General features: G+C 69.5%; 43 protein-coding genes, 1 tRNA gene and 4 pseudogenes (2 of these 48 running past the window's edge). 23 read left to right on the top strand and 25 right to left on the bottom strand.

The genetic code is table 11. From position 1 onward, the window contains the following. Positions 1-624 carry the 5' portion of a PhzF family phenazine biosynthesis protein gene (locus ABEA82_RS10790; protein WP_345661172.1) on the bottom strand. The gene continues 213 nt to the left of window position 1, outside the view, so the window shows 624 of its 837 coding nt (coding positions 1-624); the start codon lies at positions 622-624; its stop codon lies beyond the left edge, outside the window. A gap of 336 nt (positions 625-960) precedes the next feature. Here ABEA82_RS10790 and ABEA82_RS10785 point away from each other — a divergent pair, with 336 nt between their 5' ends. The 4 genes from ABEA82_RS10785 to ABEA82_RS10770 all read left to right on the top strand — a co-directional run bounded on the left by ABEA82_RS10785 (position 961) and on the right by ABEA82_RS10770 (position 5566). After that, positions 961-2253 carry an aspartate kinase gene (locus ABEA82_RS10785; RefSeq protein WP_345661171.1) on the top strand — a complete coding sequence of 431 codons (1293 nt, stop codon included), beginning with the start codon at positions 961-963 and terminating at the stop codon, positions 2251-2253. Continuing rightward, positions 2253-3338 (top strand): aspartate-semialdehyde dehydrogenase, encoded by a 1086-nt coding sequence (locus ABEA82_RS10780; protein ID WP_345661170.1) that lies wholly within the window; start codon positions 2253-2255, stop codon positions 3336-3338. Before ABEA82_RS10785 ends, ABEA82_RS10780 begins: the two co-directional genes overlap by 1 nt. A 495-nt stretch (positions 3339-3833) precedes the next feature. Continuing rightward, on the top strand, positions 3834-4409 hold the full coding sequence (locus ABEA82_RS10775) for a SigE family RNA polymerase sigma factor (protein ID WP_010032008.1): 576 nt from the start codon (positions 3834-3836) through the stop codon (positions 4407-4409). Positions 4410-4525: 116 nt separating this feature from the next. After that, the gene (locus tag ABEA82_RS10770) at positions 4526-5566 is read left to right on the top strand and encodes a hypothetical protein (protein WP_345661169.1); all 1041 of its coding nucleotides are present in this window, start codon (positions 4526-4528) and stop codon (positions 5564-5566) included. Between the two features lie 36 nt (positions 5567-5602). Here the strand turns inward: ABEA82_RS10770 and ABEA82_RS10765 are convergent, their stop codons facing one another. Next, positions 5603-6391 (bottom strand): SURF1 family protein, encoded by a 789-nt coding sequence (locus tag ABEA82_RS10765; RefSeq protein ID WP_345661168.1) that lies wholly within the window; start codon positions 6389-6391, stop codon positions 5603-5605. Between the two features lie 187 nt (positions 6392-6578). Here ABEA82_RS10765 and ABEA82_RS10760 point away from each other — a divergent pair, with 187 nt between their 5' ends. Continuing rightward, positions 6579-8447 (top strand): S9 family peptidase, encoded by a 1869-nt coding sequence (locus ABEA82_RS10760; RefSeq protein WP_345661167.1) that lies wholly within the window; start codon positions 6579-6581, stop codon positions 8445-8447. Between the two features lie 269 nt (positions 8448-8716). Here ABEA82_RS10760 and ABEA82_RS10755 read toward each other — a convergent pair whose 3' ends face one another. After that, a complete protein-coding gene (locus ABEA82_RS10755) occupies positions 8717-10609 on the bottom strand; it encodes a potassium channel family protein (RefSeq protein ID WP_345661166.1) in 1893 nt (630 codons plus the stop codon). A 143-nt stretch (positions 10610-10752) separates the two neighbouring features. Between ABEA82_RS10755 and ABEA82_RS10750 the strand changes: the two genes are divergently transcribed. The 3 genes from ABEA82_RS10750 to ABEA82_RS10740 all read left to right on the top strand — a co-directional run bounded on the left by ABEA82_RS10750 (position 10753) and on the right by ABEA82_RS10740 (position 13021). After that, positions 10753-11826 carry a permease gene (locus ABEA82_RS10750; protein WP_345661165.1) on the top strand — a complete coding sequence of 358 codons (1074 nt, stop codon included), beginning with the start codon at positions 10753-10755 and terminating at the stop codon, positions 11824-11826. Then, positions 11823-12527 (top strand): TIGR03943 family putative permease subunit, encoded by a 705-nt coding sequence (locus ABEA82_RS10745; RefSeq protein ID WP_345661164.1) that lies wholly within the window; start codon positions 11823-11825, stop codon positions 12525-12527. Before ABEA82_RS10750 ends, ABEA82_RS10745 begins: the two co-directional genes overlap by 4 nt. Before the next feature lie 80 nt (positions 12528-12607). Continuing rightward, positions 12608-13021: a Pycsar system effector family protein gene (locus ABEA82_RS10740; protein ID WP_345661163.1), complete on the top strand. Its 414-nt coding sequence runs from the start codon at positions 12608-12610 to the stop codon at positions 13019-13021. A gap of 20 nt (positions 13022-13041) precedes the next feature. Here the strand turns inward: ABEA82_RS10740 and ABEA82_RS10735 are convergent, their stop codons facing one another. The 6 genes from ABEA82_RS10735 to ABEA82_RS10710 form a co-directional block, all read right to left on the bottom strand. Next, positions 13042-17568, bottom strand: a complete 4527-nt coding sequence (locus ABEA82_RS10735) for a caspase, EACC1-associated type (RefSeq protein ID WP_345661162.1) — start codon at positions 17566-17568, stop codon at positions 13042-13044. A gap of 3 nt (positions 17569-17571) precedes the next feature. Continuing rightward, positions 17572-18036: an effector-associated constant component EACC1 gene (locus tag ABEA82_RS10730; protein WP_345661161.1), complete on the bottom strand. Its 465-nt coding sequence runs from the start codon at positions 18034-18036 to the stop codon at positions 17572-17574. Between the two features lie 141 nt (positions 18037-18177). After that, positions 18178-18726, bottom strand: coding sequence for a hypothetical protein (locus tag ABEA82_RS10725; RefSeq protein ID WP_345661160.1), 549 nt, complete (start codon positions 18724-18726; stop codon positions 18178-18180). Positions 18727-19040: 314 nt separating this feature from the next. Beyond that, complete coding sequence (locus tag ABEA82_RS10720) at positions 19041-19916, bottom strand: hypothetical protein (protein WP_345661159.1); 876 nt, start codon at positions 19914-19916, stop codon at positions 19041-19043. Between the two features lie 253 nt (positions 19917-20169). After that, complete coding sequence (locus ABEA82_RS10715; RefSeq protein ID WP_345661158.1) at positions 20170-20292, bottom strand: DUF397 domain-containing protein; 123 nt, start codon at positions 20290-20292, stop codon at positions 20170-20172. Beyond that, positions 20249-21169 (bottom strand): helix-turn-helix domain-containing protein, encoded by a 921-nt coding sequence (locus tag ABEA82_RS10710; RefSeq protein WP_345661157.1) that lies wholly within the window; start codon positions 21167-21169, stop codon positions 20249-20251. Before ABEA82_RS10710 ends, ABEA82_RS10715 begins: the two co-directional genes overlap by 44 nt. Before the next feature lie 174 nt (positions 21170-21343). Here ABEA82_RS10710 and ABEA82_RS10705 point away from each other — a divergent pair, with 174 nt between their 5' ends. Both ABEA82_RS10705 and ABEA82_RS10700 read left to right on the top strand, forming a co-directional pair. Next, positions 21344-21814 carry an ATP-binding protein gene (locus ABEA82_RS10705; protein ID WP_345661156.1) on the top strand — a complete coding sequence of 157 codons (471 nt, stop codon included), beginning with the start codon at positions 21344-21346 and terminating at the stop codon, positions 21812-21814. Beyond that, positions 21811-22887, top strand: coding sequence for a hypothetical protein (locus ABEA82_RS10700; protein ID WP_345661155.1), 1077 nt, complete (start codon positions 21811-21813; stop codon positions 22885-22887). Before ABEA82_RS10705 ends, ABEA82_RS10700 begins: the two co-directional genes overlap by 4 nt. Here the strand turns inward: ABEA82_RS10700 and ABEA82_RS10695 are convergent. Continuing rightward, positions 22835-23569 carry a 2-phosphosulfolactate phosphatase gene (locus ABEA82_RS10695; protein WP_345661154.1) on the bottom strand — a complete coding sequence of 245 codons (735 nt, stop codon included), beginning with the start codon at positions 23567-23569 and terminating at the stop codon, positions 22835-22837. The genes ABEA82_RS10700 and ABEA82_RS10695 overlap by 53 nt on opposite strands. 128 nt (positions 23570-23697) lie before the next feature. Beyond that, the gene (locus ABEA82_RS10690; RefSeq protein ID WP_345661153.1) at positions 23698-25389 is read right to left on the bottom strand and encodes an acetolactate synthase large subunit; all 1692 of its coding nucleotides are present in this window, start codon (positions 25387-25389) and stop codon (positions 23698-23700) included. Positions 25390-25599: 210 nt separating this feature from the next. Between ABEA82_RS10690 and ABEA82_RS10685 the strand changes: the two genes are divergently transcribed. Beyond that, the gene (locus tag ABEA82_RS10685) at positions 25600-26343 is read left to right on the top strand and encodes a flavodoxin family protein (RefSeq protein WP_345661152.1); all 744 of its coding nucleotides are present in this window, start codon (positions 25600-25602) and stop codon (positions 26341-26343) included. A 34-nt stretch (positions 26344-26377) separates the two neighbouring features. On the opposite strand, the pseudogene ABEA82_RS10680 reads toward ABEA82_RS10685, so the two are convergent. Further along, a pseudogene (locus ABEA82_RS10680) lies at positions 26378-26473 on the bottom strand (AhpC/TSA family protein); the annotation flags it as partial. A gap of 346 nt (positions 26474-26819) precedes the next feature. Between ABEA82_RS10680 and ABEA82_RS10675 the strand changes: the two are divergent. After that, positions 26820-28835 carry an amino acid adenylation domain-containing protein gene (locus ABEA82_RS10675; RefSeq protein ID WP_345661151.1) on the top strand — a complete coding sequence of 672 codons (2016 nt, stop codon included), beginning with the start codon at positions 26820-26822 and terminating at the stop codon, positions 28833-28835. Positions 28836-28842: 7 nt separating this feature from the next. Then, positions 28843-29088, top strand: a complete 246-nt coding sequence (locus ABEA82_RS10670; RefSeq protein WP_345661150.1) for a phosphopantetheine-binding protein — start codon at positions 28843-28845, stop codon at positions 29086-29088. Between the two features lie 145 nt (positions 29089-29233). Here ABEA82_RS10670 and ABEA82_RS10665 read toward each other — a convergent pair whose 3' ends face one another. The 3 genes from ABEA82_RS10665 to ABEA82_RS10655 all read right to left on the bottom strand — a co-directional run bounded on the left by ABEA82_RS10665 (position 29234) and on the right by ABEA82_RS10655 (position 33571). Continuing rightward, positions 29234-30229: an aldo/keto reductase gene (locus tag ABEA82_RS10665; RefSeq protein WP_345661149.1), complete on the bottom strand. Its 996-nt coding sequence runs from the start codon at positions 30227-30229 to the stop codon at positions 29234-29236. 273 nt (positions 30230-30502) lie between these two features. Further along, positions 30503-31699 carry an MFS transporter gene (locus tag ABEA82_RS10660; RefSeq protein WP_345661148.1) on the bottom strand — a complete coding sequence of 399 codons (1197 nt, stop codon included), beginning with the start codon at positions 31697-31699 and terminating at the stop codon, positions 30503-30505. Between the two features lie 117 nt (positions 31700-31816). Continuing rightward, the gene (locus ABEA82_RS10655) at positions 31817-33571 is read right to left on the bottom strand and encodes a non-ribosomal peptide synthetase (protein WP_345661147.1); all 1755 of its coding nucleotides are present in this window, start codon (positions 33569-33571) and stop codon (positions 31817-31819) included. A gap of 334 nt (positions 33572-33905) precedes the next feature. Between ABEA82_RS10655 and ABEA82_RS10650 the strand changes: the two genes are divergently transcribed. Beyond that, entirely contained in the window at positions 33906-35237 is a 1332-nt protein-coding gene (locus ABEA82_RS10650) for a condensation domain-containing protein (protein WP_345661146.1), read from the top strand. A 185-nt stretch (positions 35238-35422) separates the two neighbouring features. Here ABEA82_RS10650 and ABEA82_RS10645 read toward each other — a convergent pair whose 3' ends face one another. The 3 genes from ABEA82_RS10645 to ABEA82_RS10635 all read right to left on the bottom strand — a co-directional run bounded on the left by ABEA82_RS10645 (position 35423) and on the right by ABEA82_RS10635 (position 40220). Further along, positions 35423-36658 (bottom strand): condensation domain-containing protein, encoded by a 1236-nt coding sequence (locus tag ABEA82_RS10645; RefSeq protein ID WP_345661145.1) that lies wholly within the window; start codon positions 36656-36658, stop codon positions 35423-35425. Positions 36659-36898: 240 nt separating this feature from the next. After that, positions 36899-37666 carry a thioesterase II family protein gene (locus tag ABEA82_RS10640; protein ID WP_345661144.1) on the bottom strand — a complete coding sequence of 256 codons (768 nt, stop codon included), beginning with the start codon at positions 37664-37666 and terminating at the stop codon, positions 36899-36901. Continuing rightward, positions 37659-40220 carry a type I polyketide synthase gene (locus ABEA82_RS10635; protein ID WP_345661143.1) on the bottom strand — a complete coding sequence of 854 codons (2562 nt, stop codon included), beginning with the start codon at positions 40218-40220 and terminating at the stop codon, positions 37659-37661. The genes ABEA82_RS10640 and ABEA82_RS10635 overlap by 8 nt, the downstream gene beginning before the upstream one ends. A gap of 550 nt (positions 40221-40770) precedes the next feature. On the opposite strand from ABEA82_RS10635, the gene ABEA82_RS10630 reads away from it, so the two are divergent. The 5 genes from ABEA82_RS10630 (at position 40771) to ABEA82_RS10610 (ending at position 47981) form a co-directional block, all read left to right on the top strand. Beyond that, complete coding sequence (locus ABEA82_RS10630) at positions 40771-41481, top strand: thioesterase II family protein (RefSeq protein ID WP_345661142.1); 711 nt, start codon at positions 40771-40773, stop codon at positions 41479-41481. Continuing rightward, positions 41472-42296: an SDR family oxidoreductase gene (locus tag ABEA82_RS10625; RefSeq protein ID WP_345661141.1), complete on the top strand. Its 825-nt coding sequence runs from the start codon at positions 41472-41474 to the stop codon at positions 42294-42296. Before ABEA82_RS10630 ends, ABEA82_RS10625 begins: the two co-directional genes overlap by 10 nt. A 16-nt stretch (positions 42297-42312) precedes the next feature. Beyond that, positions 42313-45057: an amino acid adenylation domain-containing protein gene (locus tag ABEA82_RS10620; protein ID WP_345661140.1), complete on the top strand. Its 2745-nt coding sequence runs from the start codon at positions 42313-42315 to the stop codon at positions 45055-45057. A gap of 424 nt (positions 45058-45481) precedes the next feature. Beyond that, complete coding sequence (locus ABEA82_RS10615) at positions 45482-47032, top strand: Eco57I restriction-modification methylase domain-containing protein (protein WP_345661139.1); 1551 nt, start codon at positions 45482-45484, stop codon at positions 47030-47032. Next, on the top strand, positions 46992-47981 hold the full coding sequence (locus tag ABEA82_RS10610) for a BsuBI/PstI family type II restriction endonuclease (protein ID WP_345661138.1): 990 nt from the start codon (positions 46992-46994) through the stop codon (positions 47979-47981). The genes ABEA82_RS10615 and ABEA82_RS10610 overlap by 41 nt, the downstream gene beginning before the upstream one ends. A 449-nt stretch (positions 47982-48430) precedes the next feature. Here the strand turns inward: ABEA82_RS10610 and ABEA82_RS10605 are convergent. Beyond that, a pseudogene (locus tag ABEA82_RS10605) lies at positions 48431-49643 on the bottom strand (IS110 family RNA-guided transposase). 765 nt (positions 49644-50408) lie between these two features. After that, positions 50409-50927 (bottom strand): HEAT repeat domain-containing protein, encoded by a 519-nt coding sequence (locus ABEA82_RS10600; RefSeq protein ID WP_345661137.1) that lies wholly within the window; start codon positions 50925-50927, stop codon positions 50409-50411. A gap of 427 nt (positions 50928-51354) precedes the next feature. Here ABEA82_RS10600 and ABEA82_RS10595 point away from each other — a divergent pair, with 427 nt between their 5' ends. After that, positions 51355-51849, top strand: a complete 495-nt coding sequence (locus tag ABEA82_RS10595) for a hypothetical protein (RefSeq protein WP_345661136.1) — start codon at positions 51355-51357, stop codon at positions 51847-51849. A gap of 16 nt (positions 51850-51865) precedes the next feature. Here the strand turns inward: ABEA82_RS10595 and ABEA82_RS10590 are convergent. Continuing rightward, positions 51866-52075, bottom strand: a pseudogene (locus ABEA82_RS10590) (hypothetical protein); the annotation flags it as partial. Between ABEA82_RS10590 and ABEA82_RS10585 the strand changes: the two are divergent. Next, positions 52076-52267, top strand: a pseudogene (locus ABEA82_RS10585) (site-specific integrase); the annotation flags it as partial. A gap of 95 nt (positions 52268-52362) precedes the next feature. On the opposite strand, the gene ABEA82_RS10580 reads toward ABEA82_RS10585, so the two are convergent. The 3 genes from ABEA82_RS10580 to ABEA82_RS10570 all read right to left on the bottom strand — a co-directional run bounded on the left by ABEA82_RS10580 (position 52363) and on the right by ABEA82_RS10570 (position 54283). Then, positions 52363-52436: transfer RNA gene (locus tag ABEA82_RS10580), tRNA-Pro, on the bottom strand. Between the two features lie 47 nt (positions 52437-52483). Further along, entirely contained in the window at positions 52484-53254 is a 771-nt protein-coding gene (locus ABEA82_RS10575) for a Pr6Pr family membrane protein (protein ID WP_345661135.1), read from the bottom strand. A gap of 102 nt (positions 53255-53356) precedes the next feature. Next, positions 53357-54283: a metallophosphoesterase gene (locus tag ABEA82_RS10570; RefSeq protein WP_345661134.1), complete on the bottom strand. Its 927-nt coding sequence runs from the start codon at positions 54281-54283 to the stop codon at positions 53357-53359. A 134-nt stretch (positions 54284-54417) separates the two neighbouring features. Between ABEA82_RS10570 and ABEA82_RS10565 the strand changes: the two genes are divergently transcribed. Further along, positions 54418-54882 carry a GatB/YqeY domain-containing protein gene (locus ABEA82_RS10565; protein ID WP_345661133.1) on the top strand — a complete coding sequence of 155 codons (465 nt, stop codon included), beginning with the start codon at positions 54418-54420 and terminating at the stop codon, positions 54880-54882. An 81-nt stretch (positions 54883-54963) separates the two neighbouring features. Here ABEA82_RS10565 and ABEA82_RS10560 read toward each other — a convergent pair whose 3' ends face one another. Continuing rightward, the gene (locus tag ABEA82_RS10560) at positions 54964-57255 is read right to left on the bottom strand and encodes a transglycosylase domain-containing protein (RefSeq protein WP_345661132.1); all 2292 of its coding nucleotides are present in this window, start codon (positions 57253-57255) and stop codon (positions 54964-54966) included. 408 nt (positions 57256-57663) lie between these two features. On the opposite strand from ABEA82_RS10560, the gene wblA reads away from it, so the two are divergent. Then, a protein-coding gene (gene wblA, locus ABEA82_RS10555) for a transcriptional regulator WblA (RefSeq protein ID WP_345661131.1) crosses the window boundary here: on the top strand, positions 57664-57671 show its beginning. The gene runs 331 nt beyond the window's last position; 8 of the gene's 339 nt are visible here — the first part of the coding sequence; the start codon lies at positions 57664-57666; its stop codon lies off the right edge, out of view.

Raw genomic sequence — 57671 nt, 5'->3', positions numbered from 1 at the left:
GGGGTTGCGGGCGTGGAAGACGGTGGGGGACTCCCGCCGGACCAGGTCGATCGTGGTCCAGCCCCTGCGGGCCATGAGCGGGCCCAGTTCCGCCATGTCGTAGTCCAGGTCGGCCAGCCGCTCCCGGCTCGCGGCGGCGATGACCGGGTGCCAGGCCCCGGCGAAGGCCACCCGGGGCGGCAGCGCCGGGTCCAGGTCGTCGGCGGACCAGCCCAGGATCGTGAGCAGCCGCGCGAGGTCGGCCTCCTCGAGCGGGACCGTACGCGGGGCGACGCTCACCAGGGTCGCCACGAGGGTGCCGTCCGCCGCGCGGTCCGTGGTGACGGTGACCGGGCCGGCCTGGGTGTGCAGCAGCAGGCTCCCGGTGCCGTGCCGCTCCGCGTGGGCGACGGCCGTGGCGATCGTCGCGTGGCCGCAGAAGGAGACCTCGGCGAGGGGGCTGAAGTACCGCACGTCCAGGGAGCCGTCACCGGACTCCGTCACGAACGCCGTCTCCGAGTAGCCGACTTCGGCGGCCGCCGCCAGCATCGCCGCGTCGTCGGCTCCGGTGGCGTCGAGCACCACCCCCGCCGGGTTGCCGCCCTTGGGGTCCGTGCTGAACGCCACGTAGCGCGATATCTCCATGGCGCCGACCGTAGCGCGCACGGATTCCCCGCGTCCTGGGTTCGGCTTCCCCGCGTCCTGGGCTCGGCGGGGGGCATCGTCTTCCACCAGGAGTACGCGCACGGCCGCAGCTCAGTACTTGAAAGTTGAGTCACCGGGTTCGATCGTGTGCGATTGTGACGCCGGGCACTTTCTCGCGTGGCCTGTGCCCAGATGGGCATGAGCAGCTCTGGACGGGTGGCCCGGAAGTCTCACCATGCGATATCGCGGAGGGGTTTATCGGGCGCTCGCTAGACTGAGCCGACCGCAGTACGAAGGCGTATGAGCGGATAGATACGGATTGAGCGAGGAGCGCACGTGGGCCTTGTCGTGCAGAAGTACGGAGGCTCCTCCGTAGCCGATGCCGAGGGCATCAAGCGTGTCGCCAAGCGGATCGTGGAAGCGAAGCAGAACGGCAATCAGGTGGTTGCCGTGGTTTCCGCGATGGGCGACACGACGGACGAGCTGATCGATCTCGCAGAGCAGGTTTCCCCGATGCCTGCCGGGCGCGAGCTCGACATGCTGCTGACCGCCGGAGAGCGGATCTCCATGGCGTTGCTGGCCATGGCGATCAAAAAGCTGGGCCACGAGGCCCAGTCGTTCACCGGCAGCCAGGCAGGTGTCATCACCGACTCGGTCCACAACAAGGCCCGGATCATCGACGTCACGCCGGGCCGGATCAAGACCTCGGTGGACGAGGGCAACATCGCGATCGTCGCCGGTTTCCAGGGCGTCAGCCAGGACACCAAGGACATCACCACGCTCGGCCGCGGCGGCTCCGACACCACCGCGGTGGCCCTGGCCGCCGCCCTCGACGCCGACGTCTGCGAGATCTACACCGACGTCGACGGCGTGTTCACCGCCGACCCGCGCGTGGTGACCAAGGCCCGGAAGATCGACTGGATCTCCTTCGAGGACATGCTCGAACTGGCGGCATCCGGGTCGAAGGTGCTGCTCCACCGCTGTGTGGAGTACGCCCGCCGGTACAACATCCCGATCCACGTCCGGTCCAGCTTCAGCGGACTCCAGGGCACCTGGGTCAGCAGCGAGCCGATCGTCAAGAAGACGCAAGCGCAAGGGGAAAAGCAGGTGGAGCAGGCTCTCATCTCCGGTGTCGCGCACGACACCTCCGAGGCCAAGGTCACGGTCGTCGGCGTGCCGGACAAGCCGGGCGAGGCGGCCTCGATCTTCCGCACGATCGCCGACGCCGAGATCAACATCGACATGGTCGTGCAGAACGTGTCCGCGGCCTCCACGGGCCTGACGGACATCTCCTTCACGCTCCCGAAGACCGAGGGCCGCAAGGCCATCGACGCGCTGGAGAAGAACCGGGCCGGCATCGGCTTCGAGTCCCTGCGCTACGACGACCAGATCGGCAAGATCTCCCTGGTCGGCGCGGGTATGAAGACCAACCCGGGTGTGACGGCCGACTTCTTCACCGCCCTGTCCGACGCGGGTGTGAACATCGAGCTGATCTCGACCTCCGAGATCCGGATCTCGGTCGTCACGCGCGCCGACGACGTGCCCGAGGCCGTCCGCGCGGTGCACTCCGCGTTCGGGCTCGACTCCGACAGCGACGAGGCCGTCGTCTACGGAGGCACCGGCCGCTGATGGCCGACCTCCGACAGGACGCCCGGGCCGGACGGTCCGGGCGTCCGACGCTTGCCGTGGTGGGGGCGACCGGCGCCGTCGGCACGGTCATGCTCCGGATCCTGTCCCAGCGGGCGGACGTCTGGGGCGAGATCCGTCTGATCGCCTCCCCGCGCTCGGCCGGCCGCAAGCTCACCGTGCGCGGCGAGGAGACCGAGGTCGTGGCCCTCACCGAGGAGGCCTTCGACGGGGTCGACGTCGCCATGTTCGACGTCCCCGACGAGGTCGCCGAGCGGTGGGCGCCCCTGGCCGCCGCCAAGGGCGCGGTGGTGGTCGACAACTCCGGCACCTTCCGGATGGACCCGGACGTGCCGCTCGTCGTGCCCGAGGTCAACCCGCACGCCGTGCGGATGCGGCCGCGCGGGATCATCGCCAACCCGAGCTGCACGACGCTCTCCATGATCGTGGCCCTGGGCGCCCTGCACGCCGAGTACGGGCTGCGCGAGCTGGTGGTCTCCTCCTACCAGGCGGTCAGCGGCGCCGGCCGCGCGGGCGTGGACACGCTTCGCCGCCAGCTGTCCCTGGTCGCCGGCACGGAGCTGGGCACCAACCCCGGTGACGTACGGCGGGCCGTGGGGGACAGCACCGGGCCGTTCCCGGAGCCCGTCGCGCTGAACGTCGTGCCGTGGACCGGTACGGCCTGCGAGGACGGCTGGTCGTCGGAGGAGCTGAAGGTCCGCGACGAGTCCCGCAAGATCCTCGGGCTGCCCGGCCTGCCCGTGGCCGTCACCTGTGTCCGGGTGCCGGTCGTCACCACGCACTCGGTGACCGTGCACGCCCGCTTCGAGGGCGAGGTCACCGTCGGCAAGGCCCGCGAGATCCTCGCCACGGCGCCCGGTGTCGTGCTGTTCGACGACCCGGCCGCCGGGGAGTTCCCGACCCCCGCCGACGTGGTCGGCACCGACCCGACCTGGGTCGGACGGGTGCGGCGGGCGCTGGACGACCCCACGGCCCTGGAGCTCTTCGTGTGCGGGGACAACCTGCGCAAGGGGTCCGCCCTCAACACCGCGCAGATCGCCGAGGTGGTGGCGGCCGAGCTTTCGTGAGGTTCCGCCGCGCCGAAAAGTCCCGACCGGTGTCATAGGCGGTTTGTAGGATCTGTGTACGACATGTGAGCTGGTCGATGGTCCGGACCACTTGTCCCAGGCGCTTCCGCAGCAAAGAATTGCCTCCCCGCCCTCCGCAACCGTGCGGAGGGCGGGGAGCGTCTTTGCGGTCGCACTTCGGCCGTGAAAGCGCTTCATCAGGCGTGGGGACGCCTGGAACCGGGCGTGGGGACGTCCGTTCACATTTGGACATAGGGGAAGAGCGGGACGCATGAGGGCATTTGATGCACCATCGGATGTGCTGCCTGACGCGGGTAGACCGGCGACGGCGACGGTCGGCGTGAAAGTGACGCCCAACACGTACAACCCTCACGGGCGTAGGCGTGTCCAACAGGCGTGGCAGAGGTACTCGATTTCAGCGCGGCACGCGGCACGGTCCTGCGACCGCCCCGCCCGGCGGCATTCCGACCCCGCATGCCCGGTACGCCCGGTGGCATGCCGGTGATCGCGCCCGTGCCCGCAGCGCGGCCGGCCCGCATCCCGAACCAGCGTGACGGCGCCGAGGACGGTGTCGCGGCCGGTACGACCGTCGACCACCTCACCGAGACCTACCGGGCGCACTACCGCTCGCTGCTGGGTCTCGCCGCCCTCCTCCTCGACGACACCGCCTCCTGCGAGGACGTCGTCCAGGAGGCGTTCATCCGTGTCCACTCGGCCCGCAAGCGGGTCCGCGACCCCGAGAAGACCCTGGCGTACCTGCGTCAGACGGTCGTCAACCTCTCGCGGTCGGCGTTGCGCCGCCGCATCCTCGGCCTGAAGCTGCTGTCGAAGCCCATGCCCGACATGGCGAGTGCCGAGGAGGGCGCCTACGACCAGCTGGAGCGCGACTCCCTCATCAAGGCGATGAAGGGCCTCCAGCGCCGCCAGCGCGAGGTGCTCGTGCTGCGCTACTTCGCGGACATGACCGAGGCGCAGGTCGCCGAGACGCTCGGCATATCCCTGGGCTCGGTCAAGGCGTACGGCTCGCGCGGCATCGCGGCGCTCCGGCTGGCCATGGAGGCGCCGGCATGAGCGGCGGAGGCGGCGAGGGCCGGGACGGACCCGCCGGGCACGAGCCTGTCGAGCCGGACGCGCCGACGAGGCTGCACAGGCAAGATTCGAAGCAATCGCACGCTGGGAACGGAACTGTGAACCACGGCCCCGACGACCAGAGCCGCGCAGGGCTCGGCTCGGACGAGCTGGACCTGCGCACGATGTTGCAGCAGGCGGTACAGGACGTGGAGCCGCGCGACGGCACCCTCGACTATCTGCGCAAGGCGGTGCCGCAGCGGCGGACCCGCAAGCGGCAGGCCGTCGTCGGGATGGCCGCCGCCGCGCTGTTCATCGGCACCGCCGTCCCCGCCCTGGTGCACGTCTCCAACTCCACCGGCTCCGACGCCAACCCCTCGGTCGCCGGCCACGCCTCGGCGACCCAGGGCGGCGGCGCGAGCGAGGGCAAGGGCCCGGACGGCGGTGAGAGCACCTCGGGCGGCACCGGCGGCAAGACCGAGGGCAAGGAGAAGCCCGACAAGAAGGGCAAGGGCAAGGGCAAGGCCACCGGCGGCGCCTCCACCGGCGCGTCCCAGGGCGCCGACCCGTCCGCCACCATGGCCGCCGGTATCGCTGCGTGCACCGCGGCCCAGCTCGGCCCCGCCGCGGGCAGCGCCGCCGCCCCCGACTCCACCGGCGCGGTCTACGGCTCCTTCCGCGTCACCAACGTCTCCGCCGCGAGCTGCACGGTCCCCGGCCCCGGCTCGGTGAGCGCGCTGCCGCAGGGCGCGGCCGACCCCGGCAAGGTCGGCTCGGCCCGGCACGCGGCCGGGGACGCGGCGGCCGGCCTGCCCGACCCGTCCCTGGAGGCGGCCCAGCTGGTGCTCCAGCCGGGCGCCGCCTACGACGTGAAGTTCGCCTGGGTGCCCTCGGAGACCTGCCCCCCGCCCGGTGGCAGCGTCGGCGGCCCCGACCCCAGCCCCGAGCCCACGCCGTCGGCGGACACCGGCGACACGGGCGGCACCTCCACCGGCGGCGAGACGGGCACGGCGCCCCAGCTGGCCCGGGAGGACGGCACGGTCGACGGGAGCGTCGCGGTGACGTACACACCGGCGACCGGCTCGGGCGCGGCCTCGGTCACCGTGTCCAACGCGTGCGCGGGCACCGTGTACTGGACGGGCGTGCTGGCGGGCTCGTAGCGCGGGGGGCTCGGCCCCTTGCGCGCGGGTGCACGGTCAGACGGCCGGCGCCCGCTCCTGCTCCTCCTCCGGGACCAGACCCAGCTCCGCGTCCCGCGCGAACTCCACCTCGCGGCGCAGCAGCCGGAACCACATGAAGATCACGAAGCCGACGAAGGCGAACCACTCGGCGGTGTAACCGAGGTTCTGGAACGCCTTCAGATCCAGCCCGGTGTCCGGCGGGGCGCTCGCGGGCACGGCCTTCATGCCCGAGTCGCCCTTGGCGAGCGTGACCCACGCGTCGTACACGTCGTACGGCACCTGGTTGATCAGTGACGCGGCGCTGATCGCCGAGGTCTGCCCGGACGGCAGGCCGCCCTGTGCGCTGACGCCGTTGGATCCCGGGCTCTCCGAGGCCTGGAGCGCACCGGTTACGGTGACCTCACCGGAGGGCGGGGCGGGCGCCTTGTCCGCGTCGGCGGCACCGGGCAGCCAGCCGCGCACCACCGGCAGCGCCTCGCCGGAGTCGGTGCGCAGCAGCGTCAGGACGTAGAAGCCCCGCTTGTCGTCGAGCTCCCGGCCGGGCACCAGCAGCTGCTCGCCGTAGCGGCCGGTCGCGGTGACCTGCTTGCCGGACGTCGCCTTGGTCACCGGCAGGAGCTCGGCCAGCGGGCGAGGCGCCTCGTTGCGGGCCGCGGAGACCTGCTCGGTCGCGGTGCGGTGATCCTGCACACGGTCCTCGAACCGGCCCAGCTGCCAGGACCCCATGAAGATGCAGAAGGGGATGGACAACAGTACGAAGACGTTGATCCCCCACCATCGGGGCGTCAGCAGAAACCGGTACACACCCATACGGTACGGGGCTGTCCGAAGGGCCCGGCCCGCGGGGTGGGCCCGCCCGGCGGAGTCGGCCGCCGCTCGGTACGCGCTTTCGGTCCACTCCGGCCGGCCGGAAAGGCGGGACCGGTAGAGGTTTTCCACAGGCTGGGGACCTCGCCAGCGCGTTGTCGGTCAGGGCGTGCACTATGGGGCCATGACTGAGAGCAACGGGTCCGACGCGCGGCATCAGCGGGACCAGCAGGAGCACGTGGTACAGGCGGGACAGCAGGAGCGGATGCCGGACTGGGAGAAGCGCTTTCGGGCGCCTCGGGTGTCCCTGCCCGACTGGGCGGAGGACGCCCCGGACCGCTCCCTGTTCGTGTCGAACGCGACGGGGACGTACGAGCTGTACGCCTGGGACCGGTCGACGGGTGAGCAGCGCCAGGTGACGGACCGGCCGAACGGCACGACGGACGGGGTGCTGTCCCCGGACGGCGCGTGGATCTGGTGGTTCGACGACAAGGACGGCGACGAGTTCGGCGTCTGGCGCCGCCAGCCCTTCACGGGCGGCGAGGACGAGCTCGCCGCCGAGGGGCTGGACGCCTCCTACCCCGCGGGCCTCGCCCTCGGCCGCGACGGGCGCACGGCGGTGGTGGGCCGCTCGACGGACGAGGACGGCACGACGATCCACCTCGTCCGCACCGGCCAGGCCCCGGTGGAGATCTACCGCCACCGCGAGTCGGCCGGCGTCGGCGACCTCTCCCACGACGGCTCGCTCATCGCCGTCGAGCACACCGAGCACGGCGACGCGATGCACTCGGCCCTGCGGGTCCTGCGCCCCGACGGCACCCCGGTCGCCGACCTCGACGACACCGAGGGCGGTACCCGCGAGCTCGGTCTGGAGGTCCTCGGCTTCGCCCCCGTCGACGGTGACACCCGCCTCCTCATCGGCCACCAGCGCCGGGGCCGCTGGGAGCCGCTCGTCTGGGACGTCGTCTCCGGCGAGGAGACGGACCTGGCGCTGGAGCTGCCCGGTGACGTCAGCGCCGAGTGGTACCCGGACGGCACCGGTCTGCTCATCGCGCACAGCTTCGAGGCCCGCAGCGAGCTGTTCCGCTACGACCTGGCGAGCCGCGCGCTGACCGAGATCCCGACCCCGCCCGGCACGGTGTCCGGCGCGACGGCCCGGCCCGACGGCAGCGTGGAGTACCTGTGGTCCTCCTCCGCCGAACCGTCCGCGGTCCGCTCCACGGCGGGCGGCGTCGTCCTCGACCCGCCCGGCATGAAGTCGCCCGGGTCGGTGCCGGTGCAGGACGTGTGGGTGGAGGGCCCTGGCGGCCGCATCCACGCCCTGGTCCAGAAGCCTGCGGACGCCACCGGTCCGCTCCCCACGGTCTTCGACATCCACGGCGGCCCGACCTGGCACGACAGCGACTCCTTCGCGGCGGGCCCGGCGGCCTGGGTCGACCACGGATACGCGGTGGTCCGGGTCAACTACCGCGGCTCGACCGGCTACGGCCGTGCCTGGACGGACGCCCTGAAGCACCGGGTGGGCCTGATCGAACTGGAGGACATCGCCGCGGTCCGCGAATGGGCGGTCACCTCCGGTCTCGCCGACCCCGACCGTCTCGTCCTCACCGGCGGTTCCTGGGGCGGGTACCTCACCCTCCTCGGCCTCGGCGTCCAGCCCGACGCGTGGACCCTGGGTATCGCGGCGGTGCCCGTCGCCGACTACGTGACGGCGTACCACGACGAGATGGAAGCGCTGAAGGCGATGGACCGCACGCTCCTCGGCGGCACCCCCGAGGAGGTCCCCGACCGCTTCGAGGCGTCGTCCCCCCTCACCTACGTCGACCAGGTCACGGCCCCGGTCTACATCTCGGCCGGCGTCAACGACCCCCGCTGCCCCATCCGCCAGATCGAGAACTACGTCAAACGCCTGGAGGCGAGGGGAGCGGTGCACGAGGTGTACCGCTACGACGCCGGGCACGGGTCGCTGGTGGTGGACGAGCGGATCAAGCAGGTGCGGCTGGAACTGGAGTTCGCGGAGAGGCACCTTAAGGGGCGGGCGAGCGCCCAGTAGCCCGGGGGGGGCGGGGGCAGTGTCAAGCTGCGGGCAGTCGTGCCGCTGGGGCGGCACGGGTGGGCGCAGCGGCACCCCGTAGCGCCGGGTTGCGCGAACGCCCCGCCCCCAGCACCGCCGCCGGGCACCTGGCAACGCCGAGCCGCGCAGCGAACCGGCGTCACGCCCCGGCCGGCGGCGGCACCCCGTAGCGCCGGGTTGCGCGAACGCCCCGCCCCCAGCACCGCCGCCGGGCACCTGGCAACGCCGAGCCGCGCAGCGAACCGGCGTCACGCCCCGGCCGGCTCCCTCCGCCTCCGCCCCAGCAACTCCGCGAGCCCCCGCCGAGTCGCCGCCAGCACCACCCGATCCTCAGGCCCCAGCACATACGTAGAAGGCAGATCCCACACCAGCCCCGAGGCCGGCGCACTGTCCTCCTCCGCACTCTCGACGTCCCCCCGCCGCCCCCCGGCAGGCGCCGTATTGAGCGCCAGCACCCGCCACGCCCCGGCCCGAAACGCCTCCCCCACCGTCCGCCCCTCCAACTGCGGATGCCCGGCCACATCCACCTCCGCGAACAGCAACACCCGCCGCTCCACCGGAATCGCCCCCAGGATCTGCCGCCCCATCATCGCCCCGGCGAACGCGGGCGCCGCCAGATGCGACACACTCCGGCTCCGCGTCAGGGCGAACGGATGCGCGGCCCGCAGGGTCCGGTACACCGCCGTCGCGAAGTCGTCGTCGTACAGCCGCAGCACGACCCGCAGATCGGGCCGCACGGACCGGGCGTAGAGCGAGGCCTCCAGATTCGTCGTGTCCGCACTGGTCAACGCCAGCAGCGCATGGGCCCGATGGATCTTCGCGGCCTCCAGCACCCCTTCCTGCGTGACGTCCCCGAGCACCACCGGCACCCGCAGCCGCCGCGCCGTGGCCATGCCCCGGGCCTCCGGATCGGACTCGACGCACACCACCGGGATGTGCAGCTCGCGCAGCCGCGTCAGCACCCGCGTCCCGATCTTGCCGAGCCCGAGCAGCACCACGTGCCCCCCGAGCCCCCGCGGCGGCTTCCGCAGCGTGGACGCGCTGCGGAACGTGCCCAGCGCCTCCAGCACCGCGGCCAGCAGCACCGGCAGCAGCAGCAACCCGACCAGCCCCGAAAGCAGTTGAAGCACCTGCTCACCGGTCGACTCGTGGAACGCGGGATCGTTGATGCCGAACAGATCGAGCAGGGTGACGTACGTGGCGTACAGCGGATGCTCATCGGTGACGAACATCAACGCGACGGCGAGCGCCAGCACACACCCCACCAGCCCCGCCAGCGACCACCGCAGCCGGCGCGAGAACAACGAGGCGAACGGCGGCACACCGCCCCGCCCGGCGGGCAGGGACGGCCCCGAGTACGCCACCTGCTCCAGGACCACCGTCCCGCGCCCGGTCGCCGATGCCACCGCCATCTCGTCCGGCAGCAGTTGCGGCCCGTGCTCCCCGCTGCCCTCGGAACCGTCCGCTCCCGCCGGGTCGTTGCTCGTCGTGGACAGCAGCGCCAGGGTGCACAGCCCCGGGTCGGCCACCTCGCCCGGCCGCGGCGGCTGCCGTTCCACGGCCCGCAGCACGAGCCCTTCGGTCTGCACGACCTTGCTGGTCCCGACGAGGGCCGTGGCGGCCAGCGCGGGCGCGGCCGTGTCGGCGTCGGACAGCACGGTCGTCGACGCGTCGAGCCCCGGACCCGGTCCCGTTCCGGAGGCCACCGCCGCCGTCTGGTCGAGCAGTTCCTCGATGTGCTGCCCCAACCGCCGGTTGTAGAGCCGCAGGACGAGCCGCACGCTGGGGTTGAGGCGGCGGGCGGTGAGGGCGGCGCGGATGTTGGTCTCGTCGTCGTCGTACACGAGCGCCAGTGCCGCGGCCCGGTCGGCACCCACCTCGGTGAGCACGGCCTCGGTGACCTCGCCCGCCTCCACGACCTGCTCGTTCGCGACCGGTTCGGCGCCGCCCGTGCCCGCCCGGTTGACGGCCGCGCTGACCCGGTCCAACAGGGCCGCCGAGGCGGCACGGGCCCGTCCGACCACCGGCTGACGTACCCGGCGTCCCGAGGGCGGCACGACGAGCGTGACCTGTTCGCCGTAGACACCTCGGAGTTCGGCGGCCAGCCGGTGCGCGAGCCCGTCGTCACCGCACACGATCATGTGCGTGGCCGGATCACCTGGCTGACCTTGGTTCGGAACGCTCCCCACAAGGGAGAAGACTGCCTCACCGGGACGACTGGTTCCAGAAGGGAACAGCGGGGGCTGAACGCCCGCCGTGCCCCGCCCGTATGGAAGGGGAGGCAATGCCCGTGCGCACGACCGGAGGTACCGGGCCGGTGGCCACCACGAAACCCGCCCCACAGGATACCGACGAGAAGGACGAGAAGCAGGTCTCTGAGCTCGCACCGGACAACGGCCCGGAAGACGCCCGCCGCTTCAACCCGGCCCTCCTGCTCACCCTCCTCCTGCTCACGGCCGTGATGCTCCAGGACACCATCCGCGGCGCCCTGTCCGCACCGGTGATGCAGAGCTGGATGACGGTGTTCGTCGCGGTCATGGTGCAGGCGCTGCCGTTCCTGGTGCTCGGCGTGCTGCTGTCGGCGGCGATCGCGGTGTTCGTACCGCCGTCCTTCTTCGCCAGGGCCCTGCCGAAGCACCCGGCCCTCGCGGTCCCGGTCGCGGGCGCCGCGGGCGCGGTCCTGCCGGGCTGCGAGTGCGCCTCGGTGCCGGTCGCCGGAGCCCTGGTCCGCCGAGGGGTCACCCCCGCCGCGGCCCTGGCCTTCCTCCTCTCCGCCCCGGCCATCAACCCGATCGTGCTGACGGCGACGGCCGTGGCCTTCCCCGGCAACCCGGAGATGGTCCTGGCCCGTTTCGTCGCGAGCCTGCTGGTGGCCTGCGCGATGGGCTGGCTCTGGCACCGCGTCGGCCGCACGGACTGGCTGCGGCCCCCGGCCAGGTCGTCGTACGAGGGCCAGAGCAGGGGGGCCGCGTTCTGGGGCTCGGTGCGGCACGACGTGATGCACGCGGGCGGATTCCTGGTGGTCGGAGCGATGGCCGCGGCCACACTGAAGGCGGTCGTACCGGAGGAGTGGCTGCAAGCGGCAGCGGGCAACCCGCTGTTCTCGGTCCTGGCCCTCGCGGCGCTCGCCGTCCTGCTGTCCATCTGCTCGGAGGCGGACGCCTTCGTGGCGGCGTCCCTCACCCAGTTCTCGCTGACGGCCCGTCTGACGTTCCTGGTCGTGGGCCCGATGATCGACCTGAAGCTCTTCGCGATGCAGGCGGGCACCTTCGGCCGCGCCTTCGCCCTGCGCTTCGCCCCCGCGACCTTCGCCCTGGCCGTCGTCGTGTCGGCCCTGACCGGAACGGTCCTGCTGTGAACCGCCTCGCCCAGTCGGCCCTCCTGTTCCTGCTCGGCGCGACCCTGCTGCACGCCGGCACCACCGACCTCTACCTGCGCTACGTCAAGTCGGGCCTGCGCCCGCTGGTGCTGCTCGCGGGCGTGGTCCTCCTCGCGACGGCGGCGGCGACGCTCTGGTACGACCGCCGCGGCGCCCCTGGGCATGAGCACCACGAACCCCGCATCTCCTGGCTCCTCGCCCTCCCCGTCCTGGCCCTCATCCTGGTCGCACCCCCGGCCCTCGGCTCCTACAGCGCCTCCCACACGGGCACGGCCCTCACGAAACCCTTCGGCTTCCCTGACCTCCCCGCGGGCGATGCCCCCCTCCGCCTCGGCGTGGCCGACTACGCGGGCCGGGCGGTCTACGACGACGGCCGCTCCCTCCACGACCGCGAGCTGAAGATCACCGGCTTCGTCACGCTGGACCGCGCCGGCGCCCCCTACCTGGTCCGCATGGGCCTCAACTGCTGCGCCGCGGACGCCCAGCCGGTCAAGATAGCCCTGACCGGTGACGTCCCCCCGGTCCTCGCCCCGGACACCTGGCTGGAGATCACCGGCCGCTACACGCCCCGCCGGACCAAGGACCCGGTCAACGACGGCCCGATCCCCTACGTCGAGGTGACCCGAGCCCGCCCCGTCCCCACACCGCACGACCCGTACGACGAGACGTGGAACACGTGACACCCGGCGTGGCCCGGCCCCTTCTGGGTACCCGGAAAAGCCGCTGACCAGCGGATGATCAGTGAGGGGGAGGGGAACCCATGACCACACTCGAAGGCGAGCGCACGACGGCGGAGGCGACGAACCGGGAGCTCCTGACCGAGGCCCGCGAGGAACTCGCGAAGGCCGACAGCCGCGCCGGACTGACCCTGGCCGTCCTTGGCGCGGCCCTGACCGCACTGCTCGGCGCGATCACCGTCGGCGTCATCACGCCCGCCCAGTACGCCGCGATCCCCCAGCTCCTCGTCTGGACCGGCTGCGCGGCCTGCGCCCCGTCCCTCGTCCTCCTGAGCCTGGCCGCGAGGCCCCGCCCGGGCACCGGCGACCAGGCCCGCCCGGAGATCCTGTCCCGCGCGGCCTGGCTCAAGTACCGCTGCATCCGCCACGCGATGGCCTGGGGAGCGGCCTTCCTCGCGCTCACCCTTGCGGGGACGCTGGCCGGGCTGCTGACCTAGCGGCCGTTCCCGACGAGCGGTCAGCCGCAGGACGGGCGATGCGCGAGGTGCGGAAAGAGTGCCTTCCACTGCTTCTTGCCGAGGCTCAGCGGGTTGGTGCGGCACAGCCGGTCGTAGACCTTGTCCGTGTCGCGGTCGAGCAGGTAGGTGTGATCCGGTGAGGAGGGGGCTTCAGCCCCTGGCTTGGGCTGCACGAGGACGAACCGGCTGTTCCCCGGCAGGTGGTGGATTGCTCTGACCCCTTCCAGGGTGGCGACCGCCGGGGTGCGCCAGCTGCCGTCCGGGGCGACCTCCCAGATGCGGTACGGAGTGCCGGTCACCACGCGTTTCCCGTCCGGCGCGAGCTCGATGGACGTGATCTGCCGGTCGAACCGCATCGTGTGCACGAGCGGGTACTTCGGATCCTTGAGGCTCCGGATCTGCACCGTGCCGTCTGTGAGCGTGGTCGCCAGCAACCCTTCGCCGACCGGCGTGTAGCCACCGGACGCGGCAGGAAGCTCTCCGGTCTTCCTGGGCTTCCTGATGTTCGTCAGGTCCCACACCGTCGCGCCCTGGCCGGGATCGTCCGCGACGAACATCCGGATCGAAGGCATGTAGAGCGCATTGCGGGAGGCAACGCCTTTGAGCTTGTACCGCACTGTGTAGGGCTGCGCGGGATCGGTGACGTCCCAGAGACGCAGATCCGTGTAGCCGCCGAACTCGTCGGTCTCGGGGGCCGCCAGGGCGCGAGGTCCCAGGAAGAGGAAGCTCCGCGAGCCGGCCGGCGTCACGTTGATCACGGCACGGCGTACCGGCCGGCTCACGTCCCGGAGGTCCCAGATCTCCGCCTTCGCCCCCTTGTACGAGCCGATCACCAGGAGCTTGCCGTCGGGTGACACAGCGGTCCTGATGTCCGAGGCGGTCACCGAGATCTCGCCGCGGGCCACCGGGGGGCCATCACCGCCGAAGTCCCACACACGTAACGTGTGTTCTTCGGCGTCCTCGGCCCGGTACGCCAGCACCATCGGCTTGTGCCTGCCCGGCAGGAAGTATCTCGCCTGCCACTGCCGGGGCACGGTGAAGCGCAGTCGCGGGCGGGTTCCCCTCTCGGTGTCAGCCGAGCCGAGGTCCCAGACGTGGGCGACCGTGCCCCAGGGGCCGGGCGCGATCTCCTGGGTGAGGACCAGTCTGCCGTCGTCGCTCATCGGCCTCGTGCCCGGATCCCCGCCGCTGACCCTGCCACGGAGCGCGAGGGCGGGCGCCTGTTCGGGCCACAGGCGCACGTTTCCTGCCGCGTCGCCCACCGCCAGGTGGGTTCCGGCCGGGTTGTACGCCACCGACTGGGCCCGTTCTCCGCTCGGCGCGATGTCCCGCTCGTTGGTGCTCGCGAGCAGCTCCCGATCGTCCGACTCGGGTACGTCCCGGATCCTGGCGCCCCTGTAGGCCTCGCTGTTGTCCGCGGCGGCGAGTCTCGTGCCGTCCGGGCGGAAGGCCAGCGACGGCAGACCGTCGCCGTATCCCCAGGCGTTCTCGAACGGGTCCTCAGGGGCGATGCGGACCAGTCGTCGGCTCCGCTCGACCCTCCACCAGACCATCTGATTCTTCCCGCCGGTCGCCACCACAAGGTCCCGCCCGGGATGGAACGCGACGGCCATCACCGTCTTGGCCGTGGCAGTGGCCCGCAGGACGGGCTTCGCCGGATCACGCACGTCCCACAGCCGCACCTCGGCGGGCCGCTTCCCGCGCACCCCGTTCCCCGTGGCCAGGAGCCGCCCGTCGTGGCTGAACGACACCGACATGATGTCGGGTCGGGCGACCGCCCGGTCGCTCACCAGCAGCGGCCGGGACGGTTCGGCCACGTCCCACAGCCGCAGCCTGCCCTCCTCGCTCCCGGCGGCGAGCGTCCGGCCGTCGGGGCTGAAAGCCAGCGTGAACGACTGTGTCTCGGGCAGTGACTGCTCCACGAGCCGCTTCGGCTTCCCGGGATCGGCCAGGTCCCACAGGGTCAAGGCGCTGTTGCTCAGCGCGGCGAACAGCCGGGAGCGCGGGTGGAAGGCGATCGGAGCGGCGCCGTCGAGGTCGATCGCGGAGGCTTTGCGCGGCACGTTCACACGGGAGACGTCCCACAGCCGGACATGCCCCTTTCTCTGGCTGGTGGCCAGCACCTTGCCGTCAGCGCTGAAGGCGACCTGCACCACCGGCTGGCGGCTGTCCCCCCGCAGATCCACCTGAGCCGGCGTGAGCGAGGACGCGTAGAGGCTGGAGCGTGTCTCGCTAGTCTCGGCGGTCCGGTACGCCGCGAGACTGACCTGGAGCGCGGCTTGCGGATCATGTTCGCGCAGGATGTCGGCCTGGGCGGCCAGCTGGTTCGCGATCAGTGTCGTTTCCCGTGCCTCGGCGTCGCGTTGGGCCTCGCGGGCCACGACGGCAAGGGTGCCGGCCAGCACGGCGAGCACGGCCACGACGGCGACGATGATGGTGCGCAGTTTCCTGGTGCGGCGCTCCGCCCGGCTGCTCGCCAGCAGGAAGTCCCGCTCCACCGGACGCAGCGACGATCCCGACATGGGGTGCGGCTCACCGGCGTTGAGGAGCGATCGCGCAGTCGCCAGTTGGTCTCCGCTGTACAGACCGCTGTTCTGCCGGCCAGCCTCGTGCCAGCTGTCCGCCGCTTCCCCCACGCGGCGGCGCACCAGCAGTTCGACCCGGTCGTCCCTGATCCAGGCGCGCAGCCGCGGCCACCCGTCCAGCAGCGAGTCGTGGCACAGTTGCGCCTCGCCCTGGTCGACGACGACCAGCCGGGCCTCGACCAGCCGGTCGAGGAGATCCTCGGCACCGTCCGGGGCCTGCGCCGGGATGCGGCGTCGTACCGCACGGCCGTCCGCGTCGACCAGCGTCACCATGTGCAGGAGCAGCTCCCGCAGACGCGCCCGGTCCGGGGCGCCCAGTGCGTCATGGACCTCGTCCGCGACCCGTGCCACCGAGCGGCGGATCCCGCCCGACGTCTCGTAACCGGCGAATGTGAGCAGCGTGCCGCGGCGCCTTGCCCAGGTCTGCTGGAGCGCGTGGGCCATGAAGGGCAGGGCGACGGCATCGCCTTCGCCGAACGCTTCCCGGCGCAGATCGCGCAGGAGGTGGTCGGCGAGACCGTCTTCCAGGCGCAGTCCCGCATGCCTGGCGGGCTCCTCGATGGCGCGGCGCAGCTCGTCGTCCGACATCGCCGGGACGGTGAACTGCCCGGCGCGGACGATCCGGGCGAGCCGCGCGTCTCCCAGGCACTGGCCGTAGAAGTCCGCCCGCAGGCTCAGCACGATGCGCGGCGCCGCCTGCGGATCCCCACCGCACACCGCCCGGACGAACAGGTCGCGTTCCTCCGCGTCCTGGCAGTCGGTGAAGATCTCCTCCAGCTGGTCGACCACGAGGTAGCCCGGCCCCTCACCCGGGAACCGCCCGTGGCCCAGCTCTCGATCGACCTCGGCGAACGACTTGCCGACGGCCCGCGACCAGTGCTCGACGAGGGTGCGGAACGGCCGTGCGCCCGGCCCGGGAACCAGCAGCACCCGGCCGGACCCCCCGTCCTCGAGCCCGGCCACGAGTCCGGCTCTCAGCAGCGAGGACTTTCCGGCTCCCGAAGCGCCCACGAGCACGACGGGGCCCCGGTCCGCGTCCCCGGTCACCCGGTCCGTCAGATTGCGGGTCAGCTTCTCGCGCCCGAAGTACAGGTGCCGCTGCTCGGGCAGGAACGGCCGCATGCCGGGGTACGGACACGGGCCGTCGGCCGGGGCTTCCCGATCCCGCTCCTCTTCCTCCTCTTCCTGTGCCGGAGCCGGGTACGCGAGGTTGGGCGCGACGACCAGGTCGCCGGCACGGCCGAAACCGTCGGCGTGCGGGCGCGCGGTGCCGCTCTGGAAGCGCCGGTCGAGGATCCGGTAGAGGTCGATGAGCGTGAACCACTTGGGGCCGCCCGGGTCGCCCTTGCGCAGCAGTCGGAGCAGCTCGCCGCTGAAGAGCGTGTGGTCGTCGCCGACCGGGGCGAACGAGGCGGCGTAGTGCGTCGCCGAGGCGAGGAGGAAGCTGCCGTCCGGGCGCGCTGAGGAGTACGGACCGCTGTGCGCATCGCTCGGTACCGCCGCGCGGCCGGAGAAGCAGCAGTCCAGGATCACCACGGTGCGTGCGGGAGCATCGCTCAGCAGGTTCCTGATCTCGGCGTACGGCACGGCCGTGACGGTGTCGTCGGCCGAGGCGGTGCTCGCTGTGGCCAGATACAGCTGCTGACGGGGGCCGAGCAAGCCGTGGCCGACGAAGTAGAAGAGGACGGCACCCCCGTCCGACCGGTCGATGGCGGCCCGCACAGCCGTCAGGACGTCGGTGGCACTGTCCGGGTTGATGACCTCGGTGACGCGTCCGTCCATGCCACAGTTCTCGCGCAGAGCCCGGGCGATGGCACGGGCCGAGTCCGCGGCGCTGGGCAGGTCCGCGAGCAGTTTGGTGTCGCCCGCGCGCTGTCGGCCCGTACCGACCACGACCGCGTGGCAGTCCGGTCCTGCCAGATCCCCCGATGGCTCCGGCACGGCTCAGGCACTTTCCGCCTGGTCCGGCCGGTCGCTGTGCTGTGGCTGTTGTCGCTGCTGCTGTGACTGCTGTGGCTGCTGTGGCTCCTGCGACGGGGCTTGGAGCGCTTCCGCGACACGCTGGGCGAGGTCTCCGCTCGTCTCCGGGGTCAGCCCACGCACGCCCTCCGAGGTGACGACGACCTGCGTGCCGTCGGGCTTGGTGATGGTCACCGTCTGGGAGCCCCGGCGGGTTTGCAGCCAGGCCACCACCGCGGCCGCGAGGGTGACCGTGAGCCCACCCGGCTCCAGCAGCAGGGGGATGATGTCGTCGAGCGCCCCCATGGCGCCGGGCGGTGGCGGCTCTACATGACTACGGCCGACCCTGTGGCGCAACTCGGGATCCCCCCGAAGCCACTCCCGCAGCTCACCGCCCCCGCCGGCCGACGCCGTGCCGTCCGGACCGGTGACCTCCAGGGTGATCCTCACGTGACCTCCGATGCGAGGCGAGGCGGCTGATGGCAGTGCGCCTCTGAGGCTATATCAGGCAACTCTCGTCAATACATGGGTATTTGAGTCGGCTCCGCCCACCGCCCCTCAGGGACGGTGGGCGGAACGGTCACCTGGACCTCAGACCGAGCGGCTGGCCGAGAAGCCGTAGTGGACGATGTCCTTGCCGTCCTCGTCCCAGTTCAGGCGCAGCGCACCGTCGGCGTACGCGCTCTTGCCGCCGACCTTCTTCTTGACGGTGGAGGAGGTCCACGAACCGTTGCCGTTGCCGTCCATGCCGGCCAGCTTGGACTTGATGTCGAAGTCCCTCTTCAGCAGGACGCTGTCCGCGCCCGCGTCGGCGTGCTTGATGTACAGCCGGAAGTAGGCGCCGTCGAAGGTCTCCGACAGATCGGTGCCGGAGTACCACGGGGGAGCGTCCCAGCTCACCTTGGACTTGGCGTAGACGTAGCTGCCGGACCGGGCCACACAGTTCTTGACGGTGAAGTCCCAGTTGTCGCCCCAGGGGCCGGAGTACCCCGCGTCGTCGATGGTCTTGGAGCTCTCCTTGCACTTCCAGCTCAGCGCGGCCGCCGGCGAGACGGACAGCACGGAGGCGCCGACGACGGTGGCACCGACCAGCGCGACCGACATGGCCTTCCTGCCCGCGGACGACTGCCGCGAAGGCATGATGCGACGCAGATTCACTTTCATGTTCCCCTCGTTGTGGTCTTGCGCTCTGCTCACCTGGAGCAGAGAACGATCACCCTACAGCGCGTTTACGACCGCATATGATCGAAGTCGACTGGTGGAGGGGGAAGTTGGCCCACCGCAGACCGGTCGCGCAAGGGTGGGTACGCTGCCGAGGGCGCGGTACTCGAACGAAGGCTCGGTTTCTCCCCTGCCTCAGCTGTCCCTCCTGTCCCTTCCAGGTTGGGCACGCCGACTCCGTACGCGCTACTCAGCGAAGGTCGGGGCGAGGCCGAGCACACCCAGCCAGCGGCTCAGCCGACCGCAGGAAGTCGCCCCCGGGACCGGCAGTCCCGGCAACGGCCGGGTTCCTCCGCGCGGAACCCCCGGTCGCAGCCGTCGCAGTTCCACATGGGAACGACCGCCGCACGCACCGTGGGCTCAGCGCTTCTGACGGGTGAGGGCAGCGGAGTCTCCTTGAGCCGGTAGGCGAGGATGCCGGCGGGCCGCGCCATGAGGTGGTCCGGGAGCCCTGCGGTCAGGCGGTCCGTGATCTGCGTGGGCAGGAGACCTGCCGCGAGCCACGTGCTGACGCCCGGGGCGAGGCGGGCGGCCTCCTGCGTGGACAGAACGAGACGGGAGTCGACCTGGCGCAGAGCGGCGAGTACGGCGACGGCCCGAGGGTCTGCGGCGGAGAGCGGGGCCGGCTCCTCCGCCTCTGCCTCTGCGGGTGCGTGCACCGTTTGATGCACGACCGGGGCCACCAAGGCCGGGACGGTGGGCTGCTGCTTCCGGGGCCTACGCGGCTTGGGCGGCCCGGGGGGCCCGTCGTCGGGGGCACCGCCGGGTACGTCGTAGAAATACGTCCGGGTACGGACCTGCCCGGTGGGCGTGCGCTCGCGGCGACGCTCCAGGTACCCGGCCGCTTCCAGCTCCCTGAGCGCCCGCGAGATGAGGATCTCGCCTTCGCTGAAGTGCTCGCACAGGGCGGCGATGCTCACCGGGGTGCCATCGGGAAGCGAAGAGATGTACGCCGCGACGCCGACCGTGACCGCGCTGCCGCGCCGCTGGGCGAGGGCGTTGGAGATCACGGTGAAGTCGGCCGTCAGCCGGGTGCGTACGTGGATCACGCCGGAAGTCGGAGCTCCGGCGGCGGCGCGCAGGCGCGCGTTAGACTGCGAGTCATCCATCGGGAAGGTTGCTGCTTCCTGATCGGTCAGGCCCTCGATCGGGATGCCAGTCCCGGCCGGGGGCCGTACTTGTCTGCGGTTGTCGCGGCGAACGTAACGGCCCGTTACCCGCTGCTGCAAGCCGGTCACTCGGACGGGTGACGCGGGCCCCCTGACCGGGGAGGGTGGGTGGGCGGGTAGTTCTTTCCCCCGGTTCTTTAGGGAGGTCAGCGGCCCGCCGGACCCTCGCGGACAAGGACCCGGCGAGCCGGCGTCAGGCCTTCAACCCACCTATGAAGGCCGCCCAGGACGCGGCTTCGAAGCACAGCGCAGGGCCGTGCGGGGCCTTGCTGTCACGGACGGGGACGACGGCCGCGGCCCGGAATCCCTCGGCCACCTCCACGCAGTTGCCGCCTTCCTGATTGCTGTAGCTGCTCTTGCGCCAGGCGGCGCCGTTCAGATCGGGACGGGACGTTCGCTCCACGGTGGTTGTCCTCCATCACGGATCGGATCATGTCGAGCGACATGAGCGGGGGCAGAGCTGCCGCCCGCAGCCGATCGTAGGTGAGTGCGAAGCTCCTGACCTCGTCCGGATCCTCGACGAGTTGGCCGTAGTGCGCGCCTTCCGTGTAGGCGGTCTCCGACCCGTCCGGCATGGTCAGCACCGTGAGCGAGCCGCCCATGACGTCGTGCTCGCCCTGGTCGAACGGCAGGACCTGCACGACGATGTGAGGTTCCGTCGCCGCCGTGAGCAGTCGCGCCAGCTGCTCACGCATCACCGGCCGGCCGCCGACCGGGCGCCGGAGCACCGCCTCGTCGAGTACCACCCAGAGCTCGGGACGGTCGGGCGTACCGAGCCGCTCCTGTCGTCCCATGCGAAGGGCGACCCGCTCCTCCAACTGCTCTTTGCTACCGAGCGTCCGACCGACGCTCAGCACCGCCCGCGCATAGTCCCGTGTCTGCAACAGACCAGGCACCACATGAGACGCGTACTCGCGGATGCCCACCGCCCGCTCGGAGTGCGCCATGAATCTCCGCGACCAGTCGGGAAAGGCCTCCCGGTACACATACGGCCACAACTCGACGAGCAGGTCCTCCGCCCCGAGGGCCGCATCCAGCGCCCGCGCCAACTCCAGCGTCGGCTTCGCCCCGGACGCCCGCTCGATCTGCGTGATCCGCGTGCTCACCACGTGTGTGCGCTCACCGAGTTCGGCCTGGGTCAGCCCGGCCGCCATACGGAGCCTGCGAACCCTCACTCCGAACAGGGCCGCCATGGACGCACTGGGGTCAATTCCATTGGCCAAAGCGTCACTTCCGTTCCTTACGGGCTGAAAAGTAAGCCTGTGTCACCTGTCGAGCGTAGGGCGATCAGACCAGTCTTGGACACAGAACGTGACGACGCGTGCACGCCACGGAACAGCAGCGCGACAGGCAAGGACGGACAAACCGTGACGACGACAGGAACGACCACCCCCGAACTCCGCTCATTCGCGGCGCAGTTCGTCTCCTCGCCGCGAGGTGCGCGGCTCGCCCGACGCCTCGCCGTCCGGCACATGGAGGAGTGGGGCCACCCGCCGGCGTCCGACGCGTCGTGCGCGGTCGCCCTCGTCGTCGCCGAACTCGCGGCGAACGCCGTACAGCACGGCAGGGCCCCCGGCCACGACTGCCACCTCCGACTCGCCCTCGACGCGACGGCGGGCCTGGTGCGCATCGAGGTCGCGGACGCCGCCGCCGAGAAGCGGCCACCCACGGCCCCGCCCTCGTCGTACCCCGAGGGCGAGTCCGGCCGAGGACTGCTCCTGGTCGACGCCCTGGCCGTGCGCTGGGGGACGGAACCTCGTCGGCCGCTGGGCAAGACGGTGTGGGCGGAGATTTCCTTCCCGCCACCTGCCGTATCCCTGTCAGGATCGGACGCGTGACATACGTAGTGACCGTGGACGCCCGCATCCCGGAGGGCACTCCGGAGATGGACCCACTTCAGCGCGCCGGCGCCGTGGCGCTCATCGAGGACGGCTTCGACTCGGTCGAGGACATCGAGGAACCCGGCGATGGCGGGGAAGCCGATCTCATCGACAGCATCGTGGCCGTCCATCCGGGCGGAGCACACCTGAAGGTGTTCGTGGACGCCCCGGCGCTGGAACTCGCCGAGGAGGCGGTCCGGCTGGTCGTCGCCGAACTGCTGGAACAGTCCGAGCTGTTGGCCGACTGGCGCATCGAGCGGTGCGAGGTCGAACTGCATCCGGAGCTCGCTCAGGAGAGCCTCGACGCCGCCGACGGCCCCGACGCCCCGCCCGATGATCCTGCCGACCGCAAGGCACGACACAGCGAGCGCCCCAGGGCCGAGGACGACACGGAGGACTACGACGCGGAGGCGAACGCGGAAACCGCTCGCGGCCGGATTCTGACACTGGCAGCCGAGCTGCGCTCCTTCCCGCCCGCGATGTTCGGCGCCTCACCGGAGAACGCAAGCCTGGCGGCCGGTGCCGTGGTGTACGCGACGGACGTCCTGGTGGACGAGCTGTTCCAAGATGTGCAGACCCTGGCGACGGGGGCCACCACCGCCGCGGAATGCGACAGCCCCCTATGGCGCATCGACGACCTTCCCGAGCGGTACGCCCTCCAGTACGACGCCCGTTTCGCCCGCCGCTTCCTGGTGACGGTGATCGCGATGACCACCCGCTTCACGGACGGCAGCTTCCAGCGCTTGAGCTGCGTCGCCGAGGAACTCGCGCTGAGGCTGCTGCTGCATGAGACGAAGGTGACCCTGGAGACCTACGGGCTGCTCGACGACGGTGTCTCGGCCGCACTCGACTCGTTCGCCGGCAACGTCTACGAGGACATGGACCACGAGTGGCTCTACGACGACTCCATGGACGGGATCGACGACAGCGACGCCGGAGCGGCCCTCGGCGTCACGCCCATGGCGTTCAAGACGTGGTTCACTCCGTTCGAGGAGGGCAGGTACGTCCATCCGTCAGCTGCTGACCTGTGACCAGCGACGGCACGGCGCACGGACGCAGGACCAGGAGCGAGTCCTCCGGGGCCGCCACCATGGCGAAGGGGAACCGGTCGAGCTCGAGACAGAGTGCGACGTCCTCGGGATGAACTCCCTGACGCACCCCCTCCGCCAGCTCGGCGGCGGCACGCGACTCGGCGGCACGCCGGAGAAACTCAGCGGCATCCGTCCTCACCCCGGCGGCCCTCCGGGCGATGTACTGACCGCAAGCCAGATCCTCCTCGGCTCGCCCACCCTCGCCGGTGACCACGAACGTGGCACTGTCACACCCGCGTGCCCTCAAGAGCTGGGCCGTCGCCTCCGCCACCACGAAACTGGCGCACAGCACCAGCGACGCTTCCTTGACCGCAAGGGCGCCGACCGTCCCCGCCGTGGTCTTCTGCACAACGGTCCGGCCACCAAGGTCAACGGACCGCAGGAGCCCGGGAGAGTTCACGGCGTCGAACCCGACCGCGGGCGGACCGTCCTTGAGCGCCACCCAATCCGGGTGACGAGCCTTGAGCGCCAGGGCCTCGTCCAGCGACTCAGCAAGAACAACCTTCTCCGCCCCCTGCCCAAAGGCCCAGGCAGCCACGGTGAAAGCCCGCATGACATCAACCACGACCGCCACGGCCGGGGACCCACCCAGCTCACCGATACCAAGAAACCGAGCGTCCATCCGGCCATGATCGCGCACGCCCGGCCTGCCGGTGGGGCGTATGGCTCAGCGCACGGACCTGAGGCGATCAGCCCAGCGGTACGGGCCAACAGCGATCCCCACCTGCTCGACCGGTGGCCGACCGGGTGTCAGAACGGGCCGTGGAGGCTGCCCAGTCGGTCGGTCAGGCGCAGGTTCTCGGAGTAGTCGACGGGACAGGCGATCACCGAGACCGTGTCGTCGTCGAGGGCGCGTCGTAGTACGGGCAGCAGTTGGTCGGCGGCCTCGACAAGGTAGCCGCGTGCGCCGAAGCTCTCGGCGTAGGCGACCAGGTCGGGGTTGGTGAACCGGGTGTGGCTGTGGCGGCCGAGTTCGAGTTCCATCTTCCAGGTGATCAGGCCGTATTCCTCGTCCACGAGGACGAGGGCGACCAGCGGGATGCGCTCACGGACGGCGGTCTCCAGTTCCTGGGAGTTCATCAGGAACGAGCCGTCGCCCATCATGGCCAGGACTCGTCGGTCCGGCTGGGCGAGCTTGGCGGCGATGGCGCCCGGCAGCGCGAACCCCATGGTGGACAGGCCGTTGGAGACCAGACAGGTGTCCGGCTCGTAGGTCGGGTAGAGGCGGGACATCCACATCTTTCCGGCGCCGGTGTCGGCGAGGACGATGTCGCGGCGGTCCAGGGCGGCGCGGACATCGTGCACCACACGCTGCGGCACGAGGGGGAACGCGTCGTTGTCGCGTCCGTACTGGAGCTCTTCGTCGAGGAGGGTGCGGATCTTCGCACTGCTCCCGGAGTCGTAGGTGAGTCCGGCGGGCAGCGCGGCCGCGAGTGCGTCCAGCGCCTGCGAGGGGTCTCCTTCGACGCCCACGGCGACCGGGTAGTGGGCGTCGACCTCGGCGGGGAAACGGTGCACGTGCACGATTCGCTTGTCGCCGTTCGGGTTGATCTTGGCGGGGTCGAACTCCTGGATCTCGTAGCCCACACAGAGCAGCACGTCGGCCGTGTCGAAGCCGAAGTTGCCGTAGTCGTGGCGCATGAAGCCCACCGCGCCGAGGGCGTTCGGGTGGTCGTCGGGGAAGACGCCCTTGCCGTGGAATGTGGTCGCGACCGGGATGTTCAGCCGCTCGGCGAACCGCAGCAGGGCGGCCGATGCCCGGGCCCTGGCGGCGCCGTGGCCGGCCAGCACGACGGGTTGCCGAGCCGAGGCGAGCACCTCGGCCGCCCGCGCGACCTGGGTGGGCGAGGGCGCGTCGGCGCGCACGGCTTCGACCCGCAGAGGGGCAAGGGGCTCAGCCAAACGTTCGGCCTCGATGTCCTCCGGCACGGCCAGGAACACGGCGCCGGGGCGTTCACTCTGCGCGGTCCTGAACGCCTTGCGGGTCATCTCCGGCACGGCGTCCGGACACTCGACACGTGCAGCCCACTGGGTGACCGGAGAGAACATCGACACCAGGTCGATGACCTGGTGGGACTCCTTGTGGATACGACGCAGCGAGCCCTGGGCGGCCAAGGCGACCATCGGCGCACTGTTGGTCATGGCGTCCGCGGTGCCGAGCAGCAGATTGATCGCACCGGGCCCCAGGGTGGCCGAGCACACCCCGGCCCGGCCGGTAAGCCGCCCGTAGATCTCCGCCATGAACGAGGCGGCCTGCTCATGGCGCACCAGGATGTACCGGATCCCAGAGCCCTTCAGCGCGTCGACGAAGCGGATGTTCTCCTCGCCGGGGATCCCGAAGACGTACTCCACGCCCTCGGCCCGCAGACAACGCACCAACAGGTGGGCGACGTCTTCCACTGCTGCCGTGTCCCGCGACTCGTTCGCGCTTGCGGTACCCATGAGACGAACGTAGGCACGCCCGCCTGCCCCGGCCACTCATCCGCCGCCGACCGAGACGGCCGACTGGATACCGATGCCACAGGTGCGCCGGGGCGGCCGTTCGGCGGTGTCGGGGTGGCGGCGGACGTGGGACGCCCGCACGCTGGAGCCGGATGTGGACGTGCGCCGCCGAGGAACATCGTGCTGCGCAGAAGGCTCCGGGAGGACCGTGTGACCGCTTCGTCGCCCGCCACCGACACCGACGCACCGCCGGCTCGGTACGGCGACCTGCGTGCTCTGGTGATCAACTGCACCCTGAAGCGCTCGCCGGGGACGAGCAACACCCAGGGCCTGATCGACCGCAGCACCGCCATCCTGGACGCCCAAGGCGTGCATGTCGACGTCGTCCGGGCCGTGGACCACGACATCGCCACCGGCGTGTGGCCGGACATGCGGGAACACGGCTGGGAGTCGGACGCCTGGCCCGACCTGTACCGGCAGGTGATGGCCGCCGACATCCTCGTGCTGGCCGGCCCCATCTGGCTGGGCGACAACAGCTCCGTGATGAAGCAGGTGATCGAACGCCTCTACGCGTGCTCCAGCCTGCTCAACGACGCGGGACAGTACGCCTATTACGGCCGGGTCGGCGGCTGCCTGATCACCGGCAACGAGGACGGCGTCAAGCACTGCGCCATGAACGTCCTCTACAGCCTGCAACACCTGGGGTACACCATCCCTCCCCAGGCGGACGCCGGCTGGATCGGCGAGGCGGGCCCGGGCCCCTCGTACCTGGATCCCGGCTCGGGCGGCCCCGAGAACGACTTCACCAACCGCAACACCACCTTCATGACCTGGAACCTGCTGCATCTGGCCCGGGCGCTGAAGGACCTCGGCGGCATCCCCGCCTACGGCAACCAGCGCACCGCCTGGGACGCGGGCTGCCGCCGCGACTACGAGAACCCCGAACACCGCTAGGGACACCCGAGCCGGTTGGCACACCGCTGAGCCGTCAGCCCAGCGCCTCCAGAGCCGCGAGGAGGTCGGCGGGTTCAGCCCTGGCGGTGTAGTCGGAGTCGACGAAGGCCCACCGGATCGTGCCCGCGCGCGGGTGATCGCGTCGACGAGGTCGTCCTGGGCGTCGAGAACGGCGTGGTGAAAGCACAGGGCCAGTTGCAGTTTCGGCGCGGCGCAGGAAATGCCGGAGACGCCGATTTCGGTGAGCAGGACGGCCGCCCGGTCGGGCACGTCCGCGGCGAACCCGGCACGCTGACGACCGGGCCGCCGGGTCCTTGCCGGACAGGGCAGTCCCAATCCATTCACCTTGAGATGTAAGGCTCCTTTTCCTTAACGGTCTTGCGGGCGAGATGTTGATCTTGCTAACCTCGCGTCGATCTTGTAAGTGAATCGACACATCGTCAATTCTCGCCATTCCGATGATTGAGGTCGCGCGGATGCAGCTGCGCATCGAACTTCGCCCGACGACCGGCGCCTCGGGGGGCCGTGCCCTCAGTCCAGCGGAAACGGTCGTGGCCCTGGCAGCCCTGGCCCACCGCTTCTCGGGACACGATCTCAGCGTGCAGGGCCGCCGGTCGGAGGATCTGCTCTTCCCCGCGCCGTTACTGGTCGACGATGACCTCATGGCCTGCTCACTGGCGGAGAGCCTCACGCGAGCCGAGCTCCACCCCCTCGAAGACAGGGCGCCCGACGTCACCGTCACGGTCGACGCGGTGCCGGGCAACGGATCCGAGGCAGTCGTCGAACTGGCTGAACACCTGGCGGTCGATGGTCTGGGCGACTCGGTCGCGAGGGCCGTCCAACACTTTGCCGATGAGATCGCACGGCTGCCCCACCTTCCTCTGAGCGAGATCAGCACAGTCGCTCCCCATGAGGAGAAACGGTTGCTGGCACTGTCGGGTGATCAGTGGGACGACACCGCATCGCTTCCTCTCGTGCATCAACTGGTGGAGCGTCAGGCCCTGCTGAGGCCCGATTCCAGCGCCGTGAGCGACGGCACGCGAGAACTCACCTATGCGGAGCTTCATTCCGCTGCCGTCCGCGCCTCACAGCGCCTTCGCGCCGCGGGAATCAGGTCCGGCTCGCTGGTCGGTCTGATGACCGAGCGAAGCCTAGATGCGATCGTCGCGTTGCTCGCCGTGGCGATGGCGGGGGCGGCCTCTGTGCCGCTCGATCCCTCCTACCCGGCAGCACGTTTGCGCATCATGCTGGACGATCCCCGGATCGCAGCCGTGGTCCACAGCGGCGAACCGGTTGTTTCCGCTCCAGCGGGCACTGCCATGCTGCCGCTGGCAGAGCTCACCGACCAGGCCGATCCCGGATCCGCCCCTCGGGATGCCGAACCCGGGCATGCCGAAGCTCTCGAAGACGCGCTCTTCACACTCGTGTTCACCTCAGGCTCCACGGGCGTTCCCAAGGGCGTGGAGATCACGCATCGCGGTGTCGCCCGGCTGGTCACGGACGAACAGTGCACCGGCTTCGCGGCTGATGACGTCGTGCTGCAATACGCGCCGCTGACCTTCGACGCCTGCTTCCTGGAGATCTGGGGAGCACTGGCACGTGGAGCCCGGCTGGAGCTGGCCCCGCCAGGGCCGCTGGGGCTTGCTGAACTCGCTGAGGTGATCGAAGAGCGAGGAGTCACCGTCCTCTGGCTCACCTCCGGCCTTTTCCATCAGATCGCCGAGTACGAGGCGGACTGCCTGCGTGGGGTGCGCCGGCTCTTCGTCGGTGGTGACGTCGTATCGCCTCATCACGTCGATCGGGTCGCGCGCATGTGGCCGCACCTGGAACTGGTCAACGGATACGGCCCGACGGAGAACACCACGTTCACCTGCTTTCACCCCATCAACCACGACGGACCGACGGATCTCCGCACCAGTGTCCCGATCGGCCGCCCCGTCGCCCGGACCCGCGTGCATGTGCTGGACCGGTACGGGCAGCTGGTGCCGCCGGGAGTCCCCGGCGAACTGTGGGTCTCGGGCGAGGGCCTGGCCCGCGGTTACGCGCTGCGTCCGGACCTGACGGCGGAGCGCTTCGTGACTCCGCAGGAGGGGCCGCTGCGCGGAGTACGGATGTACCGGACCGGAGATCGCGTCAGGTTCCTCGCCGACGGTGCCCTGGAATTCCTGGGACGCACCGACTTGCAGGTCAAGGTCAACGGGTTCCGCATCGAGTTGCCGGAGATCGAGTCGGCTCTGCTCGCCTGCGACGGGGTCCGCCAGGCGTGTGTGATCGTGGAACAGGACGCCGTCGGCGGAAAGCGGCTGGCTTCCTATGTGGTTGCCGAGGACACGGACGGGCGGCTGGGGCTGGAGCTGCGAAAGGCCCTGCGCGCGCAATTGCCGCACTACATGGTGCCGACTCGTTACACGGTGCTCGACGAGTTGCCGCTGACCCACAACGGCAAGGTCGACCGTGCTCGCCTCGCCGCCCCTCCATCGAACAAGGACTGAATCACCTATGACCACCCCCGCCACCGGTGTCCACGATGCAGTCGTCGCGATCTGGACCGAGGTCCTGGGTACCGAGGTGACCCCGGACGCGGATTTCTTCCTCCTCGGAGGGCACTCTCTGCTGGCAACGCGGATGATCGCACGCGTCGAACAGACTCTGGGTGTGAAGGTACGGCTGCGCGACGTGTTCGATCACGCGGAGCTCGATGATTTCGTCGGGCTGGTGACAGACCTGGCCGCGGCCCGGCCGTAGATCGTCAGAACGGCTCAGCGGTCGTTCTCTCATGCTTCGTCACGCGATATCGCGAAGCATGGAGAACGACCGCATCCCCTGTTCCGGGAGGAACGGCACTCACCAGGTCGGGGAACCTGTCATGACACGAGGCCGGACGTCGGCCTCAGTGCTGGCCCGGCAGCGAGGTGATCGGGTGCCCGGCGACGTTGTGCGGCTGGTACAGCTCTTCGAGGTAGCTGATCTCTTCGTCCTCCAGCACCACGTCCAACGCGTCGAGGGCGTCCTGGAGATGACTCATCTTGCTGGCACCGACAATGGGTGAGGTCACCGTCGGCTTCGACAGCATCCACGCCAGCGCCAACTGCGCCATCGGCACGCCACGCTTGTCGGACAGTTGCTCCAGGCGCTCCACGATCTCACGATCGCTGTCGCAGTAGAGCATCTTGCCGAACTCGTCGGTCTCGCTGCGGGCGCTGACGACGTCCCACGGGCGGGCGAGCCGCCCCCGCGCCAGCGGGCTCCACGGGATGACGCCGATGCCCTGGTCGGCGCAGAGGGGCAGCATCTCCCGCTCTTCCTCGCGGTAGATCAGGTTGTAGTGGTTCTGCATGGTGCTGAAGCGGGTCCAGCCGTTGGCGTCGGCGACGTACTGGGCCTTGGAGAACTCCCAGGCCCACATCGACGACGCGCCGATGTGCAGTGCCTTGCCGGCCTTCACCACATCGTGCAGGGCCTCCATGGTGACCTCGATCGGCGTCGCCGGGTCCCACCGGTGGATCTGGTAGACGTCGACGTAGTCGGTGCCGAGCCGGCGAAGGCTGTTGTCGATCTCCGTCATGATCGCCTTGCGGGAGAGCCCCACACCGTTGGGTCCCGGCCGCGTCCGCCCGTGAACCTTCGTCGCCAGCACGACCTCATCGCGGTGACCGTATTCGCGCAGGATCTGCCCGACGATCTGCTCGCTGGACCCCGCGGAGTACACATTGGCGGTGTCCACGAAGTTCACGCCGGACTCCAGGGCGTGCAGCATCAAAGGCCGCGCCTGGTCCAGGTCCAAAGTCCAATTGTGGACCCCCTTGCCCGGTGTGCCGAAGCTCAGGGCCCCCAGGCAGATCCGCGACACGTCTATGCCGGTCGAGCCCAGCTTGACGTACTTCAAGATGCTTCCCCTTGATCGGTTCAGAATCAGAACAAAAACGCTGTATCTGCAAAGGATATTGCGCCTTTGCAAGCATGATCAGCTTACGTGATCCGAGCGTCAGGATGCAGTGACAAATCGATTCGCAGAACACTGACTAAACGCAGCCGAGTGGGTTTTGAAGCCCTCTTGGCATAGTTTTACGCACCCGCATGATTGAACGGGAGAAAGGCAGGCGATCGACCGATTCCATGAAATCACGCTCAAAAACAACCCGGTGGTGGCGGTGATGCCTCAGCCCTGGGCTGCCGTCGGTCCTCGCACGCGGGACGCGGTCACCGCCACCAGCAGGCCCAGAAGGATGCAGGCCGCGCAGACGAGGAACATCGCCCGGTACCCGGCGGCCTGGGCGATCAGCCCGAGGGAACCGCTGCCGATGGCGACCCCCACCGTGAAGCAGGCGCCGAAGACCGACAGCGCCATGGCGCGCCCGCGCTCGCCGACCGAGCGCACCACGAACACCCCCAGCGCCGGGTAGATCTGCCACATGCCCACGCCGGTGAGCACCCCGCCGACCACACCCATGGCCAGCCCGTGCGACAGCCCGACGAGCGCGATCCCCACCGCCTCGACCACGAACAGGGCCACCAGTTCCACCGGCCGCGTGACCTCCCAGCGGATCCACGTACCCGCTATGCGCAACACCACCACGGTCAGGGAGTACGCGGTGACCACGGCCGCTCCGCCGGCGACACCCAGGGCGTCGAACTTCGCGACCGCGAAGCTGGCGACCGCCGCGAAGCCGAACGCGGTGAAGACCAGTGCGACGCTCGGCAGCACTGTGCCCAGGAGCGCCTGGCGCCGATCGACGTCAGCCTTCTCCGTCTTCGGGGGGATACGTACCTCGGGGACGTACGCGGCGATCGGGATGACGATCAGGGTGACCAGCCCGGCGATCACGAACGTCTCTGCCATGCCGGTCCAGCCGGCGAGCAGAGTGCCCAGCGGAGCGCCCAGCCCCAGGGCCAGGTAGTTGACCGTACCGCCCAGCCCCAACGCCCAGTTCTGCCGGTCCTTGGCGACCAGCTGCACCGGCCAGACCCCGGTCGCGGCCTGCATCACTCCCATACCGACACCCACCACCAGGCGCAGGACCACCAGTTGGCCGATCGACCCGGCCAGCGGGTAGCACACCGTGGCCAGCGCCGTCAGCACCGCGCCGCCGATGGAAAGGGCCCGGGTACCGAGACGGTTCATCAAAGCGCCCGACACCGGCCGCGACAGCAGCGACGTCACCGCGTAACTGCTGACGACCGCACCGACGTCCGCCGGACCGCCGTGCAGCCGGTCCGTCACGTGACCGGGCAGGATCGGAATCGTCAGGGCGAACGGCAGATAACCGATCCCCGTGGCCAGCGAGATCAGCAGTGCGTACCGCATGGACCTCTTGTCAGTGGTCTCGGCGGCCTCGGAACTCAGCTCAGTCGGCACAGAAACTCTCCCCCCGGCCCAGGCACGGACCGGGAACGGAACACCCGCTCACCGCCCGTGCCTCGACCCCGATCCCAGACGTACAACCGGCAGTCCACCGAGCCCCCGAGGACACCATCACCCGGCGGCCGGGGAGACGATCTCCGTGACCGCCTCGGTGAACTCGCCCAGGGTCGTCTTCTCGAACATGATCCGCGGGGGTATGCGGTGGCCCAGCGCCTTGCGGATCCGGCCTGCCGCCTGCACTGCGAGCAGCGAATGCCCGCCGCGCTCGAAGAAGTCGTCGTCTTCGCGCAGTTCGATACCGCCCAGAAGCTCGGACCACACCCGTACGACCACCTCCCGCACCGGGTCCGCGGCAGGCCCCGGGTCCGCGGCAGGCACCGGGTCCGCGGCGGGCGAGGCGTGCAGGGCGCGCAGGGCCGCGAGATCCACCTTGCCCCGCTCGGTCATCGGCAACCGGTCCACGAACGTGATGACGTTGGGCACCATGTGGCCAGGCAGCCTGGCGCGCAGATACTCGTGGATCTCATCGGCCGACCGCGGGCCGGCCTCGGCCACCACGACATACCCGGCCAGGGCCTGCTCCTGCGGCAGGACCACGCAGTCCACGACGTGCGGATGCGTGCGCAGAGCCGACTGCACCTCGCCGATCTCCACCCGGTGCCCGTTGATCTGAACCTGCTCGTCATCCCGGCCCAGGAACTCGAACACGCCCGCGGCATTCCTCAGGACACGGTCTCCGGAGCGGAACACCCTGCCCAGGTCCGGCAGCCAGGCGAAACGCTCCGCCGTCAGCGCGGCATCGCCCAGATAGCCGCGCGCCACGCACGCGCCACCGATCAGCAGCTCCCCGTCCGGCGAAACATGTAGCTCGGCCCCGGTGACACCCAGGCCGATCGGCACATCCGGCCCGGTGTCCGTGCCGGCGTCGAACTCGTGGTACGTGACCGCCACGGCGGCCTCGGTCGGCCCGTACCGGTTGAACACCCGTACCGCGGGCAGCAGTTCGGCGATCCGGTGTGCCGTTGACGTCGGCAGCCGGTCCCCGCCGCTGATCAGGTACCGCAGGCTGCGGGCTTCCCTCAAGCGCGGCTCGTCGAGCAGCAACGGCAGAATCGCCGGGGGGAGCCGGACCGCGGTGATCTCCTGCTCGACCAGCGCGGTGGCGATGGCGAGCGGGTCCAGATGGTCGCCCTCGGCGACCGAGACCACCGTGGCACCCGCCCGGAGCGGCCAGAAAAAGTCGGTCAGCGAGGCGTCGAACGTGTAGGGCGCCACCTGCAACAGCCGGTCACCCGGCCCGAGCGGCAGCCGCTCGGCGAGCCAGTCCAGATGCGGCGTCAGGTTGCGGTGTTCGACGACCACGCCCTTGGGCGCGCCGGACGAGCCCGAGGTGTAGATGACGTAAGCGGGATCCTCCGGGGAGCCGGCCACGGCCGGTCCGTGCTCCCCGTCCACGTCCCCGTCCACGTCCCCGTCCGCGTCCCCGTCCGCGTCCACGCCGAGTGTGCGGACACCGTCGTGCCGTAACCGGGCCGCGGTCGCGTCGTGCACCAGCACCGCGGCCGGCGCGCAGTCCGTCAGTATCCGTGCCAGCCGGGGAGCGGGTTCCGTCAGACTCAGCGGCACGAACGCCGCGCCGGCCCGCAGCGCACCCAGCATCGCGACAGCCATGTCGGCCCCGCGCTCCAGGAACAGCGCGACCCGCTCACCAGGGCCCGCGCCCGCTTCGGTCAGCCGTCTCGCCAGCCGTCCCGACCGCTCCTCCAGCTCCTGGTAGGTCAGCGACGTTCCGACACTGTCGAGCCAGGCCGTAGCCGCCTGCGCTCCGCCGAGAACCTGGGCGTGCAACAAACCCTCGTCCGACATGCTCATCCCCCGCGGGTGGATCACTCAAAGTGGGTCAGTCAAAGTGGATCAGTCAAAGACACTCGATCGGATCACAGCAGGAGAGACCTAGTCAATAAACGATCATCAAAAGCTCCTGGACGGACGGTAGTTGGCGGCCTTCGTGTCGCACACGACAATGCCCTGCTCGCAGCCGGGTTGTAACATGATCACAGGTTCGGGGGATCCCCTGATCGCGCAGGGTTGCACCGCCGCCGAGAACGTCTGTCCGGGGCCGCGTGCCCTTGCGGACCGGCCTGCGGACAGGGTGTCTGCGCAGGCATCTCACGCCGCGAAATGAGGAGAAGCCGCGCTCATGGACTCCGTGTCGAGGATGTCGCCGCCCGATGCCGCCGCCGCAGACGCGCCCCTGGCGATGTCCGCTTTCCAACGGCGCATCTGGCTGGCCGAGTTGATCGATCCTGACGTGCGCAACCACGTGCCGCTCGCCTGGGAGGTGGCGGGCCGCCTGGACCCCGGTCGGCTGCGCGCCGCGCTGGGCCGGCTGGTGGCCGCGCACGAGATACTCCGCACCCGTTTCATCGAAGACGACAACGGGCTGTCGGTGCGGCTGCGCGAACCGTGGCTGCCGGAGCTGGAGGTACTCGACCTGCGCGAGGCTCCCGACGGCATGATGGACTGGCTGGACGCCGCCGTCCGCCGGCCGTTCGACCTCGAATCCGGACAACTGCTGCGCGCCGCCCTCGGCGAGCTGGGCGACGATCGGCAGGTGCTGCTGCTGTGCCTGCATCACCTGGTCATCGACGGGGAGTCGGTCCCCCTCCTGCTCGCGGAACTCGACCGCCACTACACCACGCCGGACAGGCCGCGACCGGTCGTCCAGTACCGGGAGTTCGCCGCCTTCCAGCAGCGTCAGCGTGATACCGACGCCTGGAACACCGACCTGCTGTACTGGGAGTCCACGCTGCGGGGAGCGTCCCCGGACACACCACTGCCCGTACCGGAGCGACCGGAGCCGAACGGGGCGTTCCAGGTCTCGCTGCCCGCAGGGCTGCTGGACTCGCTTCAGAAAGTGCAGTCCGAGCGCCGCGTCAGCTGGTTCATGGTGGCCGCCACCGCCCTGGCGGTGACCCTGCACCGGTGGGCCGGCCTGGATGACGTCACCTTCGGTTCCCCGACGGCGAACCGGGACGAGCCCCCGTTCGCCGAACTGCTCGGTCCGTGCCTGAACACCGTGGTGCTGCGCTCCCGGGTGACCTCGGACAGCACGTTGCTGGACGCGTTGATGCAGATGCGCGACCAGGCCCTGGACGCGCTGGAGCACCAGAGCGTCGAGTTCGACGATGTGGTCGCCCGGCTGAAGCCGCCCCGGCGCTTCGGACACACCCCCTACACCAACGTCACGTTGAACATGAACCTGCTGGACGACCACGCCGCCGATCTGGACGGCACGCGGCTGACACCGGTTCTGGACGACTCGCTGCGCAGCAACTACGCCAAGTTCGGCCTGACAGTGACGATGGCGCAACGAGACGGCCGGCTGATCGCGCTGATGGCCTATCGCGGAGACCAGCTCAGCGCCTCTCACGCCCAGGAACTGGCTGCCGAGTTCGCCGACGTGCTGACCCGCTTCCCGCAGGCCCTGAACGAGCCGGTCATGTCCCCCGGAACGGGCCGACGCCGGTGAGACGACGGACCATGACGTGGGTCATCGCGCGGGAGGCCGAGGAGACCCGGCGGTGCGCGTAGTCGCGGACCGAGGTTCCCGGGCTGTGTGAGAGGCGCTGCTCGGTTCGTTGCCCACCTCGCGGGACGCGAGGGCGTGTTCCGGAGGGGGCAGGAGCCCTCTCCGAAGCCCCCTGGCCGAACTCTTCAGCGCGCGTCCTGGCCGCTGTCCGCAAGGGAATCGCGCAGTGCGTCGGCGAGCGCGGTCGCGGCGGCACCGGGCACGATCGCGGGATCGTGGTCGATGCGCAGCGACAACTCCTCACCGTCGTGGAGGGCCGAAACGACCACTGGCTCGTGGGCCCTGTGGCCCGACACATAGAGGAACCGGCCGGGCTCGCCCTCCAGTGTCGGCGCCGGGCGGCGTGTGCGGTCGATGAGGGTCAGCACGAGATCGAGGTGGCCGGTCCACGGCGCCTGGCACGCCCTGGCCGCCCGGACGACTTCGTCGAACGGGGTGTCGATGAATTCGAGGTCCTCCAGCCAGCTCTCGCGGATGCCGTCGTGCTGCGGGTGGGCCAGCACCGTGTTGATGAAGCACCCGACCACGCCCGCCCCGTCCTGGCCGCCCCAGGTATAGGCGACCGGTGCGGCTCCCGCCGTCCGGGCGAGCGCCTCGTGGCAGCCGGCCAGCACCGCCGGGAACGGCCGGAGCGCGGCCGGTCCGGACAACGTGACGTGCTGCCAGACCGAGGCGCTGGGGCCGGGTTCGTACATGCCCGTGCCCCACAGGCCGGGCCCCGCGTCGCGTACCCGTGCTGTCCAGTGCTCCAGCGCCTCCGGCCCGCTGGCCTCGTGCTCCCTGTCCAGCTGTTGCTCCACTGCTTCGCGGTAGCGGCGCAGTGCGGTGGCGGACCCGGAGTCCGGCTCGTGTGCCGGGCTGTGGTAGGCGGACATCAGCTCGTCCAGCACCAGCCCGGTGGACTCACCGTCGCAGATCAGGTGGTCGAAGCCGATGGCCAACAGATCCCGCCGCTCGTCCCTGGCCAGGAGCACCCGGAACGAGCCCAGCCCGGTGGGCCAGTGGTCCAGGGCGGCCCACAGAGCGCGCTCGGTGTCCGGGGCTGTGATCTCCCGCACGATCGGGGAGTCGGGAAGTGGGTCTATCCGCAGTACCGGCACCCCTCCGGCGGTGTCCGCGGCCCCGCGCAGGGCCGGATGCCTCAGCAGGACCGATCGCGCTGCCTGCTCCAGGCGGTGGGCCGACAGCAAGCCGGGCGGGAATTCCAGGAAGACCGGCAGGATCTGCGCCCGGCCGTGCGGGTCGGTGGACCTGGAGTGGTGGAACCTCCGCTGCGCGCCGGTCAGCGGCATCAGCTCGTCGACTCCGTTGTGGACGTTCGCGTAGTGCTTGAGGTAGGTCCTGGTGATGCTGCGGTGCACAGCATGCCTCCACTGTGTTCTGTTTCCACGCCGGCTTGTTGTCCGCCCCGAAGAGGGGCCGCCGGCGTCCTGCCGAAAGCGATCCAGCTCGGGCAGGTCGACGTGCCTGCCCGAGCTGGATCGCGGTGAATGCCCTTGGCGGGGGCGGTCGTTGCGGGAACGACCGCCGTTCAAGGGCGGTTGCAGCGGCTCACGGCCCCTGCTGGGCCTCTCATCGGTTCATGACTCGCTCGGCTCGCGTCAGATCGGACGGCTCGGACCGGACGGTTCGGACCGGACGGCCCGGATCAGATCGGACCGGACCGTGTCGGTGAGCAGTCCGACCAGGCCCTCGGTGTCCTGACGCGTGTGGAAGTGACCTCCTGGCCGCACGGACGACGCGAAGCCTCCGTCGGTCTGGTCGCGCCATCCCTCCGTCCACGCCTCGCCGTTCGGCTCCGCGTCACCGACGATGGCGGTGATGGGACTGCGCAGCCGGGGGCCCGGCACGTACTCGTAGGTTTCCAGTACCTGGAGATCGGCGCGGTAGCAGGCCAGCGCGGCGGTGAGCAGTTCCTTGTCGGACGTGGTCGCCGCGGGCAGCGGGCCCCAGTTCCGTTCGATCTCGGCATGCAGCTCGGCGTCGTCGAGCAGGTGCAGCGACTGGGACTTGGTGAGCTGTGGCGGGGCCGGACACGACGAGACGAAGAGCCGCAGTGGCTTCGGTTGCAGGGCCCGGGCCACCTCGAACGCGACCAGCGCGCCCAGGCTGTGTCCGAACAGGGCGAACGGCGGGGTGAACTCCACCTGCGCGAGGATCTCGCCGACCAGTTCCGGCATCGAGGTCAGCGCCTGTTGCTTGAGGTCGTGGGCCCTGCCAGGTGGCTGGATGGCCGCCAGGCGTAAGCCGAGGGTGTGTGCCACCCACCGCGCGTACTCCCCGCCCGCCCCGCCCGCGTGCGGGAAGCAGTACAGGGTGGCGACGGAGGCATGCGGTGCCGGGCGTGTGATCACACGTATGTCAGCCACGAGGCGCCGCCGGGACGTCGCGCATCTGCTCTTCGATCAGTGCGGTGAGTTCGCGCACCGACGGCGCGAGGTACATCGCGCGGATTTCCATTTCCACCGGCAGCAGTTGCTCGAGCTGGCCCAGCAGCTCGTGCGCGACCAGCGAGTCCCCGCCGAGATCGAAGAAGCTCTCGTCCGGGTCGACCTTGGGCAGGCCGAGCATCTGACCGAACAGCCTCGACACCGTCTGTTCGGTGTCCACGTCGGCGTCGGCGGTGGGTGCGGCGTCCGCGGTGGGTGTGGTGGGCGCCGACGGCTGTGCGGTGGGCCCGGCCTCCAGCAGGTAGCGCTGCCGCTGGAACGGGTAGCTGGGCAGGGCCACCCTTCGCGGCTGCTCCGCGTGGGCTTGCGCCCAGTCGATCGGCAGCCCGGCGAGGAAGAGCTCGCCCAGTGCAGCCAGCGGGTCGGTGACCGTGATGGCGAGGTGGTCCGGCGTCCACTGCGGCTGCTCCCGCAGCCGTGCGAGAAGCCGCGAGTCGCCGATCTCCAGGAACACCCGGCCCGGAGTGTCCAGCGCGCCCTGGAGCTGGGCGTCGCTGCTGTCCGGGGTCAGGGTGAGATCCGGCTTCAGGCCGAGCGCCGTCCAACGCTGTACCGCTTGCCAGGAGGCCGTCTCGGACACCAGCAGGGCCACAGCCCGTCCGTCCCGGGCGTGGTCACCGGAGATCAGCCGACCGGGCTCGTTCCCGCCGAGCACCCGCAGCGCGTCCTGCGTGTCTCGCACCACCGCGTAGCGGCGGTGGCCGTGCAGCCGTCGGCCGACTTGCAGCGTCCACGCCACATCCCGCAGGTCGGACTCGGGGTGATCCGTCAGATGGCCGGCGACACGTGCCGTCAGTTCGTCAAGGGCGGCCGGAGTGTGAGCGGACAGCACCAGCACCTGGTCCTGCGTGCTGTGTTCCCGGGCCCGCGGCGCCGGCGGCTGCTCCAGCACGACGTGCGCGTTGCCGCCGCCCAGGCCGCGCGCGGTGACGCCCGCCCGGCGCGGCAGCCCGGTGGGCTCCCACGGCGTGGGTTCGGTCACGACGGTGAACGGGCCCGCCGCGAAGTCGATGTCCGGGTTCGGTTCGCTGTAGTGCAGGCTCGGGGGAATGACCCCGTGTTCCACGGCGAGCACCGTCTTGATGAACCCGGCGATGCCGGCGGCGGCATCGGTGTGCCCGATGTTGGCCTTGACGGAGCCGAGCAGGCACGGCTGCTCACGCGGCTCCCCGTCGGCGAAGGCGTGGTTCAGCCCGGCGATCTCGATCGGGTCCCCTACTCGGGTGCCGGTGCCGTGGGCCTCGACGTAGGTGATGGAGGAAGGCGTCACACCCGCGGCGTGCTGGGCAGCCTGGATCACCTCAACCTGCCCGCGCACTCCAGGGGCGGTGAACCCGGCACGGTCCCTGCCGTCGTTGTTGACTGCGGAACCACGCAGGACAGCATGGATGTGGTCGCCGTCGGCGATGGCCTTGGACAGCCGCTTGAGCACGACCATGCCGCACCCCTGGCCACCGATCACCCCGTCGGCAGCCGCGTCGAACGGGCTGCACGTACCGCTGGGTGAGGTGATTCCGCCGACCCGGTAGTTGTCCAGCGCAGCGGGCAACCGTACCGAGGTACCGCCGGCCAGTGCCAGATCGCATTCCCCGGACAGCAGTGCCCGGGCGGCGAAATGCACGGCGTACAGCGAGGTCGCGCAGGCCGCCTGCACATTGGTCGTCGGTCCCCGCAGCCCCAGCTTGTAGGCGACGCGACTGGCCAGGTAGTCGCTGGTGGTGCCGGTCAGGATGTCCCAGTTGGTGATCGTGGCGTCTTCCTGCTGCCTGGCCCGCATTGTCTCCGTGTAGGTGGACAGGCTGGACCCGGCGTAGATGCCGATCAGTCCGGGGAATCGGTCCGGGTCGTAACCCGCGCCCTCGATCGCCTCCAGCGAGCACTCCAGCAGGATCCGATGCTGGGGGTCGATGAGCAGGGCCTCACGCGGGGTGTAGCCGAAGTAACTCGCGTCGAACCACTCCGGTGTCTTCAGCAGTCCGCCCGCTGGGACGTATTCCTTCGTGCTGCCGCCGGGGGTGACGAAGCTCTTCTTGGGGAAACGGCTGATGCTGTCCACGCCGGACACGAGGTTGTCCCAGAACTGGTCGGGCCCCTCCGCGTCCGCGAAACGACAGGCCAGTCCGATGACGGCGATGTCCGTGTCACGCCAGTCGGCCTCTGGGCCGGCAGAGGTCGCCGCCTCGGCCTTCTCCGGCTTCTCCGGGGCGTTCGCGACCGGTTCCTGCGCCGGTGTCGATCCGTCGAGGAAGGCGGCGCACGACCGGATCGTGGAGTAGATGAAAAGCTGCGGCAGAGTCGGCCGGATACCGAGACGCTCCTCGATCTGAGCGCGCACCATCTGCATGAGCATCGAGTATCCGCCGACTTCGAAGAAGTTGTCGGTCACTCCGACGTCGTCTATCTCGAGGACGTCGCACCAGATCTCGGCGAGAATTCGCTCGGTCTCGGTCGCTGCGGGCTGACGGGCGCTCACCGGATCACATCCTGGCGTCGTCCGTTTTCATGGTCAGCGAATATCGCCCGGCGTGAAGCAGCTATCAAACCGCTCAGTCTCATGTTCCCCGTCAACTTTCTCGGTCAGCAAGCGTGGTGGTCCACAACGCCAGCGACTATAACGACGTCGACTCCACGGTCACAAGATCACCTTCGCTGGCGCGGGCGTCACCCGTCAAACATCTGATGTGCCGTCAAATCCCGGCCCAGGCAAGCCTCCACGGTCGGTCGGGGCGGCGGCGAGGCCGCGGAGGGGGGGCAGGACCGGCAGTCGGTCTTTGTCTGTTTTTGGTGCGGAGTCCGATCCATAAGGGCACAAGTGTTTTCTCGTGGCCGGTGTCGGACAAAACCGCTCGGACCAGCGTCGCCGGCTCCGGCTCACCGAGGACACAGGGGCGCCCGCGCAGGCTGACCGCGCCGGGTCCGTGCTGTCGCCAACTGGGCTACGAGGCAAGGGTCCAAGGCAAGATCAACTACCGCGACTCCTGGGTTACACTCCCCGTCGTCAACGATGAGAAAGTTGGGGGACCGTGGTTACACAGAAGCTCTTTCTCGCCTGTCTGCCTTTCGCCGGCGGTGGCGCCGCCTTCTTCCGGGAATGGGAGAAGACAGACATACCCAAAGTCACGGTACTTCCGGTCCAGCTACCGGGCCGCGAGGAACGATTTCTTGACGAGCCTTTCACCCAAGTTTCCGACGCGGTTGCCGAACTGACGCCTAAGATCGTCTCCGCCGCCGGAGAGGGGGCGGCCATCGCGCTGTTCGGGCACAGCCTCGGCGCAGTGCTCGCCTACGAGATCGCCAGGGAACTGGAGCGGACGGGCCACCCCGGGCTGCGCCACCTGTTCGTCAGTGGATCACCGGCGCCGCACGACGGACGGACCGAACGGGCGACGGGCCTGCCCGACGAGGAGTTCCTGGCCGGGGTGCAGCGGTTCGCCGGCTACCGGCACGAGGCGTTCGACGATCCCGACATGGTCGAGGTCCTGCTCCCGACCCTGCGCGCCGACGTGGAGATGCACGAGAACTACCGGGCGACCGGCACGGAGCCGCTCTCGGTGCCGGTCACCGCGCTGCGCGGCGAGCACGACGAACTCGTCTCCCGGGAGCAGGCCGAGCAGTGGGCCGAGGTGACGCGGGGTCCGTTCACCTACCAGGAACTGCCCGGTGGCCACATGTACCTGGTCGACGAGGCCGAGCGGGTGCTGCGGACGGTAGCCGGGAGCCCGGCATGCGACTGACCGGCAAGACCGTGATCATCACCGGCGCGGCCCGCGGCCTGGGCCGGGCCTGCGCGCTCAGGTTCGCCCAGGAGGGAGCCGACCTGCTGCTGCTGGACATCACGCAGGACCTGGCCGGCGTGCCCTACCCGCTCGGATCCGCCGGCCAGCTGGAACACACCGCGGATCAGTGCCGGCGCGCGGGCGCCGCGACCGTGACGGCCGCCGTCGACGTACGCGACGCCCAGCAGTGCGCGCTGGCGGTCGAGCAGGCGCTGGACCGGTTCGGCACGGTGGACGTGCTGGTCAACAACGCCGGAATCGCCTCGCCCTCCGGGAAGATCGCCCACGACATCACCGAGGAGGAGTGGTCGCTCATGCTCGACATCGACCTCTCCGGCGCCTGGCGGATGATGAAGGCCGTCGCACCGGTGATGGTCCAGCGCAGGTCCGGCAGCATCATCAACGTGTCCTCGACCGCGGGCACGGTCGGATACCGGCATTTCGCGAGCTATGTCGCGGCCAAGCACGGGCTGATCGGACTGACCAAGGCCGCGGCCCTGGACTACGCCCCGATGCGGGTCCGGGTGAATGCCCTGTGCCCCGGCTCGGTCCGTGACGAGCCGGTGATGGAGGGGCGGATGCTCGCCGAGATCGCCCGGTCGCTGGAGGTCCCGGTCGCCGAGCACGAACAGATCTTCGTACGGGACCAGCCGATGAACGCGCTGATCGAACCGTCCGACATCGCGAACGCGGCGCTGTGGCTCGCCGAGGACGACTCCCGCCAGGTCACTGGCAGCGTGCTGACCGTGGACGGCGGCTTCACGTCCCGATGACCAGGAGGTCCCAACCGTGACGACACCGACGATCGATGAACTGGCCGCTGGATGTCACAGCCTTGTCCTGCGGCTGCCCGGCACAGCCGATCCGCAGCGCCTGCTGTCCGAGGCGCTGCCCGATCCGGTCCAGGTCTGGCAGACCCCGGTGCCGGCCGGCGCCGACGAGCCGGCCGGCCAGGACCGCAGGCGTGCCGAGTCCCTGCGGCCGATCCACCAGGACGGCCCTCCCCTGCGGGCCGTGGCCCTGAACTACCTTGACGGAACGACGGACCTGGTTCTGGTGGCGGTCCGCGCGGTGATCCCGCCGGCCGCGCTGCGGCGGATCGCCCGGCTGCTGCTGGACGGCACAGGCGACGCCGTACCGGCGTGGCCCGCCGCCCCCCGGCCCGGCCTCGCGCACCGCGGACGCCTCGATTGGGGTCTGGGCGATCCGGACCAGCGCGGGGTCGCTGGCCGGGTGCAGATCGACCTCACCGGGCAAGGTGACTCGTTCCTGCTGCCGGCGATCGCCCTGGCCGTGAGCCGGTACAGCGGGGAGGACCGGACGGAACTGGGCGTGCTGGACCTGAGCGACGGCACAGCCGAACGCATCAGCGCCTACCCGCTGGACGAGCCTGCCCAGGCTTCGGTCGCGGACTTCCTGCACCGCTTCGACCAGGCACCGGTCACCCCCCACGAGCCGCCGTCGGCCGGGGTCGTCCTGAGCCCGGCGTTCGAGGAGGGGAGCTATACGGCCTGCCTGGCGCCGGTCTTCCCGCTCACCGTCCAGCTCGACCCCGGTTCGGCACGCGCGACCTGCCACTTCGACCAGGGCATGGTGGACGCCTCCATCGCGCGCCAGTTCAGCGCACACGTGGCCCACCTGGCCGGGCAACTGGCGAACAGCGCGGCGCAGCGGCCGCTGTCCGAGCTGGAACTGCTGTCGCAAGCCGAACGGGCGGCAGTCCTGCGGGCCGGCGAAGCAGGCGACGGCGCCCCCGCGCGGGGGCGGATCGACCGCGCCTTCGAGGAGATGGCCGCCAAGCAGCCGCAGGCCGTGGCCCTGCTGGCCGGCGAGGAGCAGCTGACCTACCGGCAGTTGGACGAGCGGGCGGATGCCTTAGCTGCGGGCCTGCGTGCGCTGGACATCGCACCGGGCAGCCGGATCGGTGTCTGCCTGGAGCGAGACGCCGACCTGGTGGTCACTCTGCTCGGCGTGCTCAAGGCGGACTGTGCGTATGTGCCGATGGATCCCCGCTATCCGGCGCAGCGCCTGAGCTTCACCGTCCGTGACGCGGGCATGCCCGTCATCATCACCTCCGCACCGGACTTCCCCGCGGTCCCCGGGACCCGGCTGCTGTCCCCGGGCGAACTGACCCGACTGGCAGCAGGCCGGACGGAGGCCGGTGCACGAGCCGACGACGGCGGTGAGAACCCCGCCTATGTGATCTACACCTCCGGTTCGACCGGCACGCCCAAGGGCGTGGTGGTGCCGCACCGCAACGTGCTGGCGCTGCTGCACGCCACCACCGGGGATTTCGCCCTGGGCCCCGACGACACCTGGACGCTGTTCCATTCCAGCGCCTTCGACTTCTCCGTCTGGGAGATCTGGGGGTGCCTGCTCACCGGCGGACGCCTGGTCGTGGTGCCCTACTGGACCACCCGCGACACCGAGGAGTTCTACGCCCTGCTGGCCGGGCAGCGCGTCACCGTGCTCAATCAGACGCCGTCCGCGTTCGCGCAGCTCATCCGCACCGACCGACGCGTCCGCGGGGACCTGGCCCTGCGACTGGTCATCTTCGGCGGCGAACCGCTGGACGTGCGCATGCTCGCGCCCTGGTTCACCCGGCATCCGGCATCCGACTGCCGAGTGGTCAACATGTTCGGCATCACCGAAACGACCGTGCACGTCACCGCCCAGACGATCACCCCGCACGATGTCGTCACCGGCTCGCGATCGGTCGGCCGTCCGATACCGGGGTGGACGGTGTCCATACGCGACGGACAAGGACGGGTCCTGCCGCCCGGCCCCTCCGGCGAGATCTACGTCGGCGGCGCCGGAGTAGCCGGCGAATACCTCGGTCGGCACGAACTGACCCAGCAACGGTTCATCCTCGACGAATCCACAGGCGAACGGATCTACCGCAGCGGTGACAAGGGCAGGCTGCACCCCGACGGGCGCCTGGACCACCTGGGCCGGCTCGACAACCAGGTCAAGATCCGCGGACACCGCATCGAACTCGACGAGATCCGCACCGTGCTGCTGGGCGCACCCCACGTGACCGCAGCAGCCGTCGTCGTCAACCGCGACCATCCCGACGACCCCGCCAGCAGTAGGATCGACGCCTACGTCGTCCTGGAGGGTGCCGCCGATCGCGCACACGTATTGGCGCACGCCAAAACCACGCTTCCCGACTACATGACGCCTGCGACGATCACCCAGGTCACCGAAATCCCGCTGACCATCAACGGCAAACCCGACACCACTCAACTGCCCGACCCGCGTACCGTGCCGACTGAGCCGCTCGACGCCCCGAAGCCCGCCACCAGTACCGTCGCCGACACCGTCCTGGGCATCTGGAGCAAGCAGCTCAACACCCCGGTGAACCTCCAGGACAACTTCTTCACCCTCGGCGGCAACTCACTTCTTGTCACCCGGGTTCTCGCCGAGATGCGGGACCAGAACCTACCCAAGATCTCACCCAGGCAGTTCTACAGCCACTCCACCGCATCACAGTTCATCGGACTCGTCCAACAACTCAGCGGAGCCGACGACTGAGGTCCTTCAAGGTGGCCACTGATCGGGTGACGACATAGCCGCCCGCAACAGACGAGGCTCCTGTGCCGCGGAGGGAGATGTTCGACGTCTCGACTCAGCCGGCACAGGAGCCTTGTCGGGTTCCCGTCCTGCCGCACTCGACCTGCCCTATGCCGTGGTCGATCCGGTGTTGTCGTTCTGGTACCTCACTGTCGGGGTGGCGGGAGTTGAACCCACGACCTCTTCGTCCCGAAGCAACTGCGGGGAGTGCCTGACCCCGGGCCGATACGCCTCACACCTGCCGCGACGGTCCACAGACGTCCGCGGTTGCCTGCCGCTGTTCGTGGGCGTTGTCACGCAGTTAGACACTCGGCCATTCCTCGCCGCATCGGCCACTTTCCCCAGGGGAAACGAGCGGTCGGGGAGTTCCGGCATCATGTAGCACATGAGCAAACTGCTTCCAGAGGTCCTCACAGAGCGCACTGAGACCCGCCGCGTTACGCGTTCCAACGCGCTCGATGCTGCGACGCGGGCCGATCTGGGGCAGTACTTCACACCGTCGACTGCTGCTGCACTGATCACGGGCCTCCCGAGCCTGCCGAAGACCGGTGTCCTACGTGTCCTGGACCCTGGTGCGGGCGTGGGGAGCCTCACTGCCGCCTTGGTTGCCCGCGTGGCCACGGTGGCACCCGACCTGAAGCTGGACGTAACCACGTTTGAGATCGACGAGCAGGTCAACGGAGATCTCACCGTGACACTGGACGAGTGTGCCGACGCTCACTCGTTGACCTACGAGCAGCACACCGCCGACTTCATTACATGGGCCGCCGCGACCCTCACGGAGGGCAGAGACCTGCCTCAGTGGGATCTGGTCGTGATGAATCCGCCCTACCGGAAGATCAATTCCAAGAGTGCCGAGCGTGCTCTCCTGGCGTCCTGTGGGATCGAGACCAGCAATCTCTACACCGCGTTTGTGGCGTTGGCGCTGCGATTCCTGGCCCCGGAGGGGCAGCTCGTGGCGATCACGCCCCGGAGCTTCGCGAACGGTAGTTATTTCCGGAAGTTCCGTGACGACCTCCTGAAACGCACGCGTCTGCGTAACCTCCACGTCTTCGAGCGCCGTGACAGGGTGTTCTCCGACTCCGAGGTCTTGCAGGAGAACGTCATTTTCCACGCCACTGCGGACCAGGCGCCGGGCGACGTGATCGTGTCGGTGAGTCGCGGCTATGAAGACCTGCCGGTCCGTCACTCCGTGCCATACGGGCAGGTCGTCGACGAGGCCGACCCGCAGAAATTCATTCATATCGCCACGAACGCGGATGATCTCGCTACGGCGGGACGCATGGCCAAGCTACCGGCGACCTTGCGCGATCTCGACGTCCAAGTGAGCACGGGGCGCGTCGTCGACTTCCGCACAGCGGAAAATCTGCTCAGCAGTCCTGGGAAGGGGGCGGTGCCGCTCCTCTATCCGGTGAACCTGAGTGCCGGCCGTGTGGTGTGGCCAGCGTCTGGCGGCCGCAAGCCTCAGGCGCTGGTTGACAATGAGGATACCCGGCCACTGATGCTGCCTTCAGGTACCTATTGCCTGGTGAAGCGGTTCAGCGCGAAGGAGGAACCGCGGCGTGTCTCGGCGAGCCTGCTCCTGCCGGACGACATCAACGGGGAGGACGTCGGGGTCGAGAATCACATCAACGTCTTCCATCAGGCACACCACGGGCTCGACCCCGATTTGGCCGCCGGGCTGACCGCGTACCTGAACAGCTCGGTCGTAGACCAGTACGTGCGGATCTTCAGTGGGCACACGCAGATCAATGCCGGTGACCTGCGGAGTCTGAAGTATCCAAGTCTTCAGCAACTCAAGGAACTTGGTCTGAGAGTCGGGCTGTCAGTGACTCCCGGTATGGTCGACGCCGCGCTGGCCGAAGTGGTGCCAGAGTTGGACCTGGGGAGGACGAATGTCGACGCCGTCGGAAGCGCAGCATCAGAAGGTCCGTGAGGCGCAGCAGATCCTGAAAGAGCTCGGCCTGCCGAAGGCTCAGCAGTCGACACGTACTGCCTTGGTGCTGCTGGCGATGTTCGGCCTGGAGCCGGAAGAGCCCTGGTCGGCCGTGCGGTCCAACGCGCTCGGTATCACCGAGTGCATGGACTGGATGGCGGACCACTACCCGCTCGTCAAGAAGGGCCGCACGGACCCAACGCGCTACAAGCCGAACAGTCGGGAATCGATCAGGCGCAAGTCAGTACAGCAGTTGATTTCCGCTGGCGCCCTCATCGCGAACTCGGATATGCCTGACCGAACGGTCAATGACCAGAACAACCGTTATGAACCGACAGCGATAGCGCTGGAAGCACTGGCCACGTTTGGCACCCCCCGGTGGGAGGTCGAGCTTCAGCGATTTCACGACGAGTACGGAATCCTCCGAGAACGGTGGGACGCAGAGCGGGAGTCGCACCGGGTTCCCGTGGCGTTGCCCGGCGATGAAGAGGACATCACCCTCAGCCCGGGAAAGCACAGCGAACTGATTCGGGCAGTCGTCGAATCCTTCCGCACGGAGTTCACACCCGGTGCGGCCGTGGTTTACCTCGGAGACACCGGGGACAAGTGGATCGTGAAGAAGGAAGACTACCTTCGGCAGCTCGGTGTCACGGTCGATGCTCACGGCAAGATGCCCGACGTCGTTCTCCACTATGCGGACCGGGACTGGCTGGTCCTGGTTGAGGCCGTTACGTCCCACGGGCCGGTGGATGGTAAGCGGGTCGACGAACTGAAGGCGCTGTTCAAGGATGCGAAGCCTGGGCTCGTACTCGTCACGGCATTCCCTGACAAGGCTACTTTTCGGAGATTCGCCCGGGATATTGCGTGGGAGACCGAGGTGTGGATCGCGGAGAACAAGACCCACATGGTGCACTTCAACGGAGAACGGTTCCTGGGGCCGTACTCCTAGCAGCGCCTGGCGTCCATGGCTTCCATCGAGGTCGGTGGAGTCTTAATGACCGAGTCAAGCGGGCTGGCTGAGGGATGAGCTCTAACGATCCCAGTCGAAAGGCATCGGTGCGCCCTGCTGGATCACCCAGGGATGGGGATAGCGAGCCTGACAGCCAATGCAGCGCGCGACGAACGGACCGACCTCGGGGTTCGTGAGAACGCTGTAGTGGCTGGAGGGCTGAGCCGGGAGCATGTGCCCGTTCGCTGTGGTCTCCAAGCCGGGCCACTCCGGCGAGCATTGGCACGGGTGCTCTAGTGCAAACGGGTCGCCGTCGGGAGTCTCGGCGGTGCGCTTGAAAAGCTTGGCAAAGTTGGCGCGTATCGACACTGCGGCGACTCTTCTCCTTCACTGCGCCCGGCTCTCGGGCCCACGACAGTAACCGAGGCCGGTGGACCCTGATGACTCGGTCATGCTGCTGAGACGGCTGGTGTCCTCGCCGGTGGGGTGGTGGTGAAGGGGCGGTTGTCGCGTAGCAGGGCCCAGAGGACGTCGACGCGGCGGCGGGCGAGTGCGATGACGGCGGGGATGTGTTTGTGGCCCTGGGCTCGTTTCTTGAGGTAGTAGGTGCGGTTGGGGCCGTCGCGGATGATGCTGGTCTGAGCGGAGAGGTAGCACACTCTGCGCAGGCGGCGGCTGTAGCGCTGGGGCCGGTGGAGGTTGCCGGTGCGGCGTCCGGAGTCTTTGGCGACAGGGACGAGGCCGGCGGCTGAGGCGAGGTGGCCGGCGTCAGGGTAGGAGGCCAGGTCGCCTGCCGCGACGAGGAATTCGGCGCCCAGGATGGGCCCGATGCCGGGCATCGACTCGATCACGGCTGCCTGCGGGTGGGTGTGGAAGGCGTCGCTGATCTGCCGGTCGAGCTGCTTGAGGCGTTCGTCCAGGGCCAGTATCTGTGCGGCGAGGTCTGCGGTGATGCCCGCGGCTGTGCTCTGGCCGGGTAGTTGGATGTGTTGGGCGTGCGTGGCGGTGAGGGCGGTGGCGGCGACCGTTTCGGGGTGGTGTACTTCTCGGGCGGTGAGCCAGCGGGTCAGGCGGGTTTGGCCGCAGCGGCGTAGGGCGGCGGGGGTCCGGTAGCCGGTGAGCAGGACCAGGGCGCCCTTGTGGTCGGCGTAGTCGAAGGCCGCTTCCAGGGCGGGACTGATGCCGGTGAGCACATCGTGGAGGCGGTTGAGCAGACGGCCCCGGTCGGCGATCAGATCAGCGCGATGGGTGGTGAGCAGGGTCAGGTCGGCGGCCAGCTCGGTGGGGATCTCGATGGGGGCGAAGTCTCGTCGCAGACGGGCCGTGTCGGCGATGACGTAGGCGTCGCGCGCGTCGGTCTTGGCCTCGCCCCGGTAGGCGGCGGACATGCGGTTGACCGTCCGGCCGGGCACGTAGACGACCGGCTGACCGTGATCGGCGAGCAGAGCCAGCAGCAGGGCGGGCGCAGTGCCGGTGAGATCCACTGCCCATCGGACCTCGCTGGCCAGCGCAAGGACCTCGCTCAGGCCGGCCAGGATAACGGCTTCGTCGTTGCTGACTTTCCGGCTCCAGACAGTGGTGCCTGTCGTCGATGGCGACCCAACAGTGGTGAGCCTTGCTGGCGTCGATACCAACCCATAAGCGGGGCGTCAGCGTGGTCATGTGGCGGTCTCCTCGGGCTTCGGACAGCGTGCCGTAGGTCCGAGGACGCCCCGCCGTCAGCTCCGTAAACAGCGACCGATCCGCACATCTCAATCAGCGGCCTGGGCGTCCAGAAGAACGGGGCGGCCACTCCACCGGAGCCACCGGGGGCAAGCGACTTTAGAGCCACACCCCACTCTTCCGGACCGCCAAACACCTTACGGAGCGGCTTTGGGCTGGAGCCGCGTTGGCGCGAGTGATCATGGCCCCCGTAAGCTTCCGGCGCGTCGGGCAGTCTGTGGACCTGCCCGGTAAAGCACGACGTTGGGGCCATGATCTTCGAGGCTCGCGCCAAATTGGCTGCCTAAAGCCGTGGAGCCGACCGGCCTCAGCCACAGAGGGTTTCTCCCACCTCTGCCCGCATGCACGCAGCGCGCCGCCGGGCGCGGCCACCGGGGCGCAGACAGGAGGCAGGCCGCGCCGCAGAGGCGGCGCCCGCGCCGTGCGCGGGCCTTGAACCAGTAGAGAAAGTTGTAACTCAGTAGGTTGGATGGGCCTGCTGGGCGTACGTCATGGCTGTGGCCCTGCTGTGCTGGTGGCTTTGTACACGAGAACGGGAGTCGTTTTTCGACGGCTTCGGGAGTCACCGCGTGGGCCGGTCCCTTGATCAATATCGATGAGTTCGGGAGTCACTCACGGCTGCCGGATGGTTTACGGGTGTGAGCAGTTGAGGGGCAAGCAATCCCGGTGAGAATGATCTTGGTCGGCACGGCTACAGCTCCGCGGTCAGAGCTCGCCGCGGCGTGCGAGCTGCTTCACCGCGTTCTCACGGATGATCTCGTTCTCGGCGTCGCGCAAGCCCTCGAGGGCGTCCCGGGCTTCCTCGCCGGGAATGGCGCCGAGCGCCCAGATCGCCTTCACCGCGAGCGCCCGGCAGTCGTCGAAGTCCAGGTGCTCGGGAACCCAGTGAGTCGCCAAGACCAGCGTCGGCACTGTCTTGGGCGAGCGGAGCTTGCCCAGCGTGGACACGATGTCCTCGTGGTCCCTGTGCCATTCGGCAGGGAACAGCTCGATCAACGGCTCCATGAACTCCCCGACCGGGGCGTCGGCGGCGCCATGGACGATCAACGCCATCTCGACGTCGTCGGCGTCCCGGCGCTCCATGGCGTCCAGGAGCAGCCGGAGCGCCAGGGCCCCACCGTCGGACTCGCCGAAGTGGGCGAGCACCTCGTCGAGCGTACGCGTCCGACCCACACCTGGTACGAACACCAGGCCCATGATCAGGTCCTGTTCCTCAGGCGTCATCGCCTGACCACCCCCCATGCGGTGATGTCGTCGTCGAAGAGCTCGAGCGCGTCACGGCCGCCAGGCCGATGCCCACATGTGAGGTTGTTGAACGCCCCAGGTCTCGGGTGAACCCTAGCAAGATCATTTTCTCGCCGGGATTTCCTGTCCTCAATTACTCACACCCCCTTCAGAGGCCATCCCCTACGCGTAGACCCTGAGCCGTCGCGCTGCCGTTCTTCGTTCGCGATCGGGTCCGCAAGAGTCGAAGTCGCCGCAGTAGAGCAGCACCGCTGGCCGCGGGGCGCGGGCTGTGCGCTCGCGCACGACCTGCACGTAGCTCTGGCCGCCGAAGCCCCGGACGACGTGCACGGGAACCCCCATATCCTCCAGCCAGCCGGTCAACTGCGTCCGCAAGGGGTCCTTTATACGGGCCACGTACAGGGTCGTGGTCTGGCTGGCGGTCCGGTCCAGGACGAACCAGTCCGGCGCGGCCCGCAGGAAGGCGCCGGCGTCAGAAGCTGGCTACGGGACAGGCCCCGAAGGGATCGCGGTGCTTCTGGCGACCGTTGGAGATGCGGCGGTAGTGCTCTCGTATGAGGAGGACCGGTCGTTCGCCGCTGTGAGCTTGAGTCGTTTCGGGTCTGTGGGGTCGTCGCGGCTGGACTGGAGTGGTGTTGAGGTCCTCCAGCGCTCGCCGGCCTTCGACGGCGAGCGGCTCCGGGAGCTCTTGAGCTGGTTGGCTCGCCCGGATGAGTTGGCGGTCGTGTTCTGGGGCAATCTTGCGGTGCCCTCGCGCGCCTTGGAGGTCGGCCTGGTGGAGGCACAGGCCGACGAGATTCTGAAGTGTGGGTATGAGTGCTGGATCTACCTAGTCGACAGCGGGGTCGTGATCGAGTTCCAGGACGGCGAAGGGTTCATTGCCGGGCGGGTGCCGTCTTGACCTTGGTGGAAGCGCATCAGCAGTCAGCGTGAGGCTTGAAGTCGTACGCACAGGCTGGGAGATCGACGCCTTGACGGTGAGCCATCGGTAGGAAGACCACTGGCCGGATCGTCCATGTGATGCGGGTGCTGGCGTGGATGACTGAGACCGTGCAGGGTTCCATGCGTAGGAGGGCCCGTCGCGTGTCGATGCGGCCGTCGTAGAGCCAGGCCCATGCCTCGTCAGACGGGAGCTCCGGCACAGCTTCGTGTCCCTGCTGTCCGACCGCGGCGTCCCGCTGGAAGTGATCTCCCGGCTCGTCGGGCACTCGGGGGCGGCCGTGACCGAGGAGGTCTACCGGAAGCAGATCCGGCCCGTGATCCAGACCGGTGCCGTGGTCATGGACGGGATCTTCGGCGCTGATCCGCAGCGGCCGTAGACACGCGGGAACGGATAGTCACGCAGATAGACACGCAGATGAAACAGGTGAGGCACCTACGGAAATCCGTAGGTGCCTCACCTGGTGTTTCTCTGTCGGGGTGGCGGGATTTGAACCCACGACCTCTTCGTCCCGAACGAAGCGCGCTGCCAAGCTGCGCTACACCCCGATGTCGCTGCTGTCGCGGCGACGTCGTTTACTTTAGCCCACCCGTGGCTAGAGACGAAATCCGGTTTTCCCGCGGTGGCGGATGGGGTTCGGGCGGGCGTGGTCGAGGGCCACGAGGATGATCGCCAGGGCGTAGAAGGAGAGGCCCAGGAGGAGGGCGTTCCCGAGGACCTTCTTGTAACCGTCCTGGTCGACGTCCAGGAAGGGGTAGAGGTAGCGGTCGTGGGTGCCCGGGAGGAGCAGCTCGCCTCGGATGAGGGAGAAGGCCAGGTAGGCCATGGGGTAGAGGAGCCATGTGCTGGCCTGGCGCAGGTGCATCCGGCCGGGGGGCGTGAGCAGGAGCCACTCCAGTGCGGCGGCGATCGGCGTGACCGTGAGGAGCATGTTCTGGGCGACGGCCTGCCAGCCCGTCGGGTTCGCGGCCGCGCCCGTGAGGGCGAAGGGGCTCGCCTGGTTCGCCAGGAGCAGGTGGTGCACCAGGGCGCCGATGACGACGTAGAGCAGGGTCGCGCCCAGTACGGCTCCCGGGAGGGGGCGGCCGGCGGTCCAGGCGCGGCGGGCCGACAGGGCCATGACCAGCGCCAGCAGGATGTTGCTCTGGACCGCGAAGTGGCCGAGGGCTCGGGACCAGTCGCCCACGAGTAGTTCGAGTGTCACGCCCAGTGCCGCCGTCACGGCGATCAGTAGCCGGAAGGCCGCGGCCGCCGGGCGGCGGACCGGGGCGACCACGGCCGTGGCGGGGACGGGGGAGGGCTTCAGCGTGGGCTTGGCCGGAATCGCGGGGAGATCCGGTATGTCCCTGGGTATCGGGGCGGTCATGCCACCCACGCTGACAGAAACGGACATAGCGGGCGATGCGGGCAGGGCTGTGTGGGTTACACCATCACACGTGTCGCCCCCGCCGCCGTCGCCGGCTCGTCTCTACTCCCGGCCCACCAACGTCAGCAACGTCGCCTCCGGCGGGCACGCGAACCGGACCGGTGTGTAGCGGCTCGTGCCGCAGCCCGCCGAGACGTGCAGGAAGGACGTACGGTCCTCCGCCGTGTGCGTCGACAGGCCCTTCACCCGGTCCGTGTCCAGGTCGCAGTTGGTGACCAGGGCGCCGTAGAAGGGGATGCACAGCTGGCCGCCGTGGGTGTGGCCGGCCAGCACCAAGGGGTATCCGTCGGCCGTGAAGGCGTCCAGGGTGCGCAGGTACGGGGCGTGCACCACGCCCATCGAGAAGTCCGCCGTGTCCGACGGGCCCCCGGCCACCCGGGCGTAACGGTCCCGCTTGATGTGCGGGTCGTCCAGGCCGGTCAGCTCCAGCGAGAGGCCCTCGATCTTGAGCGTGCCGCGCGTGTTGGTCAGGTTGAGCCAGCCCGCCGCGTCGAAGCCGTCCCGGATGTCCTCCCACGGGTTGTGCACCGCGCCGACGACCGGCGGGTTGCCGTTCAGCCCGTGGCGGCCCTGGACCTTCTCGAGGAGGTAGCGGCCCGGGTTGCGGAGCGTGGGGCCGTAGTAGTCGTTGGAGCCGAAGACGTACGCCCCCGGGAACTCCATCAGCGGGCCGAGCGCGTCCAGGACCTCCGGGACGCCCTCCGGGTCGGACAGGTTGTCGCCCGTGTTGATCACGAAGTCCGGGCGCAGGCCGGCCAGGGAACGGAGCCAGCGCTGCTTCTTGCGCTGGCCGCTGACCATGTGGATGTCCGAGACCTGGAGCACACGCAGGGGGCGCATTCCCGGGGGCAGGACCGGGACGGTGACCCGGCGGAGGCGGAAGGAGCGGGCCTCGAAGCCCGCCGCGTACAACAGACCGGCGGCACCAGCCGCCGCGATTCCCAGGGGGACTCCGTATCGCGCGCGCATACGTCCATCGTGTCAGACCCCGGCCGTTGCCCGTGCCCGGGCGGTGTGCGAAACCCCCTGTCGGCGCCGGTGCTTCCCGCGGTGCCCCACAAATCAAGAGCGCCTTTCCTTCCGTACCTGCGACAATCAACCCCATGACCACGCTCAAGTCGAAGCTGCAGGACGACCTCAACGCCGCGATCAAGGAGCGCGACGAGCTCCGCTCCTCGACGCTCCGGCTGACGCTCGCCGCGATCACCAAGGAGGAGGTCGCGGGCAAGGAGAAGCGCGAGCTCTCCGACGACGAGGTGCAGAAGGTGATCACCCGGGAGGCGAAGAAGCGGCGCGAGGCGGCCGAGGCCTTCGCGCAGGGTGGCCGTGCCGAGCAGGCCGAGCGGGAGAAGGCGGAGGGCGAGGTGCTCGCCACGTACCTGCCCAAGCAGCTGTCCGACGAGGAGCTCCAGCAGATCGTGGCCCAGGCCGTCGAGGAGGCCCGGGCCGCCGGTGCGGAGGGGCCGCGGGCCATGGGCGCCGTCATGAAGATCGTGAACCCGAAGGTGGCAGGTCAGGCCGAGGGCGGCCGCGTCGCCGCCGCGGTGAAGAAGCTGCTCGCCGGCTGATCCCATAAGGCAGAAAAGGGCGGCCCCCTCTCCCCGGTACGGGAAGAGGGGGCCGCCCCTTTGTCGGGTCACACCGGCGGCTCAGCCGAAGCGCCCGCCGTTGCCGTTCCCGCCGCCGTTGTTCTGTCCGCGGAAGAAGCCCTCCGGGAAGGAGAAGGTGGGCGTCGGGCCGGGCTCGCCGCCTCCGCCGCCGGTGTTGTTGCCGCCGACCAGGCCGCCGATGAAGCCGCCGTCGTCGTTGCCACGGCCGTTGCCCCCGTTGCCGCGGTTCTCGTCGTCCCGGTCGCGGTTCCGGTCGATGCCGTCGGGGATGTGGACGGTGTTGAACTGCTCGACGGGCTTGCCCTCCAGCGCGCCGGACATCATGTCGCGCCAGATCGGACCGGGGACCTCACCACCGAAGACCTTGCCGTACGACCGGCCGCCGATGGTGATGCCGGACATCTTCCGCTTGTGGGCGGGGTCGCCGACCCACACCGCGCCGGCCATGTTCGGCGTGTAGCCCACGAACCAGGCCGCGTAGCGCTCGTCCGTCGTACCGGTCTTGCCCGCGCTGGGACGGCTGCCGAGGCCCGCCTTCGAACCCGTGCCGTCCTCGACGACGCCCTTGAGCAGCGCGTTGATGGTGTCGGCCGTCTTCTCCGACATCGCTCGCGAGCAGGTCGACCTCGGCACCTCCAGGGACTTCTTCTGGTCGCCGACGCGCTGGCTGACCGACTCGATGGCGATCGGCGTGCAGTACATGCCGCGCGAGGCGAAGGACGCGTAGGCGTTCGCCATGGTGAGCGGGGACATCTCCTGGGTGCCCAGGGCGATGGACGGAGCCTGGTCCATCTTGCGGCCGTCGGCCCGCTCGACGCCCATCTTCTTCGCCATCGTCGTCACCGGGCAGATGCCGATGTCGCTGATCATCTGCACGTAGTAGGTGTTGACCGACTTGGCGGTCGCTTCCTTCATGTCGTACGGGCCGACCTCCGACCGGTTCTCGTTCTCGAGCTTGGCCGGCCTGTCGGGATCGTTCAGCCACCTCTTGCCGTCGCAGGCGGAGACCGGGCTCGGGTACGCCATCTGGTACGGCGAGGGGTAGACCTTGTTCGCCGGCATGCCGTCCTCGAGGGCCGCGGCGGCCACGATCGGCTTGAACGTCGAACCGGGCTGGTAGCCCATGCCGCCGCCCATCGAGCCGTTGACGGAAAGGTTGATCTGCGTCTGGTTCTTGCCGAAGCCGTACGGACGCGACTGGCCCATGGCGAGGATCTTGCCGGTGCCGGGCTGGACGATGGAGGCGGCGGTCGCCACCTCGTCGCTCTTGTAGACGTGGTCCTTGATGGACCGCTGGGCCGAGTCCTGGGCCTGCGGGTCCATGGTGGTGCGGATGGTGAGGCCGCCCTGGTTCCAGACCTTCGCCCGCTCCTCCTTGGTCTTGCCGAAGACCGTGTCGTTCAGGAAGACCTCGCGCACGTAGTCGCAGAAGAAGCCGGCGCCCTTGACCGCCGTGATGCAGCCGTTCTTGGGCTTGCTGACCTTCAGGCCCAGCGGTGCCTTCATCGCCTCCGATGCCTGCGCCCGGGAGATGTCGCCGACGGCGGCCATGCGCTGGAGCACGGTGTTGCGGCGCTTGGTGGCCTCCGCCTCGTCGTTGACCGGGTCGTACCGGCTGGGCGACTGGACGATGCCGGCGAGGAGGGCCGCCTCCTGCACGTTCAGGTCCTTGGCGGACTTGGAGAAGTAGCGCTGGGCGGCGGCCTCGACACCGTAGGCCTGCTGGCCGAAGAACGTGATGTTCAGGTAGTTCTCGAGGATCTTCTTCTTCCCGAGCTCCTCCTCGACCTGGATCGCGTACTTGAGCTCGCGGATCTTGCGGCCGATGGTCTGCTGGGTGGCCTGCGCGACCTTCGTCGGGTCGTCGCCCGCCTCCTCGACGAAGACGTTCTTCACGTACTGCTGCGTCAGCGTCGAGGCGCCCTGGGCGACCTCACCGCTGCGCGCGTTCTTGTTGAGGGCGCGCAGGACGCCCTTCAGGTCGACCGCGCCGTGCTGGTAGAAGCGCGAGTCCTCGATCGCGACGATCGCCTTCTGCATGTACGGCGAGACGTCCTTGAGCGGGACCACCGTGCGGTCGCGCGAGTACACCGTGGCGATCTGGCCGCCGTCGGCGTCGAGGATCGAGGTGCGCTGGCTCAGCGGCGGGGTCTTCATGTTCGCCGGGAGCTCGTCGAAGCTCTCGACCGATCCCTTCGCCGCCAGCCCCAGCGCGCCCACCGCGGGCAGCGCGATGCCGGCCAGCACGGCCCCCGCCAGAACACTGACACCGAGGAACTTGGCGGCCTGCTGCGTGGGTGACAGACCACCGCCCGAGCGCTTCTTTGGCATGAGGGCAGCCTACGTTCTCATTCGCCGGACAGGCGTATAGGCATTGGCCTAAGCTGCTCTCAACTGTCACAGCAGTGAGGTCACGTATCAATACGTCCGGCGACCCCGAATCGTTCTGGGTGTTCCCCAACTTTTTTGTTGGGGTCGTGTCCGAATCCGCCTTGTGTGTCATACGGCGTCCGATGTGACGCAACTGAACTGTCCCGGTTTGCCGGGAAAGTTACGTATGTCACCAGCTCACTCCCCCGGGTGATCTGCCGCTTACCCATAGTCCGTTCGGGCCATTCAAGATTGGGCCCGCTGGGGGTGTTGCGCTGTGCCCACCTTCCGTAACGTCCTCAACTGGCGGCGGTGAATATGCCGCTGCCGCCGTGGGGGAGCCTCGATTCGGGAGAGGACGGCGCCGGTATGGGCTG

The organism is Streptomyces venetus (assembly GCF_039540295.1).
Taxonomy (GTDB): Bacteria; Actinomycetota; Actinomycetes; order Streptomycetales; family Streptomycetaceae; genus Streptomyces; species Streptomyces venetus.
Note: the sequence above shows the minus strand (reverse complement) of the source record. Positions and strands in the feature narration are given on the sequence as shown.

Coding starts and splice junctions, on each gene's coding strand:
- ABEA82_RS10565 (WP_345661133.1), top strand. CDS start 54,418: ATGACCACGCTCAAGTCGAAGCTGCAGGACGACCTCAACGCCGCGATC.
- ABEA82_RS10625 (WP_345661141.1), top strand. CDS start 41,472: ATGCGACTGACCGGCAAGACCGTGATCATCACCGGCGCGGCCCGCGGC.
- ABEA82_RS10695 (WP_345661154.1), bottom strand. CDS start 23,569: ATGGACGCTCGGTTTCTTGGTATCGGTGAGCTGGGTGGGTCCCCGGCC.
- ABEA82_RS10760 (WP_345661167.1), top strand. CDS start 6,579: ATGACTGAGAGCAACGGGTCCGACGCGCGGCATCAGCGGGACCAGCAG.
- ABEA82_RS10780 (WP_345661170.1), top strand. CDS start 2,253: ATGGCCGACCTCCGACAGGACGCCCGGGCCGGACGGTCCGGGCGTCCG.
- ABEA82_RS10675 (WP_345661151.1), top strand. CDS start 26,820: ATGCAGCTGCGCATCGAACTTCGCCCGACGACCGGCGCCTCGGGGGGC.
- ABEA82_RS10750 (WP_345661165.1), top strand. CDS start 10,753: ATGCCCGTGCGCACGACCGGAGGTACCGGGCCGGTGGCCACCACGAAA.
- ABEA82_RS10775 (WP_010032008.1), top strand. CDS start 3,834: ATGCCGGTGATCGCGCCCGTGCCCGCAGCGCGGCCGGCCCGCATCCCG.
- ABEA82_RS10755 (WP_345661166.1), bottom strand. CDS start 10,609: ATGATCGTGTGCGGTGACGACGGGCTCGCGCACCGGCTGGCCGCCGAA.
- ABEA82_RS10600 (WP_345661137.1), bottom strand. CDS start 50,927: ATGACGCCTGAGGAACAGGACCTGATCATGGGCCTGGTGTTCGTACCA.
- ABEA82_RS10650 (WP_345661146.1), top strand. CDS start 33,906: ATGGACTCCGTGTCGAGGATGTCGCCGCCCGATGCCGCCGCCGCAGAC.
- ABEA82_RS10655 (WP_345661147.1), bottom strand. CDS start 33,571: ATGTCGGACGAGGGTTTGTTGCACGCCCAGGTTCTCGGCGGAGCGCAG.
- ABEA82_RS10570 (WP_345661134.1), bottom strand. CDS start 54,283: ATGCGCGCGCGATACGGAGTCCCCCTGGGAATCGCGGCGGCTGGTGCC.
- ABEA82_RS10710 (WP_345661157.1), bottom strand. CDS start 21,169: ATGGCGGCCCTGTTCGGAGTGAGGGTTCGCAGGCTCCGTATGGCGGCC.
- ABEA82_RS10720 (WP_345661159.1), bottom strand. CDS start 19,916: ATGGATGACTCGCAGTCTAACGCGCGCCTGCGCGCCGCCGCCGGAGCT.
- ABEA82_RS10690 (WP_345661153.1), bottom strand. CDS start 25,389: ATGGGTACCGCAAGCGCGAACGAGTCGCGGGACACGGCAGCAGTGGAA.
- ABEA82_RS10670 (WP_345661150.1), top strand. CDS start 28,843: ATGACCACCCCCGCCACCGGTGTCCACGATGCAGTCGTCGCGATCTGG.
- ABEA82_RS10560 (WP_345661132.1), bottom strand. CDS start 57,255: ATGCCAAAGAAGCGCTCGGGCGGTGGTCTGTCACCCACGCAGCAGGCC.
- ABEA82_RS10610 (WP_345661138.1), top strand. CDS start 46,992: ATGTCGACGCCGTCGGAAGCGCAGCATCAGAAGGTCCGTGAGGCGCAG.
- ABEA82_RS10615 (WP_345661139.1), top strand. CDS start 45,482: ATGAGCAAACTGCTTCCAGAGGTCCTCACAGAGCGCACTGAGACCCGC.
- ABEA82_RS10575 (WP_345661135.1), bottom strand. CDS start 53,254: ATGACCGCCCCGATACCCAGGGACATACCGGATCTCCCCGCGATTCCG.
- ABEA82_RS10740 (WP_345661163.1), top strand. CDS start 12,608: ATGACCACACTCGAAGGCGAGCGCACGACGGCGGAGGCGACGAACCGG.
- ABEA82_RS10725 (WP_345661160.1), bottom strand. CDS start 18,726: ATGCCTTCGCGGCAGTCGTCCGCGGGCAGGAAGGCCATGTCGGTCGCG.